We start from the raw sequence: 57671 nt of genomic DNA, 5'->3' as shown, positions 1-57671 counted from the left end.
GCTTTTAAGCCGGCTGCGCTGCATAGCTACCCCTGCCCCATATACCAGCAGGAACCAATTGACACCTATAGTTAACGGGATATCAAAAAGCTTAAAACCAAGTGTCTTACCGTAATTATAATCGCCAAAAATCCAATATTTATGCACGCCAAACCACTCTGCGGTGAATCCCCACACAAAAATAATAGCCGCGAACAGTAAAAATTTGGCATTAAGGCTTTGATGATCAAGCGTGATCACTATCAGCATCAATATAATATGGGCTGGTACGATCTTTAAAAATAATGGCCGTATAGATGGTATCGACAAACCAATCAGGCCGACCAAATGAAAGAGTATGATAATACCAATTGCAACACGCGGCAGCTTCATATACGGCGGCCCTTCCACATAGTGGTTTTAGTAATTCTTTTTTGAATAGCCAGAACTGCAATAAACATTAGGGTAAGCATTTGCAACGGGTGCAAGATAACATTATACCAGGCATTTTGCCCTGCCGATAACGATATCATTACCCGGCTAAGGATGATTAGTGCAAATGTAAAGCCTATCAATTGCCAGTTGCCTGTGGCTGCAATAAGCAGCGGGCCGCCTATAACCAGCAATATATAGCATAAAAAAAACGGGATACTGTAATTGAACGCTGCCATAAAGTTTTTACTGAAACCGTTTAAGCCTTCGGTGTAGCCCTTGTACATTCGACAAGTAATCATTCCGTTGGCCAGCAGTCCCTCACCATTGCAATTGTAAGCTTTAACGGCCTTCATAATTTCGACATCCTCAACCACTTTGTCTTTAACCAGACCGTGCCATTGGTGCGTACGATAAGTAGCTGCATCAAAAAACATAAACTGGCCACTGGCAGCAGCTACAGAAGCATTTGATTTTACAAGTAAAATAAGCCTTAACGGCAGCAGGTTAATTAAAACATAGTGCATTAGCGGCACTACCAGCCACTCACCAAGCGTTATCATTTGCTGATTAGTGAATAAACTAAGCAATGTCAATTTTTTTAAGTGCATGCGGTGCACGGCGCTGTTGATAAGGCTGTTGCTTACCTGTTCGTCGGCATCCAAAAATAACAGGTATTTCCCGCTCGCTTCTTTAGCTAATTGGTGGCAGGCATAATTTTTACCGATCCAGCCATCCGGCAGGGGCTTGCCTCGTATCACCCGGAATTTAGGATGACCGACTGCAAACCGCTCACAAAGCTGGTAAGTATTATCCGACGAGGAATCGTCTAAAATAATTACTTCATAGTGCGGGTAGTCCTGCAGTTGAATGGATTGCAGCAGGGTAAGAATATTGTCTGACTCATCCCTCGCGGGAATCAAAACAGATACCATATCTGTATATCCCTTACTTATCCTGGGTAATTTTGGATTAGAAATAAAGTTGAACAGGGTGACTGTAAAACGCAGGATAATGAAGAATAAGATAACTAAGATGACAATGACCACTTACTATATAACAATTTCTGTTTGAACCAGTTTTGACGAATTGTAATGTAACTGATAGGCCTTCCGCACATCGGTTAGCAAGGTAGCACCATCAATCTGTTTCCCTTGTTCAAGATAAACGGTAGCTACAGGCTTTTTATGTTGCAGATTTTCTATAAAAGTTGCTGCAAAAATGGTTTGGAAACTATTACCCGCTTTTTGCATGATCCGGTTAAGGCCTTTTTCAAAAACTATTTCACCGGTAAAATTGGAATAGAGTTTACCCTGCGGGAAGATCAGTACCAGGTTACCCGGATCGGCAAGTAATTGTGCGGCGTAATCAAGCGAGGTAAGAATCTCGCGCGAGTTTTTATTCACCGAGAATGCGCCCATATATTTAATAAAGCCAACATTTTTTACGGTTTCTTCCAGCACCATAATATGAAACCTCTTTTTGACTACGACATGGTTAATATAGTACAACATAAAACCATCCCACCAACTGAAGTGATTGGCGAGCAACAGGACCGATTTACCGCTTTCGATTACCACATCGTTAAATTTAACCTGCTTAAAATTGCGCTTAACCAGGTTAATGATGTAGTGGTGAAATACCCAGCGGATGAACTTGTTGTTATGCGGATAGATCATAACTAATGGGCTACGTTTACCTGATCTGTTAACGCCTGTCGATGAAAGGAGTTGATCTTTTCGGTCAGCTCTTCAAAACCCACCTCACCGGCAATGCCGCAATCAAACAAGTGGAAATAAACAGATGGTTTAAGGCTTTCAAAATAATCAATCAGCGCGCAACTATAAACGATCTGGCAAGGACCTTTAATATTTTTGATAAGCCGTTCTATGCCTTTTTCTACTTTAATGTCCGTGGTATGGTTTGATATTAATTCGCCCTGTGGGAAAACAACCACCAGGTTCTCCGGATCATTTAACAACCCGGCAGCATACAGTAAAGATTTGATCATTTCGCGCGAGCTGCGGTTAATAGAAAATCCGCCGAATAAGTTGAACAGCATCCGCTTTTGCAGGTGATCTTCCTGCATCATTATATATAGCTTACGGTTAAGGTGCCAATAGGCCAGGTAATTACCCCAAAGGCCATCCCACCAGCTAAAGTGGTTACACAGTAAAAGAACAGAATGACCCGGCTTAGGCGTAAAAGGCATCACCTCCAGCCGGTTAAAAGCCTTACGCATCCGGTAACGCATGTATATGGCAAACCAGTTGCTAAAAAGGGTTATTCTGCGGGCGGGTATCATTGGGGTAAATTTACTAAATACTCATCCAATTCCTTTATCACCAGCCAATGTCCTAACGCCACCTCATGTACCTCCGGCTTATCCAGTAACCCAATAAAGGGTTCGGCCGCCTTACGTGGGAACAGATTATCGTGCTTGCCGAATATCAGCAGGCAATTCAATTGGTGCTGGTTGATCAGTTTCGCAATTTTAATAACGTCGGGCTTTAGCAAACGGATAAGGTTTAAGGTATAATAAACATCCTGCCGCTTTTGTTCGGTATCAATTTCATTATAAGCTATCTGGTAAAGGCTCTCATCAATAAATTTTGCTTTTTTGAGATTTTTAAGCAGCGCAGGAGCCAGCCACTTACTTTTAGTTACCCGCATGAAAAGGTACCTGCCTAAACGATGATGCGTTAAAAAGTGAAAGCCTTTGTAAACGGATAACCCGTCAGGAGCCATCAGGATGACGTTATCGATCAGGTCTGGATATAGTTCGACCAGTATCAGTGCAATGTTGGCCCCTATTGAATAACCCATTACGGAAAAACGCTGCCTGCCGTGAACCTTAAACCATTCTTCGGCATAGGCAGCTACCATATCTTTCGGCATCCCGGCGACGATCTGTTGTTCTGTCCACCCCGCAATGGCGCTCCCACCATGAAAAAAATGATCGAAGCCATATACGTGGTAATCCTGCAGAATGGAACGCTCCAGCACATGGAATTGTCTGCCGGTCATGCCGTAACCATGAAAGGCCAGTAACGGCTTGGTACCGCTGCCGTATTCATGATAGTATGCCTTGCCCAACCCGGGCATATCCAGAAAACCCATAAGCGGCAATATTAACAATTACTCGTCTAATATGCAGACCATTTCGAACGCTAAAGAAAAATCTAATTAGATATTTGCGAAGTTGTATCACATACAATTACCAAGATTTTTGACATTCTACGGTTGCAGAATTACCGCTTTAATGTCTTTCGTTAATATACTTTAAAATTGTATCGGTGGCACCGGTATGCTCTTCTATGTATTTTTTAGCAACGATGCCATAATCCTTACGCAGTTGCTCATCATCCATCAGCTTGGTTGCTGTGGTTAACAACTCTTCCTGGCTGACAATGCTAAAAGCAACATTCTGCTCTATCAGATCCGTTGCTTCTTTAAACCGCCCGTAATTAGGTCCAAAGATAACCGGCATGCCAAATGCTGCCGCCTCCAGCGTGTTATGAATGCCCGCGCCAAATCCTCCGCCAATGTAAGCGATATCGGCATACTGATACAGCGACGACAGCATGCCAATATTATCGATGACCAAGGTATTAAGGCCTGTATTGGCTGTACTGATCTCGGAGTATTTGATGGCACGCTTGTTTAACAGGCCCATAAGGTGGTTTATTTTATCACTCCCAATTTCGTGCGGCGCGATAATAAATTTCCAGTGAGGATATTGCTTGATGAGTTGGATCAACAGCTTTTCGTCCGCAGGCCAGGTACTGCCGGCAATAAATAAATTCTGCCCATTTTTAAATGCGGCAATTTCCGGCAGTGCTTTAGGTTGCATTGCATTGGCCCATACCCGGTCAAAACGGGTGTCGCCGCTGATGGTTACATTAGTGATGCCCCTGTCATGCAATAAATGCTTGCTGGGAATATCCTGTACAAAAAACCAGGTAACCATCTTTAGCATTTGACGGTGCAGGCCGCCATACCATTTAAAAAAAACCTGCCCGGGCCTGAATATGCCGGAGATGATATAAAGCGGCACATGGTTTTGATGCAATTCGTTAAAAAAATGGTACCAGTACTCATACTTAGTAAATATGGCCATCACAGGATTTACGGCGGCAACAAATTCACGGGCATTTGCAGGCCTGTCAATGGGTAAATAATACACAGCATCGGCTAACGGCGTGTTTTTACGCACCTCGGAGCCAGATGGCGAAAAAAAAGTTATCACCACCGGGTGCTGCAGATAGTGTGCTTTTATAGCTTCTAAGACCGGCCGGCCCTGTTCAAACTCGCCAAGCGAAGCAAAATGAAACCAAATACTTGATTTTAAAGGTTGTATCCGCTGTTGTTTACGGCCTTTTATCCATAATTTGGCCTTATTATTAAATAAAGATACGATGCTAACAAGCGTGTAATATATTATTATGCCAATGTTATATAGTTGGAGCATTTTTAGATTTGTATTATTATCTTCGTCCGGGCATAAAAGTAATAACATTAATAACAAAAAGTCTTTATGAAAATAGCTGTTGTTGGAACAGGTTATGTTGGCTTGGTAACAGGCACATGTTTAGCAGAAACTGGAAACCAGGTTACCTGTGTTGACATTAATGAGCAAAAAGTTAAAATGATGCAGGATGGCAAGCTCCCTATATATGAGCCTGGCCTCGAATTGCTGTTTCACCGTAACATTGATCAGAAAAGATTATTGTTTACCAGCGACCTTGCAAGCGCAATTGCCGATGCACAGATCATCTTTTTAGCGTTGCCAACGCCTCCGGGTGGTGATGGATCTGCCGATCTGAGCTATGTGCTTGGTGCTGCTAAAGACATTGCCAAACTGGTAACAGATTATAAAGTTATCGTTACCAAATCTACTGTGCCGGTTGGTACTGCAGATAAGGTTACTGCTGTTATTAAAGCAAATACAGATATTGAATGTGCAGTAGTTTCAAATCCTGAATTTTTACGCGAAGGCGTTGCCGTTGAAGATTTTATGAAGCCAGACCGTGTTGTGGTTGGTACCTTAGACGAACGTGCCCGCAAACTAATGGCTGAGCTTTATGGCCCTTATGTACGCCAGGGAAACCCGGTTATTTTTATGGACGAGCGCTCTTCCGAGCTTACAAAATACGCTGCCAACTCTTTCCTGGCTACCAAGATCTCTTTCATGAACGAAATTGCTAACCTGTGCGAGCTGGTTGGTGCCGATGTTGATATGGTACGCCGCGGTATAGGTGCAGATAACCGCATCGGTAACCGCTTCCTGTTTTCGGGTATTGGTTACGGTGGTAGCTGTTTCCCTAAGGATGTGCAGGCTTTGGCGAAATCAGCTGAAGAGAACACTTACGATTTCAAGATCCTTAACTCAGTAATGGAAGTTAACGAGATCCAGAAAAAAGTTTTAGTTCAGAAACTTAAAAAATATTACAACGGCGAACTTAAAGGTAAACACTTCGCAATGTGGGGCCTGGCCTTTAAACCGGAAACTGACGATATCCGCGAAGCACCTGCTTTGTACATTATTGATGAATTATTAAATGAAGGTGCAACCATTAGTGTTTTCGACCCGGAGGGGATGAAAAATGTTAAAGCCATTGTTGGCGATAAAATCATCTACGGTGAAGATGCTTACAGTGTCTTAAAAGATGCAGATGCTTTATTGATTGTGACAGAGTGGTCGTTGTTCCGTACGCCGGATTTTGACCAGGTAGCAGACCTGCTTAAAGCAAAAGTGATTTTTGACGGCCGTAACCTATACGACCTGCAAAAAATGGTAGACCTTGGTTTCTATTACAACAGCATCGGTAGAAAAATAATTAACTAATGGCCAGAAAACGCATATTGATAACCGGCGCTGCCGGCTTTTTGGGCTCGCATTTATGCGATAGGTTCATCAAAGAAGATTATCACGTAATTGCAATGGATAACCTGATCACAGGCGATCTGCGCAATATTGAGCACTTGTTTAAACTCGAAAATTTTGAGTTTTATAATCATGATGTATCCAAATTTGTACACGTTAGCGGCGAGTTGGATTACATTTTACATTTTGCCTCGCCTGCCAGCCCGATCGATTATCTGAAAATTCCTATCCAGACATTAAAGGTAGGCTCATTGGGTACGCATAATCTTTTAGGTTTAGCGCTGGCAAAGGGTGCACGCATGCTTATTGCCTCTACATCAGAGATATATGGCGACCCAACCGTTAACCCGCAACCCGAAGAATATTGGGGTAATGTGAATACGGTTGGCCCCCGTGGTGTGTATGACGAGGCTAAACGCTTTCAGGAGTCTATCACTATGGCATACCATACATTCCATGGTTTAGAAACCCGTATTGTAAGGATCTTTAATACTTATGGACCACGTATGCGCCTTAACGACGGGCGTGTATTGCCCGCATTTATTGGCCAGGCACTGCGTGGCGAACCTTTAACCATGTTTGGCGACGGATCGCAAACACGCGCGTTTTGTTACGTTGATGACCTGATTGAAGGGATTTACCGCCTGTTGCATAGCGATTATGCACAACCGATGAATATTGGCAACCCGGATGAAATAACCATCCGCGAGTTTGGCGAAGAGATCATCAAATTAACCGGTACCGATCAGAAAATGATAAGCCTGCCCTTACCGACAGACGATCCAAAACAGCGCCGCCCGGATATTACCAAGGCCAAAGCTATATTGGGCTGGGAGCCTAAAGTAGGCCGTGCCGAGGGTTTAAAGATCACTTACGAATACTTTAAATCGCTGCCCGAAAAGGAAATCCAGCATAAGGATTTTACCTATTACAACAAACACTAATAAAAATGCAGCAATCACCTTGCTGCATTTTTAGCAGTATATAACGCAACATTTATGAAAATTTTAGTTAACGGCGGCTTAGGGTTTATCGGCTCGCATACGGTGGTTGAACTTGTAAATTCCGGTTACGATCCAATCATTGTTGACGATCTGTCTAATTCCGATATCAGGATTCTAGATCAGCTCACCAAGATCATCGGTTTTAAACCAACTTTTCACCAGCTTGACCTTTGTGACGAGCAGGCCGTGAAGAACTTTGCTGATAGCCAGAAAGATATTGTCGGCATTATTCATTTCGCTGCTTTTAAAGCCGTTGGCGAATCGGTTAATTTGCCTTTAAAATATTATCGGAACAACTTTTTTTCGCTGGTAAATGTGCTTAATGCTTTCGAAGGCCGGGGTATGAACCTGGTATTTTCGTCAAGCTGCACCGTTTATGGCCAGCCCGAACAATTGCCTGTTACCGAGGCGGCCCCTGTGCAGACTGCACAATCACCTTATGGTAACACCAAGCAAGTTGCAGAAGAGATTTTGAATGATGTTATTGCATCTGGCAGTGATTATAAGATGATCTCTTTACGATATTTTAACCCGGTGGGCGCGCACGAATCAGCCTTAATTGGCGAGCAACCTATTGGCGTACCGCAAAACCTGGTGCCATTTATTACACAAACAGCCATCGGCAAACGCGAAAAACTGATGGTTTGGGGTGGCGATTACAATACACCGGATGGCAGCTGCATACGCGATTATATCCACGTGGTTGATTTAGGGCGTGCGCATGTTGCCGCGTTAAAATTAATGGAGAAAGAAGATTTTACCGGCATCGATTTTTTCAATATCGGTACAGGCAAAGGCAGCTCGGTTTTGGAAGTGATTAAAGCGTTTGAAGAAGCAACCGGCCTTAAATTAAATTATGAAATAGCTCCACGCCGTGATGGTGACGTAGAGCAGGTTTGGGGCGATGCCACCAAATCTACAGAAAAATTGAACTGGAAAGCAGAGCTTGACCTCAGTACGATGATGTCGTCTGCATGGAAGTGGGAAAACTATATTGCCCAAAATCCATTATAAGAGTTATAGCATGACAAAAAAGATTATCATAACCGGCGGAGCCGGCTTCATAGGTTCGCACGTAGTGCGCCGCTTTGTAAAGAATTATCCGGATTACCAGATCATTAACCTGGATAAATTAACCTACGCGGGAAACCTGGCTAATTTAAAGGATATTGAAAACGAGCCTAATTACAAATTTGTAAAAGGCGACATTGTAGACCTGGAGTTTATCAATGATCTGTTTGAAATCGAACAGCCCGATGCGGTGATCCACCTGGCGGCAGAGTCGCATGTAGACAGGTCGATAACCAACCCATTGGAGTTTGTAATGACCAACGTAGTTGGTACCGTAAATTTATTAAACTCTGCCAAAAATCTGTGGAAGGGCCAATACGACCAAAAACGCTTCTATCATGTTTCTACAGATGAAGTGTACGGTACCCTTGGCGATACGGATATGTTTACTGAAGAAACTGCGTACGATCCGCACTCGCCGTATTCAGCGTCTAAAGCGAGTTCTGACCATTTTGTACGTGCCTACTACGATACCTACGGCTTAAATACTGTTATATCAAATTGCTCTAACAACTATGGTTCTTATCACTTCCCGGAGAAGCTGATCCCGCTGGCTATTCATAATATCACACAATTAAAGCCCGTGCCTGTTTATGGTAAAGGCGAAAACGTGCGCGACTGGCTATGGGTGGAAGACCATGCAAGGGCTATCGATGTAATTTTCCATACGGCAAAAACCGGCACCACATACAACATTGGCGGCCATAACGAATGGAAAAACATTGACCTGATAAAATTACTTTGCGGTATTTTAGATAAAAAATTGAACCGGGCAGAAGGCGAATCGGCAAAGTTGATCACCTATGTAACAGACCGCGCCGGGCACGATTTACGTTATGCCATTGATGCTACCAAACTTAAAGATGAGTTAGGTTGGGAGCCGTCAATTACCTTTGAAGAAGGGTTAGAAAAAACTGTAGACTGGTACCTGGCCAACGAAGAGTGGCTCAACAACCTTACATCGGGCCATTACCAGGAATATTACATCGAACAGTACAATAACCGTTAATTGATGTTTGGATTATTTAAGAAAAAGGAAGTAAAAAAATCGGTCGACTTTAATTACAGCTCGATTATAGTGGATATGCATTCGCATGTACTGCCGGGCATTGATGATGGCGCGCAAACACCTGAAGAATCTATCGTATTAATCAAAAAAATGATGGAGCTGGGGATCAAAAAAATCATTGCCACCCCGCACGTGATGATAGATTACTACCGTAACGACCACGAAAGCATTAACAATGCGCTTGCAATTCTTAAACAGGAACTGGTAAATCAAAACATCGATATTGACATAACGGCAGCGGCCGAGCATTACTTTGATGAAACGTTTGAAAAACGTATAGAAGAAGACCGCTTGCTGCTGATGCCGAATAATTATGTGTTATTTGAAGTATCGTTTGTTAGCCCGCCTCCTAACCTGATACCAATCATTCAAAAAATGCTGGATAAAGGCCTAAAACCAATTTTGGCCCACCCCGAGCGTTACAATTACATGGATATGGATCAGTTAAGGCGCATAAGGATGATGGGTTGTAACCTGCAGCTTAATACGATATCATTAACCGGCTATTATGGTAAAACAACCAAAAAAATGGCCGACGAATTGGTAGAGAATGAAATGGTGGATTTTATATCGAGCGATATGCACCACCCCCGTCACGCACAGGCTTTAGAAGATGCACTGCAATTCCCGCTGCTGCAACGCCTGCTGGTAGATTACCCGCTAAAAAATATATTATTGAAGTAAATGTGCGGGTGTTCACGCGCACATTTACTTGTTACTCGTACCGCAAAGCTTCCACGGGGTCAAGCTTGGAGGCCTTTTTAGCCGGGTAAAATCCGGATGATAAGCCTATAAGTGTACATAAACCTACTGCGGCAAACAGCCATACCCATGGCACTACAAAGGTTCCGCTTATTTGTACGGCAATTAAGTTACCCACGGCCATTCCCAGCACAATACCACCAAATCCGCCCATCAGGCAAATAACAATTGCCTCGATAAGGAATTGCTTACGGATAACGGATGGTGTAGCGCCGATAGCTTTACGTAAGCCGATTTCCCGGGTACGTTCAGTTACCGATACCAGCATGATATTCATTAAACCAATAGCCGCACCTAACAAGGTAATAATGCCGATTGCAAAACCTGCTATGGTAATACCGGCTAACTGGCCGGAAAGTTCCTGCTGGATAGAATCACTCCTGAAGATCTCAAAGTTATCTGGCTGGCCAATACGCAACCCGCGGATGTTACGGAACAGCGATGTGGTCTCGCCAATGCTGGCATCCAAAGCGCCAGGATTGTTTACCTGAATTGTTACGGAGAATGATGGTTTTGAGGAAGCGACTATCTGCCTGGCCTTTTGTACCGGGATGATGCAAAATTTATCGCCGCCAAAACTGTTGCTGCCTTTAGACTGCAGCACGCCAATAATACGGAATTTGTTATTACCTAATAATATCGATTTATTGATAGGGTCATCATTCTTGAACAGCTTTTGCTTTAACTCATCACCAATAATAACCACGTTACCCCCATGATCGACCTCTGAAGATGAAAAATTACGCCCGAAAGCCATTTTATGACCTTTAATGGCCAGGTAGTTTTCATTACTGCCAATAACCTGAATATTAGGGTTGGTTTTAATGCTGTTATATTTGGCTATGGCCGTGCCGGATACCGTCAGATCTATACTGATACGTACCGGTAATTTAAACGTTTCCCTGAAACGGATGGCTTCCTGGTAGCTGATGGCAGGATACATTTTGCGGTGCCCTCCGCGCCCGAAGCTAATGCCCGATCCACGGTTTTGTATGGTAAAAGAATTGGCCCCTAACCCCGCAAAGGCATCATTTGTGTACTGCCTTATGCCTTCAATTGCAGTGAGGATACCAACCAGCGCCATAATACCGATGGCAATGATTAGTGCAGTAAGCGAAGTACGCAACCTATTACCGCCAATAGCTTGTAACGCTATAGAAATATTTTCTTTAAAGGTTGTTTTTACCGCCATGCCATAAATATAAAAAACTTGCGGATATGACTATGATATATAGCGGTTTGTTACAGCACGTAATTATTAAATTATTAAGAATAGGAATCAATTTGCAAGGGTCAAAAACAAATGCTATTTTCAGCTTAACCAAAAAGAAACTAATGAAAAAATATTTCTTGCTGATAGTGATCTTATCAGCAGTTATTGCCTCCGGGAATGCGCAAACGGATGCAACAACCAAGCATATAACTAGCAATACCGGCGGTTTTAAACCGACACCTATAGATGAAGACACCATTGTAAAAGATGCTAACGGAAAAGAGCTCGCCTATAATGAGTGGCACCCCCTTTTGCAAACCGGCGAATATTCTATAAGGAGTATTCAGGTTACCAACCAAAAGCCCAGCTATTCGCTTGTGAGGTTAACTGATTCAGAAAAGCAATATTGGGCCGAGAAACGAAAAGCCGCCCTGGCGAATTTGCCTAACGCTGGCGTAAATGTATCTGGTGATACCCAAGCGTCAGCAACTTCAATTACACCACCCCCTCCTGCCGACGAAAATACGGTAGTAAAAGATTCCACAGGAATCGTATATCCTTATGCCGTTTGGCAAGCAATGATGCGTACCAATAACTATAACTTACGATGGTTTAAAAAAAGCAATGCAGATGCTGCCGTTTACACCATCACCAAAAAAACACAGGCTGAGAAAGATGCCTGGATGGCACGCATGCCTAAACCCGCACAAAGTGACTTTTTTAAAGAAGGTGACAACTTTTCTTACTTCAATGAAAAAGACCTGACTGGCGAGCGGCTAAATGCAAAAACTTTAGCCGGTAAAATACTGGTGCTTAATTTTTGGTTTATTGGCTGCCCTCCATGCCGCGCCGAAATACCCGACCTGAATGCTATAGCTGCGCAATATAAAGATAATAAAAACGTGGTTTTTGTGGCTATAGCGCTTGACCAGGGTTACGAGGTAAAAGACTTTACAAAGAGTACGCCGTTTAATTATCATCTGGCTTATGATGGCCGATTTACTGCCAACAAATACGGCATCAAGTCATACCCAACCAATGTTATTATTAACAAAGAAGGCAAAGTGGTTTACTCAAGTATGGGCAATTATATTAACAACTCGTTTTGGATCAAAAAAACTATCAACGAAATTTTAGCTGCCAACTAATGCAAAAGGCCCGCTGATTAGCAAGCCTTTTTAAATATTTATTAATTCTCCAAATAGCAGAAAGATTGTGGAGCATTATTTGTCATTACAACTTCATTTAACGGTTTCGCAACATTATATACAATGATGTTTCTTATTTGAATAGCATGAGCTAAACACCTGTCTTTGAAATACTCATTATAAAAACACTCATTAACACCTGAATGTTCCTTTGTCATACCCCAAATTTCATTAGGATGGGCGGATAAAATTTCTCCTATCTCAAATTCCCCGACAACCTTTCCCACAGGCATTGTGGAATAAATTACTACAGTTTTTATGTTCTTTTTTTGAAAAATAGACTTTCGATATTCAAATTTTTTTTCTCCAGTAAATATCTTTTCAACATATTCCGGTTTAATCGACAATAATACTTTCACTAACTCCTCCAAATTTTAAAATACTTTTAAACTGACTGTCCGACAAACTCATAAATCCCCAATATGCATCTGGTGATAATCCAACATTTTCAATTAGATTACCACGTGTTATTCTTTTTGATAGGGCCGCATTATACGTCATTTTGATAACGTAAAAGTACTTTTTGTTTTGATTATAAAAACCCTTCAATTCATTTTCATCGAAAACACTGTAGTCTTTACAATATTTTAAGTAATGTTCCAAACTCGAAAAATCTTTTTTTGACTTAATTTCTTCAACCACGCAAACTGATGTTACTACCGATCTGTAATGAGCCGGTCCGGCACCATCGGATGTTCTATATATTAAAATATTGTCCGAAGGCTTTAAAACTGAAACATCCATGTAACAAATATAAATTTTGTGAATACTATTAGTATGCGATACATCTTTTATTAAGCTATAAGTCTCAGAATTTAATAATGAGTCTGGGAAAAGCCGCGAATGGAATTGTGGATATATTGACAATAAATATTTTGAGGTATTAAGTTTGATGAGTGGGTAACTTAAGTTGATATCATCTTTTTGCGATTTAATTTCTTTTACCAAAACATCTTCGATGCCATTATCTGTAGTTTTTTGAGCTTTAATCTCAAATCCATATTTTTTAAATAGATGAATTAATGCTTCATGTTTGTTAAAAACTGTAACATAAATAGATTCGACACCTTTAGCGATAGCGAAATCGAACATTTTTTTGATAAATCGTTCACCTAACCTCGTTCCATGCGGATTGATTTTAAAAGTACCCACTTTAACTCTCCTTGATGCAGGTAGTTGTGGTACAACATCTTCAATTTTTTCTTCTTCAATTTTAAGATATAGAAATCCCTGAACAACGTTTTTATCATAGGTAACGAACGCTCCTTCGCCTGCATCAGCCTTTCGTTTAAACCAATGGCCAAACTCTAAATAGTCAGCTTTTAATGAATCGAAAAAAACGTCGGTTAAATCAATAGACGATATCTTTACATATTTCATAATAAGAATTTAGGTCTATAAATATATTTGTAGTAAATTATAAAAACAACTATTAATATAAACTTACAAACCTAAAAAAAAGGCTCTCTGAAAATCAGGGAGCCTTTTACAATAGCTATAAAGTATTATCTAAACCGAAAACGAAGTGCCACAACCGCAGGTACTGGCAGCATTTGGGTTGTTAAAGGTAAACCCACGTGCATTCAGCCCGTTTTGAAAATCGATTTGCATACCGGCTAAATACATTCCATGTGCTTTGTGCATAAATACAACTAAGCCATCAATAATATATTCCTGGTCGCCGTCTTTCTTTTGATCGAAACCTAAAACGTAGCTCATACCTGAGCAGCCACCGCCTTCAACACCTATACGTAAGCCAAAATCTTCGGTAAGTTCTTGCTGGTCTCTTAATTTATAAAGTTCTTTTACGGCACCCTCAGTAAAGGTAACCGGGGCAGTTAAAACATCAACAGTAGCGCTCATCTTATTTTTAATTAACTACACAAATATAAGGTAAAATGCGGATTTTTGTCGCGACCCTATTATTTATGACCTCTGCCTAACATTTAGGAACAATGATACTTTACAGCCTACTGATAGATGTTTTAAAATACACCGTGGCCGGTATCGGCATAGTTTATATCGCATTCTATCTTTTTAAACCTTACCTCGACAGATCAAACAACCTGCAGTTACTCGACCTTAAAAAAGCGATCAGCAGCCAAACCTTGCCCCTGCGTTTACAGGCTTATGAGCGTTTGATTTTATTTACCGACAGGATAAACCCTGCCAACCTGCTCATTCGCATGAATGGTAACGGTTACACCGCTGCAGAATTGCACAGCCTTATCGTGGCCGAGATCCGCAATGAATATCAGCATAACGTTACGCAGCAATTATACGTAAGCGACCGTGCCTGGGCTGTTACCAAACGCGTAAAGGAAGATACGCTTAGTATGGTGAACACCGCCATCAAAGCCTTGCCGGAGAGCGCTACCGGCCTTGACCTGGGCAGGATTGTACTCAACCATCTGTCGAAGCTGGAAGACAATCCGTATGACATTGCCACCGCCCTGATCCGTAAAGACCTGGAGGAACTATTTTAATGGCCGACAAAAAATTTACCACCATATCAGGGATCGAAGTAAAGGAAGTTTACACCGGGCCGTCAGGCATGAACGAGTTGCCGGGGCAGTTTCCTTATACCAGGGGCATCCAGAAAGACATGTATCGCGGCAAACCATGGACCATGCGCCAATATGCCGGTTTTTCTACTGCCGAAGAAAGCAACAAACGCTATCACTACCTGCTTAGCCAGGGCACTATGGGTTTATCGGTAGCGTTTGACCTGCCTACCCAGATAGGATATGACAGTGACCATGAATTATCAGAAGGTGAAGTAGGAAAAGTAGGCGTAGCAATAGACTCGTTAAAGGATATCGAGGTTTTGTTTGATGGTATACAGCTTAAGGACATTACCACCAGCATGACTATTAATGCCACGGCATCTATCCTGCTGGCTATGTATATCGCGTTAGCCAAAAAACAAGGTGCCGATTTAACGCAAATAAGTGGCACCATTCAAAATGATATATTGAAAGAGTATGCGGCAAGGGGAACCTATATCTATCCGCCTACGCCATCTATGCGCCTTATCACCGATATTTTTGAATATTGCAGCAAAGAGGTGCCTAAATGGAATACAATTTCCATATCGGGATACCATATCCGCGAGGCGGGCTCAACGGCAGTGCAGGAACTGGCATTCACACTGGCCAATGGTAAAACATATTTAAAGGCAGCCTTAGAGAAGGGGCTGGACATTAATATTTTCGCTAAACGCCTTTCTTTCTTTTTTAACTGCCATAACAACTTTTTCGAAGAGATAGCTAAATTTCGTGCTGCAAGGCGGATGTGGGCGCATATTACCAAAGATTTGGGTGCTACTGATCCCGGAGCGCAAAAGCTGCGTTTCCATACGCAAACCGGTGGCTCTACCCTCACTGCGCAACAACCTATGAACAACGTAGTACGCGTAAGTATGCAGGCGCTGGCGGCGGTATTGGGCGGCACGCAATCGTTACACACCAACGGGTATGACGAAGCGCTTTCATTACCTACGGAAACTGCGGCTAAAATCGCATTACGCACGCAGCAGATCATTGCATTCGAAAGCGGCGTAACTGATACAGTTGACCCTTTGGCAGGTTCATACTTCATAGAAGCGCTTACCGACGAACTGGAAACAGCCGCGCAACTGTACATTGATAAAATAGACGCAATCGGCGGATCGGTAAAAGCCATTGAGCAGGATTACATTCAACAGGAAATTGCGGCGGCGGCTTACCAATACCAGAATGATTTGGAAAGCGGCGAAAAGATACTGGTTGGAGTTAATAAATTTATTCAACCTGAGGCCGTGGCAGATAGCGTTTTTAGGGTTGATGATTCGATCAGACAAAAACAAATTGAGAAACTAACCCGTTTAAAAGCCGACAGAAATAATGAGGAAGTTAACCTTGCATTGCAAAATTTAAGTGATGCAGCAAAGGGAACGGATAATCTGATGCCCTTTATTCTGACAGCGGTTGAAGGTTATGCCACGTTAGGAGAAATTGCGGATACACTGCGTGAAGTGTTTGGAGAATATTGACATATTTTATCGTTCTAATTAATGATTTTTAGAAACATTTCACTGAAAATTAATCCACATTTTCCACAAAACCTATGTTGCAACTTTTAAAACCTCTATTGGGTAAAACTGACGCATAAATTGCCGCCCTGCATGCGAAATATAGTGTTAATAACTTTAACATTCGCAATCAAAAAAGGTAATTTTTATAAATATATTTCTCAAAATTTGTTTTTTTATCCGCTTATTTTTTGAATATTCGATGTTCCGAAACGGCCGAAAATCCTGCCGCAAGGGATGCTGTAAATCAAGATATTACTGATACTTATATGGAAAAAACTTGTACTAACGTTTGGAATAGCTGCCTTCAGATCATAAAAGACAACATACCGGCACAAAGCTTTAAAACCTGGTTTGAGCCAATCAAAGCTTTGCGTATGGAGGGTAGCGTTCTGACGATACAGGTACCAAGTTTATTCTTTTACGAATGGTTAGAGGAACATTACGTACAGCTACTGCGTAAAACAATTAAGAAACAGTTAGGCGATGAAGGCCGGCTGGAGTATAATATTGTTGTTGAGCAATCATCAAGCAAGCCGTACACAACTAATATGCCCTCTAACGGGAATGGTGCCGAAGCTAAAAATCAGTCTATGCCGATTCCAATTTCGATTAATAAGGACATTAAGAACCCGTTTGTTATACCAGGCCTTAAAAAGCTAAATGTAGACCCGCAGCTAAACCGCAATTATACTTTCGAGAACTTTGTTGAGGGAGATTGTAACCGTCTTGCACGATCTGCCGGGTATGCAGTCGCTGCAAAACCGGGTGGTACATCTTTTAACCCACTAATGATTTACGGCGGCGTTGGTTTAGGTAAAACCCACCTGGCCCAGGCCATCGGTAATGAAATTAAACGCACCTTGCCGGATAAGCTGGTATTATATGTTAGCTGCGAGAAATTTACCCAGCAATTTGTTGACGCCCTTAAGCATAATAACATCAATGATTTTGTAAATTTTTACCAGGCAATTGATGTATTGATCATGGATGATGTACACAATTTTGCCGGTAAAGAAAAAACACAGGATTTTTTCTTTCATATCTTCAATCACCTGCACCAATCGGGTAAGCAACTGATCATTACATCAGATAAGGCTCCGAAAGATCTGGCCGGTTTGGAAGAACGCCTGCTATCCCGTTTCAAATGGGGCCTCTCTGCCGATTTGCAGATCCCTGATCTGGAAACCCGCATGGCTATCCTTAAAAATAAGATCTATCAGGACGGTATCGAATTGTCAAACGATGTGGTGGAGTACGTGGCCCATAACATTGATAATAATGTACGTGAGCTGGAAGGCGCCATGGTATCGCTGCTGGCGCAATCAACCTTGAACCGTAAAGAGATCGACCTTAATCTGGCTAAGCAAATGCTGAAGAATTTTGTAAAAAATTCGGCCAAGGAAATTTCGATGGAATATATTCAGAGCCTTGTTTGCGAGTACTTTGAAGTACCGATTGAAATGGTAAAATCACAAACCCGCAAACGCGAAATTGTGCAGGCCCGTCAAATATCAATGTACCTGGCAAAGGCACATACCAAAAGCTCATTAAAATCAATTGGTCATTTCTTTGGCGGCCGCGATCACTCTACTGTTATTTATGCCTGCCAAACCGTTGAGGATTTAATAGACACCGACAAGAAATTCAAAGGCTATGTAGCCGATATCCAGAAGAAACTAAAAATGTCCTAATCGGACTTTTAAAGATATAATAGGAAGCTCCGCAGTGCGGGGCTTTTTTGTTTTAGCCCGACTCACAGCAAAGATAATTGCCCCGAAATAACAAGCCGTTTTACCGGGACAATCCGAGCCATTATAAAAAACCGTTCACGTTCACGGCCGTGAACGGTTTATAAATTTGATAATCATTGATAATCAAATGATTACAAATCAGATGGTGACAAAACGTTGTCACCAATACAATCAATAAAATTCGTATTGGTTTTATGTAAGTCTGGTTAGCTCCCTCAGCTTTACCCCGGTCTTTTGTCCTGCATATAGCAGTTTATAAATAATGGGCCTGTCTGGATGTACTCCATCACTGCAGGCCATAACAATTGTAATATTCTGGCTATTAACTTTTAGCCGGGTTACCTTATCTACGCCATTGGTATAAATAGCAAAGCCATTATTCTGCACTAAAATTAACGCACAGTATATCGATTGTACTTTTAAGAAGGGATCATCCCTTTAAGTTTACTCACCTTACCCAACGGCAGCAACGCCGGGGGCATTTCTATTAATATAAATTATTGATTATCAACGATTTATAATTTATTTATTTACGATTATCGCATCTAAACCGGGTTACTATTTGCCATTAACGGTATCAATACTAAACCGATTAAAACATGAAAACTAAAATTATTATGCTGATAGCGGGCGTTGCCCTGCTTGCCGCCTGCAAAGGCAGAAACGGCAGTTATGAAATTGCAAACAACGGTAGTAGCGCAGACTCGGCCGGTGTAAACACAGCAAGCGACTCCGTTGCCGTTACTAAACCAAAACTTGTAAAAACTGCCGAGATGAGTTTTAAGGTAAAAAATGTGCAGCAAACCGGCGACTCCATCTCCCGTATCACAGCTAAACTTAATGGATTGGTGATGCATCATCAGATGGGTACTGCAATAGAACGCAGTGAGGACGTCAGATTAAGTACTGATTCGGTGATGCGGGTATCATCGTTAAATACCACTGCAGAAATGGCTGTAAAGATCCCTTCAGAAAAACTGGAAGATTTTATGAACCATGTGGCGCACATGGGTATCTATGTAACCGCGCGCAAAATGGATATTGAGGATAAATCGCTCGATTACCTTTCTGAAAAACTTAAATTGAAAAATCGCCGGGAAATGGTGGCCCAGCAAAAAACGGGTAAAATAAAAATTAAAGACCCGGAAGCCGTGTTGTGGTTAAAGGATGATATGATTGATGGGCAGATCAATAACCAGAAGATTGACGCGGCGGTAAACTTTAGTATAGTTAGCCTTAACTTTTACCAAAGCAACACTATTTACAAGGAGCGCTTAGCTAACGATGATCCATCGGCATATCAGCTACCTTTTGCCAAACGGTTACAAATGGCATTTGCCAACGGCTGGTTTATGTTTACAGCATTTATTATTGGCCTTGCTAATCTATGGATGCTTATACTATTCGCTTTAGGCATATGGATGCTGTACAGGGTGTACAAAAAGAAATATCCTGCATTAAAGTTATAGCAGAAAGGCCGGGCAATTGCCCGGCCTTATTTTTCTGAAAAATTCTTAAATCCTGTAAATTCTTATTCAGGCCTACACCGTAAGCTTTTTGTATTTCAACCTCTTTGGTGTGATATCGCCAACGCGTTTTTTGTAATTTTCTTCATAATCACTGTAGTTGCCTTCAAAAAAGTAAACCTGCGAATTACCTTCAAACGCTAGGATGTGGGTACAAACCCTGTCCAGGAACCACCTGTCGTGACTGATAATGACGGCGCAGCCGCCAAAGTTCTCCAGGGCTTCCTCTAAAGAGCGTAAAGTGTTTACATCAATATCGTTAGTTGGCTCATCCAGTAACAATACATTCGAACCCTTTTTCAGCGTGATGGCCAGGTGAACCCGGTTACGTTCACCACCGGATAGGACGCCAACTTTTTTCTGCTGATCGGCACCGTTGAAGTTGAATTTAGAAACATAGGCGCGCGAATTAAGCGGGCGGTTACCTACCATAATGTTATCCAAACCGTCGGTTACGTTTTCCCATACGGATTTGTTAGGGTCAAGGTCGTCATGCATCTGGTCAACATAACCTAAAGCAACGGTATCCCCTACGCGGAAAGTACCTGCATCGGGCTGGTCCTGGCCGGTTATCAAACGGAACAAGGTAGTTTTACCCGCACCATTTGGCCCTATGATACCCACAATGCCGGCGGGCGGTAAGGAAAAGTTAAGGTTTTCAAACAGTACTTTATCGCCGTAAGCCTTGGTTACACCATTGGCTTCAATTACAACATTACCCAAACGCGGGCCCGGCGGTATAAATAACTCCAGTTTTTCTTCCCTTTCCTTTGTTTCCTCGCTGGCCAGTTTCTCGTAGTTGGATAAACGTGCCTTACCTTTAGCCTGCCGGCCTTTAGCACCCATCCGTACCCACTCCAGCTCACGCTCAAGCGTTTTCTGGCGTTTGCTTTCCGTTTTTTCTTCCTGCGCTAAACGTTTTGATTTTTGGTCCAGCCATGACGAGTAATTGCCTTTCCACGGCAAACCTTCGCCACGGTCAAGTTCCAGTATCCATCCTGCAACATTATCCAGGAAATACCTATCGTGCGTTACAGCTATCACGGTGCCTTTATATTGTTTCAGGTGCTGCTCCAGCCAATCAATAGATTCGGCGTCTAAGTGGTTGGTAGGCTCATCAAGCAGTAAAACATCCGGTTCTTGTAATAACAAACGGCATAAGGCAACGCGGCGGCGTTCACCTCCGGACAGCACCGATATCTTGGTATCCGGCTCGGGGCAGCGCAGGGCATCCATCGCACGCTCCAGCTTAACATCCAATTCCCATGCATTTACCGCATCAATCTTGTCCTGCAGTTCGCCCTGGCGGGCCATCAGTTTATCCATTTTGTCGGCGTCGCTGTAATATTCTTCCAGGCCGAATTTCTCGTTGATGTCCTCGTATTCCTTTAATAAAGCAGTGGTTTCGGCAACGCCCTCTTCAACAATTTCTTTAACAGTTTTGTCAGGGTCAAGTTCCGGCTCCTGGCTCAGGTAGCCCACCGTGTAACCCGGCGAAAATACCACCTCGCCGATGTTGGTTTTATCTATCCCTGCTATGATCTTTAATAACGACGATTTACCGGAGCCGTTTAAACCGATCACCCCGATCTTAGCGCCATAAAAAAACGACAGGTAAATGTTTTTAAGTACGGTTTTTTGCGGCGGGTAAACTTTACTTACCCCTGCCATTGAAAATATGATCTTCTCGTCAGCCATGTAGCGTTATAATTATGTGTAGCAAATATAAGAGATTACCTATTAGAGTTAATATTGTATCATCAGCTACATTAATTTAATTGGCTTGAACTAATTAAAGTTCATATTCACATTTTCACACTAATTTCATGAGATAATTTGTAACTTACCATCAAATGATTTGGCTTGCTGCCAGATAAAAGAGTTGCAGTGTAAACCGGTACATGCCGTAATGTCATAAACAACTGTGACTATTTGCCCTGCTTAGTTAAAGGGCGGTTAATTTAAGCTCCGTTTAAACTATTTTACAGATAAACTATCAAATAAGTAGTGTTTTTGACGTTTAATAGTAGTTATCAGGCATTTTAAAATATTCTTTAGCCGGATTTTTGGCTGCCAATGCATAATTATTGGAGCCGCCTTATCATCAAACTGTCTGTTTACGATAAAGCTTAAAAGTTGGCAATATTGTTGATAATTGTTACAACGATCCGTCTTGACACATAAAAACTAATTTATAGATTAGGACGATCATAATCAGAAAGGTATATATGGAAGCTAAATTTTCGCCACGTGTTAAGGATGTGATACAGTACAGCAGGGAAGAGGCATTGCGCCTTGGCCATGATTATATTGGTACAGAGCATCTTCTGCTGGGCCTCATCCGCGATGGTGATGGTGTTGCAATTAAATTATTGAAAGGCTTAACTGTTGATACCGCTAAATTACGCCGTGCCGTTGAAGATGCTGTGAAAGGCACAATTGGTACTAACGTACATATAGGCAGTATCCCGTTAACCAAACAAGCCGAAAAAGTACTAAAGATCACTTACCTGGAAGCTAAGATCTTCAAAAGCGATGTGATAGGCACCGAGCACTTGTTGCTTTCTATCCTGCGCGATGAAGACAACATTGCTTCACAGATATTGATGCAGTTTAATGTTAACTACGAAGTATTTAAAAGCGAAGTGGAATCACATAAAAACGATATTACTGATGAAATGCCGGGCTCATCAACCGGTGGCGATGACGACTTTAAAGAAGACGACTCATTCAGCCAGCCTAAAAAGGTATCAGACATTAAATCTAAAACCCCGGTTTTAGACAACTTTGGCCGCGACCTGACAAAAGCCGCCGAGGAAGGCAAGCTTGACCCGATTGTTGGCCGCGAAAAAGAGATTGAGCGGGTATCGCAGATCTTATCGCGCCGTAAAAAGAACAATCCTATTTTGATAGGCGAGCCGGGTGTTGGTAAGAGTGCAATTGCCGAAGGCCTTGCCCTGCGGATAGTACAGCGCAAAGTATCACGTGTGTTGTTTAACAAACGAGTGGTTACTTTAGACCTGGCATCGTTAGTGGCCGGTACAAAATACCGCGGACAGTTTGAAGAGCGGATGAAAGCCGTGATGAACGAGCTGGAAAAATCGCCTGATGTGATCTTGTTTATCGATGAGATCCACACTATTGTTGGCGCGGGCGGCGCATCCGGATCATTGGATGCATCGAATATGTTTAAACCGGCCCTGGCCCGCGGAGAAATTCAATGCATTGGTGCAACTACTTTAGATGAGTACCGCCAATACATCGAGAAAGATGGCGCTTTAGACCGTCGTTTTCAAAAAGTAATGGTTGAGCCTGCTACACCGGACGAAACCGTTGAGATACTGAACCGTATTAAAGAAAAATACGAAGAGCACCACGGCGTTACTTATACAGACGAAGCTATTAATGCATGTGTGGCGTTAACCACCCGTTACATTACCGACAGGTTTTTGCCTGACAAGGCTATCGACGCTTTAGACGAATCCGGATCACGTGTACACTTAACCAATATCCACGTACCGCAAGAGATACTGGATATTGAGCAGAAGATAGAACAGATCAAGATTGAAAAGAACAAAGTTGTGCGCAGCCAGAAATATGAAGAAGCTGCCAAACTGCGCGATACAGAGAAACATTTATTAGAGGAGCTTGACCAGGCTAAAACCGCCTGGGAAGCCGAAACAAAATCTAAACGTTACACCGTAACAGAAGATAACGTTGCCGAAGTAGTTAGCATGATGACAGGTATTCCTGTACAGCGTGTTGGCCAGGCCGATAGCGTGAAACTGTTAGCAATGGGCGATACCATTGGTAACAAGATTATTGGCCAGGATGATGCCATTAAAAAGCTTACCCGTGCTATTCAGCGTACCCGTGCAGGTTTAAAAGATCCCAAAAAACCTATAGGTTCATTCATATTCCTGGGCCCTACCGGTGTTGGTAAAACAGAACTGGCAAAAGAACTGGCCCGTTTCATGTTCGATACCGAGGATGCATTGATCCAGATAGATATGAGTGAGTACATGGAGAAATTCGCGGTATCACGTTTAGTAGGCGCGCCTCCGGGCTACGTAGGTTACGAAGAAGGCGGGCAGTTAACTGAAAAGGTACGCCGTAAACCATATGCTGTAGTGTTACTGGATGAAATTGAGAAAGCTCACCCGGATGTATTCAACATTTTACTGCAGGTGCTGGATGAAGGACAATTAACTGATTCATTGGGCCGCAAGGTTGATTTCAGGAACACCATCATTATCATGACATCTAACATTGGTGCACGCCAGTTGAAAGACTTTGGACAAGGTGTTGGCTTTAGCACAAATGCTAAAACTACGCAGGCCGATGCACATTCACGCGGTGTAATTGAAAACGCTTTGAAACGTGCTTTCGCTCCGGAGTTCTTAAACCGTATCGACGATGTGATCGTGTTTAACTCTTTAGGTAAAGACGAGATCTTCAAGATCATCGATATCGAACTGGGTTTCCTGTTCGGCCGTGTAAACAGCTTAGGTTACAAGATCGAACTTACCGATGCCGCCAAAGAATTCATTGCCGAAAAAGGTTACGACTCGCAGTTTGGTGCAAGGCCGCTTAAACGCGCCATCCAGAAATACCTGGAAGACCCGATTGCAGAAGAGATCCTGAAAGGTGAAATGACAGAAGGCGATATCCTGATGGTTGATTTTGACAAAGAAACCGAAGCGATAAAAGTGATCGATAAAAAGAATGAAAACAAAAAGCCTGAGGAAGAGCAGCAAAACTAACTCTTTGAAAGGTTAAATATCAAAGCCCGTTTGTAAAAAGCAAGCGGGCTTTTTTGTTAGGAAAAATCATTCAAGAACTATGGCGGAGTCTTCTGGCGATGATTTACGGTAGCAAATTTTGACCTTTAAAGGCAGGTTTCCATAATACAACCTATCAACCTCCTGCCTGCCCATTACCGAGTAGTTGATCAGTTCCTTTTTTACGAACAGTTTGCCGTTTACCTCGTAGCTATAGGTAACTACCGTAGGGCTTACAGCCCGCTTGTTGCCCATCAATGTTTGTTTAATACCCAATGATGTTTCCCTGCCAGTAATCATTCCGGTTGTGCGGCCGGTCAAAGTAAGCTCATTGGTTTTGGCAGCAAGGTAACCAAGGTTTACCAAAAAAAACAAGAAGGCGGCGCTAACGCCCAAAAACAACACTATTCTCCATATAGATGGCCAATTTAACTGGATAAGATCAATGTAGGTTATTTTGTGTTTCAATTTATGGAGACTTATCCCAGCCTAAATTACAGATACTTCTGGTAGTAATATGTGCAATTAAAACGTTTTAAGTAAAATGATCAAGCGTGTTTGACTAATTTATCGTGTATAAAAAAGGCGCCCATTAGGCGCCTTTTAAATCTATTAAGAAAAGACTTTTATTTTTCCATTTGCTCAATAACGGCAGCAGTAACGCCGGTGAAAGAGAACCCGCCATCATGGAACAGGTTTTGCATAGTAACCATTTTAGTAAGGTCGCTAAACAGGCTTACGCAATAATCTGCACATTGATCAGCATCTGCGTTACCCAGCGGACTCATTTTTTCGGCGTAATTGATAAATCCGTCAAACCCTTTTACACCACTGCCTGCAGTAGTACGTGTTGGCGATTGCGAGATAGTATTTACCCTTACGTGCTTTTTAACACCATACTGGTAACCAAAATTACGGGCAATGCTTTCCAAATAGGCTTTGTTATCGGCCATATCGTTATAATCAGGAAATACACGTTGGGCTGCAATGTAAGTCAAAGCCAGTACAGAACCCCACTCGTTTATAGCATCCAGTTTCATTGCGGTTTGTAATACGCGGTGAAAGCTCAGTGCAGATATATCTAAACCTTTATGGGTAAAATCGTAGTTATTTTCGGTATAAGGAATGCTTTTGCGCACGTTAACGCTCATGCCGATAGAGTGCAGCACAAAATCAACACCGCCGCCAAAATGCTCCATGCTCTTAGTGAACAAATTGGTAACATCCTCGTTGCTGGTAACATCTGCCGGTATAACCGGGGCATTACATTCTTCAGCCAGTTTATTGAGTTCGCCCATGCGCAAAGCAAGCGGCGAGTTGGTTAAAACGATCTCGGCACCTTCTTCGTTGCAGCGCTGTGCTACCTTCCAGGCAATAGACTGCTCGTTAAGCGCACCAAAGATGATCCCTTTTTTACCTTTTAATAAATTGTAAGCCATTGTTGTTAGTTTAATAAAGTATGGTAAAGGTAAATTTTTATTTATGATTTCAGAATTTCGTTTTGATTGTAGCTGCATCTTAGCAGTTACCCTGCCAACAACTCCCTTGCATTTTGCAAAGCGCTCTCGCCGGGTTTATCTCCGCTTAGCATTTTGGCAATCTCCAGCACCCGCTCGTCGTTACTTAGCTTTTTGATCCGGGTTTTGGTGATCGATTCTGCATCATCTTTATAAACAAAGTAGTGGCTGCTGCCTTTACCGGCTATTTGCGGCAAATGCGTTATGGTGATTACCTGCAGGTTTTGCGACAGGCGCTCCATCACCTGCCCTACCTTGTTGGCAACTTCACCGCTTACGCCGGTATCTATCTCATCAAAAATGATGGTAGGCAGCGCGGTATATTGGGCGATGATCGATTTAATGCTCAACATTAACCGGCTCAATTCGCCACCGGATGCAACTTTGCTCATATCTGCCAGGGCATGGCCCTTATTGGCCGAGAACATAAAGCGGATAGTATCTAATCCCGTCTTTCCTAACTCCTGTAATGCCGTCTGCTCAATCTCTAAAGCGGAGTTGCCCATACCCATTTCGGTAAGGTTGGCTATAACCTTGTCTTTAATCACCGGGATGGCCTTCTTACGGTTGGCAGATAAAACCTCCGCAATACCTTCCAGTTCCTGTTTAGCTGTCGCGATCTGTTTTTGCAGTTTTTCTACCGCTTCATCTCCCGATACCGCCTGGAAGATCTTTTCAGACAGATCGCTTTGTATGACCAGCAATTCTTCGTTATTGTTTACCCGATGCTTTTTCTGCAGGTTATAAAGTAAACTCAGCCGGGTGTTCACCTCTTCGGCACGGGTCTCATTAGTAAATGTTTTTTGTTCGATACCCTCAATTTCTGCAGCGATATCTTTCAATTCTATTAATGTACTTTTTAACCGCTCCTGCAGTTCTTCTACCTCGGGGTTATATTTTTCGATAGCGGCCAACTGCTGACTGGCATCACGCAACTGGATAATGGCAGACGCCTCTCCCTCCTGCATCAGGTAATTGGCCCCGGTTAAGTTGCGTTTAATCTCTTCGGCATTGTTCAGGGTATACAGTTCCTTTTCAAGCAACTCCTGCTCATCAGCGCTCACACCGGCTTTTTCCAGTTCATCAAACTGAAACTGAAAGTAATCCAGGTCGGCCTTGGCTTTGTCGTTTTGTTCTATCAAGTCTTTCAATTGCGCAACCGCTTTGCGATACGCGCGAAACTTACTCTGATAATCGCCCAGCAGATCGTGATGCCCGGCCACGCCATCCACTACTAATAACTGAAATTCCGGGTCATTAATTTCCCGTGTAGCGTGCTGCGAATGAATGTCTATCAGCCGCTCGCCAAAGTTTTTGATCAGCGTAAGGTTTACCGGTGTATCATTGATAAAAGCGCGGGATTTTCCGTCAGCAGAAATTTCACGCCGCAAAACGGTTTCGCCTTCATAATCCAAATCGTTTTCTTCAAAAAAAGCGTTAAGGTGAAAGCCTGCAATTTTGAACGAGCCTTCTATCACACATTTTTTTTGCTGGTTAAAAAAATAACGGCTTTCGGCGCGCTGGCCCAGTATAAGTGATAATGCACCTAAAATGATTGATTTACCTGCACCGGTTTCGCCGGTAAGGATATTAAGCCCCGCATCAAAGTTGATCTCGAGGTTATCGATCAGCGCGTAATTTTGTATGGATAGCTTCTGAAGCATAAAAAAAGTTCCCTCTTTTTTGAAAACACTAAATTACAAAAAGGATAATTAGTTATGGGTGCAGCAGCAAAAATTGCTAATAAAAATAGCGATGGGTTTGTACCCATCGCTATCTGAAAATTATGGACGATAATATTATGGTGTCACGGGCTCTTTAACTTCGGCCGGTGGCGGGGTTAGCGGCAATTCTTTCACCTCCGGGTGATCATTGTCATTATTATTATAATTGTCGTTATCGTTATTCCAGCCGTAACTTTCCGGATGGGTTTTTCGCCATTCTTTAAGTTTGGCCTTAAACTCCGGCGTGTTGGTGTAGGCTTTTAATTTTTCAGTTGCTTTACGCAGTTCTTCTTTTTGCTTAGCCATTTCGGGGCTGTTGGCATAGGCACGCATCTGGTCGCCTATTTTACGCATCTCTTCCTGGTGCTGCTTCATAGCCGGGTTTTGATATGCTTTGCGCATGCTGTCGCCCATGGCACGCAGGCGGGCGCCGTCGTTGCGCATATCGGCACCATAAACATTGCGCATTTGCTCGCCAAGCTTTTTCATTTGAGCAGTTGTCTCCTTAATTTCAGGTGATAAATTGGCTTGAAGTTCCGCCTCGTATTTTTTAAAGTTTTCTTGTTTGCGGTCGTCGTACTTATCGTTAATATTGTACTTGGCACGTAATCTCGCAATCATCTCCTTAAATTGCGGGGTATTAAAATAGGTTTCCATCTGCTTGCCCAACACTTCCATTTGTTTGCCGGTAGCTTCCATTTTGTTGTTACTGCCACTCCATTTGGCCTCAAATTCTTTAGCAGCTTTTTCCTGGGCAGCGGTTACTTGCTTTATGCGGTCGCTGTTATAAAAAGCGTCTATCTCTTTTCCGCGTTTGTCCAGGTCGGCGCTAAAGCTTTTAAATTTATCACTATCATAATATGAGCTGATTACTTTGGCTTGTTTATCTACATCTGCCGCAAGCCTGTCTAACTCGGCATCGGGCATACCTTTATGATAAAAGACCTTATTATTATAGTAGTCCCTGTCTGATTTTTGCAGTTTGTACTTAGCCTTAACCGCTGCTTTATTAGCCTTAACAGCATCTTTAGCAGCGCTTTTGCGGGTGGTATCGCCCAGCAGGTTTTCCAGAACAGGTTTAACCGCTTTTACGGATATTTTGCCCTGAGCAATTTCCGGGTTAAGCAGGGCCATACAGCCTATGCCTGCAGTTAGTATCAGCATGGCCACTATCGTTGGCCTTACGCTTGGAATTTGTTTTTTAGTTTTCATGATACGTTCAATTCGGTTTAATAAATGATACTTTTTGCCTGTTACAGCCAGCGCTAACTGCAACTTGTTTTGGCGGGTTTGTTCTAACTTAAATAGAGCCTTAGCATATATAATTGGGTTTTGCGTTGCATCAACTACCAGATCATCGCAGCTGTTTTCGCGCTCTTCGCCAATTATTTTATTTATGAGTAGTACACAAGGGTTAAAAAACAGCAGGGTGGTAATGATCTGCTGGGCAACGTTAACTAAATAATCGTTGCGCTTGATGTGGGCCAGTTCATGCATCAGTATGGCCTCGATCTCGTCATTGGTAAGATAGCTGGTCAACGTAAACGGCAGCAATATCACCGGTTTAACATAACCAACAATACAGGGCACATCTACCAAACGGCTCAGGCCAACTTTTACTTTTTTATCGATCCCGAACTTTTGGGCAAAACGGGCAATTTGTTGTTGCAGTACCACGTCCAAACTCATGGTTTGTTTGATGATATTGATACGCCTTCGGCCCCAGATAAGCCGGCCGGCATTGATCATCAACCCGGCAATGTATAGGATAGTGATATAAGGCAGATAACCTTCAATACTGTAATAATAGCGTATGCCCTGGTTGCCCAGTTGGCGGATATTTGTTGGCAGGTCCATCAGTAAAGGCATATTGGCCAGGCTTGCCGGTTTCACCGCTAACCAATTGTAAACCATAACTTCTGTAAACAATGTATACCCAAACCACGCAGTAATTGCTGCAAGGCTGCTAACGGCCATTAAATATTTTTTTGCCGACGATAAGCCGGGTGCCACTACCAGTACCAATCTGAGCAGGAAGTAGATCAATAATCCCTGCCATAAGGAGTGGATAATGGTAATACCCAAAACCTGACTGATGTTATACAATATGTTTCCCATTGCTGATAATTTTAAAATCTAATTTCTAAATCCTAATCTTTTATCTCTTAACTGATTAATTCTCAAACTTCGTTAAGAAATCTTTTATCGCATCTATTTCGTCCTTTGATGCTTTGTGCTGGCCCAAAGCCTGTATCACCAGATCAGACGTTGAGCCTTTAAATACGGTTGAAAGGATCTTATCCAGCGCGCCCTTTTGTGCCTGCTCGCGGGTAATAAGTGCTTTGTACAAATGCGTTTTGGCGTCGGTATTGCGTTCAACCAATCCCTTTTCGTGCATTATCTGCATCAATTTTAACGTAGTTGTGTACCCGGCATCTTTACTTTTAGCCAGCTCCTCATGCACATCCCTCACGCTGCACTGCCCGTTTTTCCAAATCACCTGTAATATTTCCAGTTCGCTTTCCGTCGGTTTCAAATCCATCTGTTTTATTATTATACGAATTTCTTCGTACAAATATGTACGATAGTTTTCGTATATCAAAATAAATGTGAAAATTATTTTTTTCTAACTATAATTAATGACAGATAACACAAAGGAGAGCACAGAAAAACTAAAACTTTTAACGCATGTAACAGTGTCGCTGCGCAAACCTTTGTGTTGCCTGTTATACTGGTTAATAGACGCAGCGCTTTTTGAAACGTTACACTTTTTCGCGAATTGACTTCATCCTACCCCATTACCGTTATGCAACGACGGGTGTTTTGCAAACTCATCATTAAAGGTTATTGGGATGACCGGGAGCGGGATGATGAATTACCGCAATGTCATTTATATACCCTAATTACCCTTTTGGCTTTCCGAGGTGTATATTTGCCGTAGATTTTATTGCTATGGAAATTTTTGCTTTGGGTGAGGGTTCGTATTCTGTTGATGCTACTAAAAAGTTTGTTCCGTTTAACCCGCAAACGGATAACCGGAAAGACAGGCCGGGATCGCTTTTTATCCACGTAAACCCTTTCCTGATCAAAACTGCCGATGACCTGATCTTATTGGATGCCGGGCTGGGATATAAAGATACCCACGATGACCTATTATTGCACCAGCACATCCGCAATGCCGGTTTTAAACCCGAGGATGTAACACTGGTACTTATGTCGCACTTGCACTATGATCATTCGGGTGGTTTGGTGGTTGACCGTTACGGGCAACTGGAACCAAGCTTTCCACAAGCCACGCATGTAATACAGCGCGAAGAATTTGAATTCGGCTTGTCGGGCAAATCATCCTCTTATCACGTTGATATTTTTGAGGCGCTGCAATACCGCGCCAAAATTGACTTTGTAGAGGGTAGCGGGCAGTATAAGCCGGGCATCAATTACGAGCTATCTGCAGGGCACAGCAAGTTTCACCAGGTTTTTTGGATAGACCTTGAGGGCCAAAAAGTTTTTTTCGGTGGCGATGAACTGCCGGAACCCGAGCAGCTGATCAGAAAGTTTGTAGCCAAGTACGATTACGATGGGCACCGCGCCGCTGAACTGCGCATCCAATATGGCAAACAAGCGGCAGCCGAAGGCGACATCTGCCTGTTTTATCACGCACGTGCTACTGCTATTGGTACCGTAAGCTACAATGATGAAGTGTTTACCGTAACGCCGGCTTAAATATCCTGCTCCACGCCAAATAATTCTTTGATCTTCTCCACATTAAGCGGTTTTGAAATAAAATCTTTCACCAGCGGGTAAGAACGGGCCTTGTTGATATCGTTACTGAATACGGATGATGAAATGATGTAGATTTTGCTTTTACCCAGCGGGTCGAGGTTTAACCGTTTATATTCATCCAGAAACTCCCATCCATTCATGATCGGCATGTTAATATCCAGCAAAATATAGTCGGGTAGTTGTGCAGGGTCTTTGCGCTGGATCTCGGCAAGTTGGTCAATGGCAAACTTACCATTAAGGCAGGCCATGATATCGGTGTTCAACAACGCCTTCTTGATTAATTTTATCGAGATAAAATTATTTATTTCGTCATCGTCAACCAATAAAACACTTACTGTTTTGCCGTTATTAGGGTTCATATACGTACTTTATACGGAAGCATACTTAAAAGGTTATATTCCTAAACGTTGTAAATGTAATATTTTTAAGTAATACACATTATTACGACGCAACAGTTAAAAACATTCTTTTAAGTAAAATTTTAGCTCCCAAATTAACTTTTAATTGTGTTTCCGTTTTTTATGACGGGTTATTTCTTAAAACCGTTACACATCGGCAAACATTAATTTGCGTCTCCAAATGTGCGCATTTATTTTAGTAATTATTTACGAAGTTACTATGTGTAAAGATTGTTACTATAGCGAAAAGACGTGTGTGAACATGCAAATAATGATGCAAACATTTGCAGGATAGATTGTTTGAATTGTAAAACACTCAGATTATGAAATTTACAGCAAATTTGTTTGTATTCTGTATGCTATTTTGCGCTACTCACCTACAGGCGCAAAAAGTAGCCAATTACTATTCGGGCAAGCCGGGTACGGCTACTTACCAAGGCTATTCATTTTGGGCCAAAGCAGGCAAGCCTACGCAAATCATGTATAATTATGGTAAAGACAGGGCGGAAATGAAACCAACCTACGCAGGCAAAGCGTCCTACAAAAATCAGCGCGGCTTTAAAATGGTATTCCCCAACCAAAAGGTGTTTTATGTGATCCCTGCGGGTGACAACCTGAAGATCGTTAATACTGCCCTTAACAACACAGAAATATTCAAGTGGGAATACGAAGGCCCGGTTGAAGGCCGCGGCACGTATTGCGAAGTATGCACGCAGGATGAGAAAGAAGCCATGCAGTTGTTAAAAGCGGCGTATTTAAAATAAAAAAGGCTCCGTGCTGGAGCCCTTATTATTTTATTTAATTAAACAGTGCAGATCTGCAGCACTATTATCACGTTCCGTATTCCGGAGTGGTTACTTCGCTTTCTTCAAATTCGTAATCACTTAGTGGCGGGCATGAGCAAATCAGTGTCCTGTCACCGTAAGTATCGTTTACACGACCAACAGATGGCCAGAATTTATACTGTGTTACATAAGGTAACGGGAAAGCAGCTTTTTGGCGGGTATAAGGGTGCTCCCACTCGTTAGCCGTAATTACTGCTGCAGTATGCGGCGCATTCTTTAAAGGGTTATCCAGTTTATCGCTCAGGCCTTTTTCCACATCTTCAATTTCATGACGAATAGAGATCATGGCATCGCAGAAGCGGTCAAGCTCGTGCTTAGGCTCAGATTCGGTTGGCTCAACCATTACTGTACCTGCCACCGGGAACGAAACTGTCGGCGCATGGAAACCGTAATCCATCAAACGTTTGGCAATATCTACCACTTCTACGCCATATTGTTTAAACGAGCGGCAATCCAGGATCATCTCGTGGGCGCAACGGTCGTTTTTACCGGTGTACAGCACATTGTAATGACTGGCCAAACGGGTTTTGATATAGTTTGCGTTCAGGATGGCGTAACGGGTAGCGTTAGTTAAGCCGTCGCCGCCCATCATGGCAATGTAAGCATGAGAAATGATCAGGATAGATGCCGAGCCCCATGGCGCAGCAGATACCGCATGGATAGCTTTGCCGTTATCGATATCGACAACCGCGTGACCAGGCAGGTAAGGTACCAGGTGCTTAGCCACCCCAATCGGCCCCATACCCGGGCCGCCGCCGCCGTGAGGGATGCAGAAGGTTTTATGCAGATTCAAGTGGCAAACATCAGCGCCGATATTTGCAGGACTGGTTAGCCCTACCTGTGCGTTCATGTTGGCACCATCCATGTAAACCTGGCCACCATTCTGATGAATGATCTCGCAGATCTCGATAATACTTTCCTCAAATACGCCGTGTGTAGACGGATAAGTTACCATCAGGCAGCTTAATTCGTTTTTGTATTGCCCGGCCTTGGCGCGCATATCGGCTACATCAATGTTACCGTTGTCATCACATTTTACTACCACTATCTTCATGCCGGCCATAGCTGCAGATGCAGGGTTGGTACCATGGGCAGAGGATGGGATCAGCGCGATGTTACGGTGATGATCGCCCCTGTCAAGATGATAAGCACGAATTACCATTAAACCTGCGTATTCACCTTGTGCGCCTGCATTTGGCTGTAAACTCATGGCTGCAAAACCGGTGATCTCGCTCAGCCATTTATTCAGTTCATCAAACAACTGCATGTAACCGCCAACCTGGTCGGTTGGTGCAAAAGGGTGCATCTTGCTAAATTCCGGCCAGGTAACGGGTACCATTTCGGTAGTAGCATTCAGTTTCATGGTGCATGAGCCTAATGCGATCATCGAGTGGCAAAGCGAAAGATCTTTTGCTTCAAGCGATTTTATATAACGCAGCATTTCATGCTCAGAATGATGCGAGTTGAACAAGCCATGCGTTAAATAAGCTGATGTACGCTGTAACTCTGCCGGGATAATACCCTCAACATTATTTTTCAACTCATCGAAGTTGGCATCAGCAAGGGTTTTGCCCTTTACTTTGGCAAACAGGCGTACCAGGGTTTTAATATCCTCCGGTGATGTGGTTTCATCTATTGAGATAGTTGCCACCGTACCGTTATAATTTAAATTGGCCAGGTTGTTAACCGCTTCTGAGTTAACAGGGCCTTTCAGTTCGCCCAGGTCAAATTTCAACGTATCAAAGTACGCTTCATTCAATTGCGCGTAACCTAAGGCTTCCAATGAAGATGCCAGCAATACGGTTAAACCGTGAATCCTTTGGGCAATCAGCTTTAAGCCTTGCGGGCCATGGTAAACGGCATACATTCCGGCCATAATAGCCAGTAATGCCTGTGCGGTACAAATATTTGAGGTTGCTTTGTCCCTGCGGATGTGCTGCTCGCGGGTTTGCAAAGCCATACGCAATGCATAATTGCCCGCGCTATCGATAGTTACACCGATGATACGGCCGGGAATAGAGCGTTTGTATTCTTCCTTTGTTGCAAAAAATGCAGCATGAGGGCCACCAAAGCCCATTGGCACACCAAAACGCTGGGTACTGCCTACCACAATATCTGCTCCCCATTCGCCCGGAGGGGTCAGCAGGATCAGGCTCATAATATCAGCAACTACCGTTAGCTTCACATTTTTTTCGTGCAGGGCGTTGGCAAAGTCGGTATAATTATACACAGCGCCGTTACCTGCCGGGTATTGCACTATGGCACCAAACATATCGTCTGTCAGTTCTACCGTGCGGTGATCACCAATTTGCAGGGTGATGCCGTAAGGCTCGCTGCGGGTCTTTAAAATGTCTATCGTTTGCGGGAACAACTCTTCGCTCACAAAAAACACATTGGCTTTTTGATTTTTGCGCAGGCTATATTGCATAAACATAGCTTCGGCAGCGGCGGTACCTTCATCTAATAAAGATGCGTTTGCAATCTCCATCCCGGTAAGGTCGATAACCATGGTTTGGAAGTTTAGCAATGCCTGTAAACGCCCCTGGGCAATCTCGGCCTGGTAAGGCGTGTACTGCGTGTACCATCCCGGGTTTTCCAGAATGTTACGCTGAATAACACCCGGTACTATCACATCGTAATACCCCTGGCCGATATACGATTTCATGACCTTGTTTTTTGAAGCTGTCTGCTTAAGTGTGTTCAGGTAGTCAAACTCGCTTTTGGCGGCAGGTAAATCAAGCGGTTTTTTCAAGCGGATCTTATCCGGAACCGTTTGCGAGATCAATTCATCAAGTGAACCTACGCCGATAGTGCTTAGCATTTTTTCGGAATCGGTTTGGTTTGGCGCTATGTGCCTTTGCTGGAATTTCTCCTGATAGTCTATGTTCAGCTTCATCAAATGTGTGCCTTAAAATTTAGGGCAAAGGTACAATATTAGGCTTTGAATAACAATTAGGTAATGCTTTAGTGACACTGCATTTACAGCCATGGATTAGGACAAGGCAGTTATTTTACCTTACATCCACACAGACCTGTGCAGCAAATCCGGAAACATAATGATAATATACTGATGGTTTAATAAATGCCGCTAAATTTCTTATTTTGCAGTGTTAACGCTATGCTGGTGCGCAAACTGATTTTTCTTTTACTATTTATAATTGTAACCTCCAGTACGTCTGCATCCGTTTTTACCGTTACCAGCATTGCCGATGCCGGCCGCGGTACCCTTCGCGACGCTTTAACCCTGGCGGCTGCCAATGGCGTTGCCGATAAAGATTTTATTGTCTTTAACCTGCCAAATACTACGGAAGCAGCCCGCATTATACGCCTGGTTACGCAACTGCCGGATGTAAGCTCGAATTTGGCGATAGATGCCAGCACACAGCCTGGCGGTAATTTTGGCGTAAGTAAAGCCCGTGTGACTTTAGCCTTAGGCAATAATTCAACAGTGGTGTCTATCCTTAACCTTGTTAATGTAACTGATGTTAGCATTACCGGGATTGCTTTTAGGGGCAACTGGCTGGATACCAACCCACCCAGTAATGTAATCGGGATCAACGCGCAGGATGTAAGCAATATCGATATCGGTGCAGTCAGTAACGGCAACCTGTTCAATAACCTTTTTAACGCCATAAATTTTACGAGGGCAGACCACGTTAATTTACGGGGTAACATCACCGGCTTAACACGTGATGGTTTGCGGTCATATAAAAACAATTCGGCTTTTGTTTTCAGCAATTGCAAGTGGATAACGATTGGCGGCGGACCTACCGAACGCAACATTTTTTCGGACTACAGCCAGTCGGAAGTTACGCTTGACCACTGCCAGAATGTGGACATTAAGAATAATTACTTTGGCACCAACTACACCGGCAACGCTGTAATTGGTTTATCGTTTATTGGCAAGACTGCCCCTGCCGACGGACTATTTGCTACAGGTGGCGGGGTGTTCAATATCAGCGATAATGTACTGTCGGGTATGGGCAATGCTATATACTTGTCGGGTACCGAATTGCCTTTTGAGATCTCCAACAATCGGATAGGCGTTGGGGCATCAACAAACACCAATTTGAATAACCGCGCAGCTATCATCATTAAAGATGCACCATCGGGCGGTAACATTTTAAATAACATTGTTGCCTATAACCAGGATGGCATTGTAGAAACCAATAGTAAACCCGTTACCATATCCAACAATAGCTTTTACTGTAACCTGAACAACCCAATCAAGGTAACGAGCAACACGTCGGCCCTTCCGTTCATCAATGTGATTAGCAAAACCAGTACAGATATTTCCGGAACGGCAACCCCCAATAGCAAAATTGAACTTTTTTTTACGGACGACTGTAACCTGTGCCAGGGTAAAATTTACATTACTACCGTGGTAAGCGGCAACGATGGTGCATGGAGTTACAGCGGAACACTTACAGGCTCAATTGTAGGCACAGCTACCAACAGCGCCCGTGCAACCTGTTCGTTCTCGTCGCCAAGTATTGGTACCGCTAACGCTGTTATAAAAAATACGGAGTGTGGTGCCGACGGATCAATTAAGGGTTTAACATATGCCAATGCCACCACTTTGCAATGGACAAATATGGCGGGCAACATTGTGGGTGCAGCTATCGACCTGGTGAATGTGCCTGTTGGTAAATATCGCTTAACGGTAGATAACGGCACATGCCCGGCAACGTCAGACTATTTTGAAATTAAGCAAAATACGTTCGCTATCAATTCCACCGGCGTAGTAATGAGCCAGCCCAGCTGCGGGCTGGCAAACGGCCGTGTTAGCGGTTTAAGTATTGTCAACGCCGGTAACATCGCCCTTACCACCCAATGGACCAACAATGCTACAGGAGTAAAAGTTTCTGATCTGCTATTGCTTGAGAATGCCGCCCCTGGCAGTTACACCCTGCATGTTAAAGCTATAGGCGGCTGCGAAAGAACGTATGGCCCAATTACCCTGAGGAACCTGGACGGGCCGAAGATCAATCAAAGAAACGCCATCATCGCCCCCAGCCCATGCGGGCAGTTTACCGGATCGGTAAGGAATATAACTGTTACCGGTACGGGCACAATCAAATACAGTTGGAAAAACCAGTTTGGCACCGAGGTAAGCACCACGCTTGATCTGTTTAACAAGCCCGGCGGCAAATACCAGCTTGAAGTTACAGATGATACGCACTGTGCAGCTACACTAAGTACCCAGATAGAAATACCTGAAACAAACGGCGTATCGCTCAACACCACCAACGGCAGGGCGCTATCTGCCAGCTGCGAAAAAAACAATGGTTCGGTACTGGGCTTGCAGGCAACCGGGGCTACTCAAATAACCTGGACCAGAAAGGCTGATAACGTAGTAGTTGGCAGCGCAATAGAATTAAAGGATGTACCCGCAGGCGATTATGTGCTTACATTGGCAAATGCAACCTGCAGCAAAACGTACGATTTTACCATCAACGCGCTCTCAAGCACCATCTTCCCCGATTTTGCTGCTACTGTAAATAAAACATGCTTCGCCTTTAATAGCGGATCGATAACGATTAATACCGATGGTGCGCCCGAAGAGCCTGCGGCTTTCAGATGGGTAAACAGCGCCGGCGATAATGTAGCATTTGGCAAAACAGCACAGATACTGCCTGAGGGGAACTACAAGCTTTACCTTACTAACCGTTATGGCTGCGAAAATTTATATAAAGAATACACGGTTGGCAAATATTCCGAACTGCTGATAGCCGGCTACGGCACGGTAGCTAACCTTAAATGCGGCATCGGTATTGGCGGGGTTACCGCGACTGTGTTTACAGGCGGCACTACCAATTACGTTTACCAATGGTATGATGCAAACGATGTTGCCCTGCCCGGCAAAACAAACGCTTACCTGGATAATGTGCCGCCCGGTAAATACCGGTTAAACGTTACTGATGGTGGTTGCAGCCGGGGCGACGTTACCTACACCATACGTGATGATGCTGAAACCCCAAACACCCCTACCGCGGGGAATGTGCGGCTGCCTTTTGCTGGCACGGCTAATATTAAAGTTAATGATCCTTACCCTACCGCGCTGTACAGACTATATGATTCGCCCACTGCAGCGAAGCAAATTGACGAGCAGCGCGGCGGCACTTTTAATGTTAGAGTAACCGCAAGCCATAGTTATTATGTTACCCTTACTTATGGTTATTGTGAAAGCGCCCGCACCGAGGTAAAGGTAATTGTAGACCCTACTGCTAACGGCATTGCGAACACTTTTACCCCAAACGGCGACGGTGTTAATGATTACTGGCAGATAAACGGGTTCGACGCCACATCAGACGGGGTAATAAGCGTACTTACCCGCGATGGCAAACTGGTCTATCAATCTAAGGGATACGCTAAACCATTTGACGGTACCTATCAGGGCAAACAACTCCCGGCCGGTGTTTACTTTTACACCGTCGATCTGCACAACGGGCGCGTTGTATCGGGCAACGTAACTATCCTGCGTTAAAACTTACCGCGCTAAACACGCCAAAACCATGTTAACCCACGAAATTTATAAGTAATTATAAATCAACTATTTATAAAGATATTATCAAAAAAGTGTTAACCTTTGTTAACCTTTGTGCGTTTTTTATAAATCATCACACCAGCTGCCGCAGGTACATTTGTACCGTGTTCTCTAACCCATAATATAGCGCATCGCTAATCAATGCATGGCCAATGCTTACCTCATCCAGCGCCGGAATGTTCTGGGCAAAGTATTTGAGGTTTTGCAGGTCGAGATCGTGCCCTGCATTGATACCCATACCCAGGCTGTGTGCAGCTTCTGCCGCTTTAACATAGGGGGCAACTGCCTGTTCCTTATCAGCAGTGTAGCTGTGTGCATAGGCTTCTGTATAAAGCTCGATACGGTCGGTACCGGTTGTCGCAGCCGCCTGCACCATTTCGACAATGGGGTCAACAAATATGGATACGCGGATCCCTGCGTCCTTAAATATTTTGATGGTATCTTTTAAATACTGCTGATGTGTGATCGTATCCCAGCCGTGGTTAGATGTGATCTGCCCTAATGCATCAGGCACCAGCGTAACCTGCTCGGGCTTGCTATCCAACACCAACTGAACAAATTTCTGCTCCTGGCAATTCCCCTCGATGTTAAACTCTGTGGTTACAATCTTCTTCAGGTCAAAAACATCCGCATAGCGAATGTGCCGCTCATCCGGCCGTGGATGTACCGTGATGCCCTGCGCACCAAAACGTTCGCAATCTTTTGCAACCTGCACCAGATTGGGGTTATCGCCACCGCGCGAATTACGCAGCGTTGCTATTTTGTTGATATTAACAGATAAACGGGTCATGGGCGTAACAATTATAGAACGGTAAATATCATTATTACTGTGCTAACAATTAAATGAATTTTGTGATTGCAGAAAAACACATCATGACCAGTTCAATCAACATTATTTATAATATGGTGTTAACTTGCAGATACAGCTATGAAGAAAATACTTTTCAGCCTTATTGCAATCACTTTGGTTTGCCATTACTCTACAAATGTGCAGGCGCAGGCAACCTATGCCGATATAAGCAGCTATCAGGTTTATTTTGGCTCCGCAAAGCGGTTCGGGCAAATCTGGATGGTGTTAAGAAAGTTTAGTAACCATGGCCGCAGGTACCTGCTGCTGGTAAACCCAAAAACTTTAGAAAGCCGTACCGATGATGCTGACGGTTACACCGTAAACGCTATGACCATGCCTGCAGCAAGGAAGTATTTTGGCGGCTCGGTATATATAAAAGCTTTGGGCGAAGCCGAAGCACAATCTGTATCGTTACAGGACGCGGGTATTGAACATGGCATTCCAAAGGAAACCGGCATTAGCCTCACGGCCGACCTTTGCCCTTCGCACCGCCCGCTCGACCGGCAGATATTTACCGATATCATCGCCGGCTTTAAAAAGGTAGAAACCCCGGTACCTATCGCCTTATCCGTAAGCGGCCTTTGGATGCGCCACCACCTGCAGGACATTGCCTGGTTAAAACAGCTGCAGGCAGGGCACGAAATCAATATCACCTGGATAAATCATTCGTTTAATCATCGCGTTAGTACAAAAAGTCCGCTCAAAACCAATTTCCTGTTAGAGCCGGGTACCGATATCAATTATGAAGTGTTAGAAACGGAAAAAGCTATGCTGGCGAACGGATTGCTGCCATCGGTATTTTTTAGGTTTCCGGGCTTGGTTTCAGATCAGCAGTTAGTTTATAAGATCACTAATTTCGGCCTCATCCCAATCGGTACGGATGCATGGTTAGCCAAAGGGCAACAACCACATTCAGGTAGTATTGTATTGATACACGGCAACGGTAACGAACCGGTGGGCGTAAAAGACTTTGTGGAACTGCTGCGATCTAAAGCCCCCTCGATAGCAAACAAACAATGGTTGTTGTATGACCTGCGGCAAATTGTTGAGGATGATACAGGTGTACAATAAATGGTTTAATACTTGTATTGCCGATGTCAGCGATCTGCGGCCGCAACTGTTCGCATGGATAAGGCAGTCATATCAGATCAAATAGAAAGGGCCCGCATCACTGCGAGCCTCTTCTATATATAATTGTGCTTAAAATTATAGTTGGTGCAATCCGGTTGGTGCAGCTATCGGCAGACTTTGGCACCATTGAGTTACCGACATTTTGAAATTAAGTGGCTGGGATAATGGTCAGTTAACCAAAAAAGGGATATGGCTCACACCACATCCCTTTTCGTCTTTCATCTTTTGTCTAAAAGTCTTTAGTCTAAACCTTAGTACCTGTAGTACTCCGGTTTAAACGGACCTTCAACAGTTACTCCGATGTATTCAGCCTGATCCTGATCTAAAACTTCCAGTTCAACACCAATTTTTGCTAAGTGTAAACGGGCAACTTTTTCGTCGAGGTGTTTAGGCAATGTGTAAACTTTATTTTCGTAAGCGTCGGCATTTGTCCAAAGCTCAATTTGCGCAAGGGTTTGGTTAGTAAATGAGTTACTCATTACAAAGCTTGGGTGGCCTGTAGCACAACCTAAGTTAACCAAACGGCCTTCGGCTAATACGATAACATCACTGCCATCGATAGTGTATTTATCAACCTGTGGTTTAATTTCGATTTTGCTATCGCCATAAGCGCTGTTTAACCATGCCATGTCAATTTCGTTGTCGAAGTGGCCAATATTACAAACAATAGCTTTGTCTTTTAACGCGCGGAAATGCTCTTCGCGAACAATGTTTTTGTTACCGGTAGCAGTAACCACGATGTCAGCCTCGGCAATAGCGGTCGAAAGTTTCTTCACTTCAAAACCTTCCATTGCTGCCTGTAAAGCACAGATAGGATCGATTTCGGTAACAATAACACGAACACCGGCATTGCGTAATGAATCTGCAGAACCTTTACCTACGTCGCCATAACCACAAACTACACCAACTTTACCAGCCATCATAACATCAGTAGCACGACGGATAGCGTCAACTAATGATTCGCGACAGCCATATTTGTTATCAAATTTTGATTTGGTAACCGAATCGTTAATGTTTATCGCCGGTACCAATAAAGTACCTGCTTTCATACGCTCGTATAAACGGTGTACACCAGTAGTGGTTTCTTCAGATAAACCCTGAATACCGGCAGCCAGCTCAGGATATTTATCAAATACCATGTTGGTTAAATCGCCACCATCATCCAATATCATGTTCAATGGTTTGCGGTCTTCGCCAAAGAATAAAGTTTGCTCGATACACCATTCAAACTCTTCTTCGTTCATACCCTTCCAGGCGTAAACAGAAGTACCTGCAGCGGCAATAGCAGCAGCAGCATGATCTTGTGTTGAAAATATATTACATGAAGACCAGGTAACTTCGGCACCCAGTGCAATCAATGTTTCAATTAATACAGCTGTTTGAATGGTCATGTGTAAACAGCCTGCAATACGCGCGCCTTTTAGTATTTGCGACGGACCGTATTCTTCACGCAGCGCCATTAAACCCGGCATTTCTGCCTCGGCCAATTCAATTTCCTTGCGGCCCCAGGCGGCCAGTGAAGGATCCTTCACTTTACTTTTAACGTATTGAGTCTCTACTGATGACATATTGATATTTTTTTTACAAAAGTAATTAATATAAATATTTTAATGAAATCGGCTTTAACAGGTATGACTTTGAGATGAGTTATTTTAAAGCGCTGGTGGATTTGCCAATACTGATCTTCTGATACTTATAGCCAATATTACCGTTATAATCTACCCCTTGTGTGATGATAGTATAGGTTGATGGTTTACTTGCCGCATTAAATTTAACAGTTGCATGTCCGCCGGCGTCTGTTATAATGTTAGGCTCCCAGTTGATCGTACTGCGGTTTTCATTTACAGCAGGTGCATCCGTTACATTATATTTTGGCTTATAAAATTGTTGAGGTAGGCTCAATGGCAATGGTTTGTGCAGGTAAACCCCAACAGTTGCACTTGATGCCGGGCCCTGGCCGCTACGGGTAGTAATTTCTATAAATGCATATTCATGATAAGACGGCTCTTCCATAGGCATATCGTGCCACCTGATCATGTACTTGGTATTGTAGTTAGATGTAGCGTTTACCTCAATCCCTTTTATCTCTTCGGCCGATCGTGATTTAAGGAACTCACGTATATCATCAGGCTGGGTTGCGGGATTAAAATCCCGGAATTCTACTCCATCAATTTTAATTACAGCGGGCCTCGAGCCTATATAAAACCAATTATTAGGTACATTAGATTCAAGGCCTGTTAGCCTCCTTTCAAATGCTAACACTCTTTCTGCTATAGATGCCGGGAGATTTTTAGGAAACAAAAATGCCGATTCTCTAAACCCTTTAACATTTTCTTCCAAAAATTGCAGCATCGACTTTTTACCTGCTTTCTCCATATCCTTTTCATCAAACACCAAGTCGGCATTACCGGGCCCATTAAGATTATTGGAGCCTTTGACTACTTTTTTAGCCTTAATTACCACTTCGTTTAATGAGCGCACGCCATCAGGAAGCCTTTCCTGCAGGCGTTTTAAACCAACATTTTGTTTGACATAACCTGCTATTGTATCGCCGGCGTTTACATACCAAGGATTTTGCAGTGGTGTTACGGGCGCGGCAAAATCGGGCAGTTTAAACTCATCGGCTGTTATACTGGCGTTAATGGTTTTACCGCCTGGGCGCGCAGCTTTAATAATAAAAGCAGGTGTATCTAATAAGGGCAGCCAAAATTTAAACTGTCCTTTGGTATTGGTTACCGTATCTAACGCTATCACCGGCTTAAGGGACAGCATCGTGATTTTTGCCTTTGTAATTGGCTTATTAAAAAGATTGGTAAGCTTACCGCTAAAGCTGTAATCGGTTTCCGTTTTATAAGTAATGCCTTTTTCAGGTACATCATAATTTACCCAGCCTTGCGTAAGCAATAAATTATCTAACGCCCGCCACGATTCGGCAGTGTTGCCAAAATAATAACCGGGCTGCTCTACGTAGCCTTTCAATTCCGAGCTCAGCAGCAAATCAGTAAACACATTATCGCCTTGCAACGTGTCTATATTGACCAAGGCGTCATCAGTTACCGATAGGGCAAAATTACCTAACACCGGTTTAGTCGTATTATCTGTAACGGCCAGCTCCATCAGTACGCTATCCTTAGTCGCTATACCTGCAACAGGCGTTTTAAGTTTAATATCAAGCTGATCTTTGTGGTCGATAAATACCATCCGTTCATTCAATGCAAGTCCTGATTCCGTAGTTAATATAAAACGGGTAATACCAGTTGGGAATAGATTTTTGGTTAGGACACGCGTTGTTGATCTTTTATCTATAAAATTTAACACCGCGGCGTAGCAGACCACCCCGCGCGCCTTGGCCAGCAGGAAATAAGTTTCCCTACGTTTTAATAATTCGTCACCGGCAGAAATGGTCAATTTCAACGAATCACTTGTCAAAAGGTTATCTATCCGTAAACTTAGGCCTGTAGCTTTTACAACAGGTAAAAGGTACGTTTTTGTCTGTCTGTCCGGCAAATTAATTTTAGCGGTATATAATTCACCCGCCCTGATACCATTTAGTATAAAACTTCCCATCCCCTTATGGGTTGATGCAAAATCTGCTATCTTTTGCCCTTTGCTATCCACCACTATTCCTTTAACATCTGAACCGTTCCCATTTTCATTTATCGCTTTAAAGCCAATTACAGATGGCAAACCCGCAATTAAATTGCCACCCTCGGGCATAAACTGCAGGTCGATATTTGCCGGATTATTTAAATTTAACGGGATGATGGAGCGTTTATCTTTTGTAGCGCTTTCGGCGATGATATACAGATCTGACGTTTTCTGCGGTGGGGTAAAATTAATATCCATCGAACCATACAGATCGGTATCCATTACCTGTTTATACAAAGCTTTTTTGCCGCTCATTACGCGCAGATTAACCGGTTTCCCTACAACCGCTGTGTTATCCAGGTTTTTAAATTGCAATACGGCCTGTACGTTTGGCTTTGCATTTACAAGTGATTGCTTTACTTTTGAGTTGATCAGCCACGCATCCTCATAAGTTGTAGTAATATTAATGCGCTTATAAAAAAAGGTTTTGTCGCCAAAATTGCGCATCCAGTTGGTATAGGCGCGAATGATGTAGGTGCCGGCCTTGTAATCCTTATCGTTAATGGCGATGTTGCCCCAGGTAACACCATTGCTAACCGGCAATAGAAACTGCTGTATTACTTTATTACTATCTGTAGCGATCTCGACATGCAGCAACCCGCTTTTTGCGGAGAGCAGTAACGATGGTGCATTGATAAGCCAGGCTTTAAACCAAATGGTATCGCCCAGTGCATAATAAGGTTTATCAAACTGCATATGGACCTTCTCCGCCGCGAAGTTTTTATTCATGCTGTCGGATTGTGCCTTGATCTTTAATAAAGCTTGTTGCGCAGGCTTAATTTGTGCCCGGGCGTTAACCGCCAAAACAATAAGCACGCAAAAAACTGTACAAAAGATGAGCATCCTTTTAACAAGTACAGCGGGCATAAAGGCGGATTAGTAATTGGTTTACAGGGCATAAGATAAGCAATATAACAAAATAAAAAAAGCCCCTTAGTAAACTAAACGGCTTCAATTATTTTAAGATTAACCTTACATATTCAAACTCAGGTACTGTTTAGGGTTTACCGGGTGGCCATTCTTACGGATCTCATAATGCAGGTGCGGGCCGGTAGACCTCCCTGTCGAACCAACTTTGCCAATCACATCGCCAACCGTTACACGCTGCCCTTCCTTTACGTTAATTTTTGATAAATGGCCGTACCAGGTTTCCAGTTCATTAGGGTGTTTAATGCGGATGCAGTTACCGTAGCCACCTGCGCGACCAGCAAATACCACACGGCCGCTGGCGGTACATTTTACCGGGTCGCCTTTGTGGCCTCTAAAATCTATCCCGGGATGAAATTCGCCGCCGCCAAAATCGAACGGGTTGCTGCGGTAGCCAAAAAACGATGTGAACGAACTTAAACGCGGATAGCCCATAGGCATGTAAGCGATATTGTTTACCAGTTTATCCAGATAGCTATTAAAATCCCCGTAAAGCTTAGTATCGCTTTTCGGTTTGGCCGATTCCATTTGCAGGTTTCTAAATGATAAGCCACGCAGGCCGCGTTTGCTCATATATTCATTGATCCGCCTAAGCTTGGTTTGAATATCGGTAATGTAACTAACCGCTTTGCTGCGGCTGCCCTCTTTCTCGGCATTGGCCAGCATGGCATCCTCATTTTCTTTATCCAGTTGCCCCTGCAGGGCTGCTATCTGCGAGTGCAGGCGGCTGTTTTCCTGGCTTTGCTGTATGGCGGTAGTATTAAGGCGGATGATGGCTGTCATGAGTACCATCACAATGATCAGCACTGCCGCCACTGCGTATTTAAGGTGGTTAACGTGCCTGGCCTTAACCTGTACAACACGTGATCTGGCCTCATTTTTTTGCGTAGATATGCCCATAAACCTAATCTTTCAATTTTGAGTTTAACCTAATAGTTTTTTAATCAAGGGGTGTTAGCAAGCTAACGGGTATGCAATATAATAAATAACACGCGTGCTACCAATCGCGATAATTATAACCGAAACGTCAATTATTACACATTATTCTGATTATGGTTATTTTTAATTGGCTAATTGGTATTTTTGTGTTCAATCAGTTTAAAAATTATGTACCCAGAATATTTAGTTGCCCCAATGCGGGAAGACCTTACCAAGGTTGGTTTTGAAGAATTAAAAGATGCGCAATCTGTTGAGCAGGCTATTAAAGGCGAAGGAACTGTATTTGTAATGGTTAATTCGGTTTGTGGTTGTGCTGCTGCCAATGCACGCCCTGCAGCTAAAATTGCTTCACAAAACGACAAACACCCTGATAAATTAGTTACCGTTTTTGCCGGTATGGAAAAAGATGCTGTTGATGCAGCACGTAACCTGATGCTGCCTTACCCGCCGTCATCACCATCAATGGCGTTGTTTAAAGACGGTAAATTAGTACACATTATTGAGCGCCATCAAATTGAAGGCCGTCCTGCCCAAATGATAGCCGATAACCTGATCAACGCGTTTGAACAGTATTGCTAAGGGTTAGAGAATAGAGATTGGTGATAGAGATTAATTGCCATTGAAAAGGCCGGTGCTGTAAAACACCGGCCTTTTCTTGTTTTAATTTCTGTCTTAAATCTTGACTCTAGTATCTCGACTTTCTATTAAAGCTCCTTAATTTTCACATTCCTATAATTTACATCAAAGCCATGGTCCTGTAACAGGATGTGGCCTTGTGGTGCTTCGCCAAAGTCCTTCCATACTTTATACTTGCTAATGGCTACCAGGTCGCGGTACGCTTTCGAACCGCGATCGTATTCCAGTACCTTGACGCCGTTTAAATAATGCTCTACATGATTATTCGGGTACACGATCACTCTGCCGGTGTTCCAGGCGCCTATTGGATGTACAAAACGGCTTTGCTTTTTAGCCGGGATCAAATCATACAACGATGCCAGGGTGCGATCACCATCGCGGCCTAATTTAGCATCGGGGTGTACAGCGTCATCCAGCACCTGGTATTCAAGGCCAATAGCCGAGCCTGTTGTTTTTTCGGAAAGGGTTACAAAATATTTCAACCCACTGTTCGCCCCTTTAGCCATCCGGAATTCAAAGGAAATATCGAACGCGTTAAATTGTTTATTAGTGATAATATCACCTCCGTTCGCTGCCTCTCCCCCTGCCGAGCCTAATACACTCAGCATCCCGTTTTTTACTTCCCAGCCTTTGGTTGGGAAAGCCATTGACGTTGCGCTGCGCCAGCCGGCACTACTTTTACCATCAAACAATAACTTCCAGCCGCCTTGCTTTTCGTATTTGGAAAGCATATTCTTTTCCAGATTCACTACATACACACCTTTAGCAAACGGTTGGGGTTTTAGATTGGCAGTTTTAATGCGGACGTTTTTAAAAAAGATCTTTTTGCCAGCCTGCCCAGCATCATTAATGGCATGCACCTGCAGGCCGATAAAGCCGGTTTTGTCAAGCGTATCTACCACATAAGCGGTGGCTACACCGTTTATCCAGGTTTTAGTGGTATAACCCATGCACTCTACCTTAATATGATTAAACCCGCCGTTTTTCCAGGCGGTTTTTGCCTTTGCATTCAGTTCCATTGGGTACAGCCAGTCGCGGCGTCCCTCGTCATAAACGCCGCCGCTCCAGGCACGGTCGCTCGGGTCAATTTCGCATTGCTTGCCGTATACCAACCCCTTACCCTCATGGCCCAACGGATTGTAATGGCTGCGCAATTGTATGCCTGAGTTGGTTTGATCGCTTTCGGTTTTTACATCCAGCTCTAATATAAAGTCGCCATATTCTCTCTCGGTCACTAAAAAAGTATTGCCGCTGTTAAGTACTGCAGTACCGGTAATACCGCCGTTCTCTACCCTGTACTCGGCCTTGCCTGCCAGTATCTTCCATCCTGTTAAGTCCTTCCCGTTAAATAAATTCGTGTATCCGTTTTGTGCCGATGCGCCGGTCGCGAGCGCCATCACCAGTATTAATAATCGTATGTTCTTCATATTATAATAGGCTGATATTATTTTCACTTTACTATTTCGAGTCGTGGTAAGCCCGTCGAACCACAACCGGAAAGGCATCCGGCACGCCCGTCGACAAGCGCGGGATGAACCTCTGTCAAATTCTTTAATTAGACTTTCAAATTCCAGCCGGGTGCATATTCCCTGCTCCACAGTTTAGTGGCCTGCGCATCGTTAAGTATATTCCCGTTAGTGCTATCTAAATTAAGTACACGGCCTACACGTTGCGCTATATTTCCTAATTGTGGTATCAGGGTTGATTTATGGCCTTCGGTTATCGGCTGGTTAATTTTTTCTGTACCCTGTACTGCCCTTATAAAATTTTGCAGGTGTGACAGGTCCAGCAATTCGGTCGGGCTCACTTTGTTAGTGGGATCAACCACCGTATCGTCCTTAACTTCTTTTATCAACTTGTTATCGCCATCGTAAACCTGATAACCGTTGCCGCCGCCATAGTTGATGGTACCTTTATCGCCGTAAAACACCACGCCGCGGCCAACACCCTCCGAGTTAAAACCATTGCAGCTGCGTCCCTCCCATGATATTGCTGTGTTGTTAGGGAAGTTTACCAGAATAGTTTGGGTGTCCGGCGTTTCCCAATCATCCTTGAAGGCAAAGCGCCCGCCGGATGATGTTACCCTTTCCGGGAAATCAACTCCCAGGCCCCAGCGCATTACATCTATCTCATGGGTGCCATTATTCAGGGCTTCGCCTGTGCCCCAGTTCCAGTGCCAATGCCAGTTGTAATGGATCAGGTTATCTTTATAAGGTCTTCGTGGAGCGTAGCCCTGCCATAGGTTATAATTTAAATTTGCCGGTACGGGTGCTAACTTACCCACTCCTATCGGTTTGCGGTTATTTGCGTACCACCCCCTTGCAAAGTAAGCCCTTCCAATAATGCCATCGTGCAATTCCTGCACCATTTTTTGAACGTTGCTGAATGAGCGGCGCTGGCTGCCCATTTGAACCAATTTGTTGTATTTAGCTGCCGCGGCTACGGCCATTTCGCCTTCGTGCGGATTATGGCTACAGGGCTTTTCTACATAAACATGTTTGCCTGCCTGGCAGGCCAGTATTGTTGCAGGTGCGTGCCAGTGATCGGGCGCGGCAATAACCAGCGCATCAAGATCTTTTTTCTCTAAAAGCTTGCGTATATCGCCGATAGCCTGTGGTTTTTTGCCGGTAAGTTTCTCAATCTCGGCAATACATTTATCCATGGCAATAGTATCTACATCGCAAATGTAGGCTATCTCTACATCGGGCAGCGACGCTAACTTTTTGGCCAGATAATCGCCCCGGCTGTTAACGCCCATTATACCTAATACAACTTTTTTATTTGGTGAGCCTTTATAAAAGGCAGATGCCGATAAAGCCGGGCCAAAGACGAAGCTGGTCCCTGCGATGGCAACGTTCTGTACGAATCGTCTCCTGTGCATAATAATAGGTATTTGTTGGTTGGTAAGGGTAAATATAGGATTAAAAGAAAAAACCCGACACTTGGCCGGGTTTTTTCTTTTGTTGAGGTTCGTAAGTGAAACCTATTCCATTCGTAAACTTTTAACCGGGTTGGCTACGGCCGCCTTAATGGCCTGGAAGCTGATGGTAAGTAAAGCAATTAAGCATACAGATAACATAGGCAGGATGAAGAACCAAATACTGAACCCGATGCGGAAGCTGTAGTTCTGCAACCACTGGTGGCTTCCCCACCAGGCTAACGGTAAGGCAACTACGTTAGCAATTAAAATCAGCCCGATAAAGTCCTTAGCAATAAGCATCAGGATATTTTGTACCGATGCGCCCAGTATCTTACGGATCCCTATCTCTTTTATTCGCTGGGTAATTGTGATCAATGTTAAACCAAATAAACCCAGACAGGCCACAAATACGGCAAAGCCAGAGAAAAGGCTAAACACTTTGCCAAAATGCTGCTCTGTTTTATACTGGTTGTCAAAAAAATCATCCAGAAAAAAATAATCAAACGCCGAGCCGGCAAATACACTTTTGTAAGTGTTGTTAATGTGAGCCAGCGTAGCGGGCATATTGGCCGAATTTACCCTGATCTCATAATGGGTCACGCTGGATGGGTCTATCAACCGGAAAACAGTTGGTGTAAAGGCATCCTTCAGCGATGTTTGATGAAAGTTTTTGATAACCCCCACAACTTCGTTTTCAAATATGCGCCCTCTTCCGTTTTTGGTTTGCACCACCTTGCCAATAGCCTCCTGCGCGTTTTTAAAACCTAAAGAAACCGCAGCCGCTTCGTTCAGCATCATTGGCGGTTTTACATAATTAAAGTTTGCAGCAATGCCTTCGCCGGCAACCAGTTTCACTTTAAACTGACCCAGGAAACCCGGCCCAACCTCCATTGTTGGCAGGCGTATGCCTTTATCTTGCATAGGCCGTGTGTACGACATAATGTAGTTGATGCTTTGGCCGGGGATGCCAGACGATGAAGTGACGCCCTGCACAGCCGGATAACGTAATAATTCCTTTTGAAAAACACTATCCTGATGCATAAAATTCAGGGCATCTGCATCGTTAGAGCGTACATTTTGCGGCGCAACCAAAACCAGTGTTTGCTTCATATCCATGCCCTTGTTGGCGTCCTTCATGAAATTTACCTGCCGGTACACTACCATGGTGCCTGTCATAAATGCTATGGTTGCAGCAAACTGGAACACAACTAATGATTTACGCAGCGATAAACTTTGCCCGCTTTGCTGATACTTCCCCTTGAGAATCTGCACCGGTTTATAGCTGGAAAGGATAAGTGCCGGGTAAAAAGCCGAAAGCAGGACACCCGCTGCCAGGCAGGCAACAAAGCCAAGTATGAAAGTATAATCGCGCCATAAAGTAAATTGCATTTGCACGCCGCACAAAGTGCTAAACCAAGGCATTGCCATGATTACTACGAAAACGGCAAAGGCCACGCTAATGATATTGAGCAATGCCGATTCGAACAAAAATTGAACAATAAGCTGCTTGCGCTGCGATCCCATTACCTTGCGCACACCAACCTCTTTTGCCCGGTCTATTACTTTGGCGGTTGAAAGGTTTACATAATTAATATAGGCGATGATCAGGATCAACGCTGCAATTAATCCCAGGTACCAAACCATGATGCCATTACCGGCGGTGCTGATCTCGTCTGTAAGGTTTGAGTAAAGATGGATACCGGTTAATGGCTGTAAGGAAAAGTTAAGGTTGGCTACATTGGTTGCCCCTTGTGTAAAGCTGACCTTTTGCGATTTATCGCGGTTATGCTTATTTACAAAGCCGGGCAATTTGGCTTCAAACTGTTTTGGATCTGTACCGGGTGATAGTTTAACATAGGTATACAGATCAGGATAAACCCAGTCACCGGCCTGCATATCCTGCGATACCAGGAAATCAAATTGCAGGTGCGAATTAGCAGGTACATCTTTACAGATGCCCGTTACCGTAGCGGTGATATCTGTACCCGATACCTGCTGCTGGATGCGGAGTGTTTTGCCTATCGCATTTAAACCATGAAAATATTTTTTTGCGGTAGATTGCGTTATAACAACCGAGTTAGGATTATCAAGCGCCGCGTTGCTACCATCCAGCATCGGGAAGGAGAATATTTTAAAAAACGACGGCTCTACGGCGTACAAGTGCTGCTCGTTAAACGCAACACTACTTCCGTCCGGCTGCTGCGCCGATACCTGCCCGGCAAGTTTTGATATGCGCGTTTGCTGTTGCACTTCGGCAAAATCTGCTTTAAGGGCCGGGCCAACTGCAGAGTAGGTTTTTGGAAGGTTCTCGGTCAGCTTGCCCTCGCTGTAACTTTGGTGTTTTATGCGGTAGATATTCCCTGCGTTTTGGTGGAAATTATCGTAGCTCAGCTCGAAACTAATATACTGTACGATTAGCAAACATGCCGCCATACCGGTAACCAGCCCAAAGATATTGATAAAGGAAAATAGTTTCTGCCGGATAAGCAGGCGCCAGGCAATCTTAATATAATTATTGATCATGCTTAAATTTGATTACGGCCTAAAGCCTGTTTAAATTATTTTACCGTAAACTTTGTTGATTTTGCTATTCAGTTTTTAAGCTTTTTACGGGGCTGGTTAAAGCCGCTTTGATGCTTTGGTAACTGACTGTTAAAATGGTGATAATAATAGCAGATAAAGCGGTGAGCCCGAAGATCCACCAGGATAGATCTGCACGGTATTTGTAATTTTGCAGCCATCCATGCATAAAGTAATACGCGGTTGGGATTGCCAGCAGTAACGAGATACTTACCAGTACAACAAAATCCGTAGACATTAACCGCCACAGGCTGAAGACCGATGCGCCTAAAACTTTACGCACGCCAATCTCTTTAGTACGCTGCTCGGCCATGAACGATGCCATTCCAAACAGCCCCATACAGCTGATGAAAATAGCCAGGATAGTAAAGAAACCCGCTAGTTTGCCTACACGCTCTTCGGTAGCAAATTTCTTATTGTACTCGTCGTCAGAGAATTTAAAATCGAACGGACTACCCGGGTCGTACTGTTTAAATACCGATTCGATCTTAGCCAGCGACTCGCGGGTACTTTTCCTAGGGTTCAGCCTTACGTCTACAATACCAGTTGACCCACTTTGTGCTACAAACAACGTAGTTTTCACAGGTTCATACGGCGATGACATTACCATATCTTCTACCACGCCAATCACATGCATTTTATCTTTATCATTCATGATGATCTCGCCAACAGGATTTTTAAATCCCATAAACTTAACGGAAGCCGCGTTCAGGATCACCGCGCTTGAATCGGCCTTATTGCCTTTCTCAAAATCGCGGCCTGCGATAATTTTCCATCCGGCGGTTTTACCAAATTCCGGCCCAACGGGTATGTAAGCAAAGTCATCTTGCAGGCCAGGTGTTTTACCTTTCCAATCATAACCACTGTTGTTAGAATATACGTTGGTTAACGGGCTGCCCGATTCGGCCATCTCGGCAATAGCGCCGCTTTGTAAAAGATCATTACGTACCGCACTAAAATTTTTATGGATGTCGTCTGTTTTTAAATGTACCTCCAGCAAGCCGGTACGCTCATAGCCAACTGCCCGGTTCTTAGTAAATTGCACCTGCCTAAATACAATAATGGTACCGATGATCAGTGTTACAGAAACGGTAAACTGCAACACCACCAAAATGCGGCGCGGCAAGGCGGCGTATTTACCTGCCTTAAATGTCCCTTTTAAAACTTTTACCGGTTGAAAAGAAGATAAATAGAACGCAGGATAACTCCCTGCGATAACGCCTGTTAAAATACTAAATGCAATCCCCAAAATCCAGAACATTGGGTTAGCCCAAAGTACAGACATTTCCTTACCGGCAACCTGGTTAAACCAGGGCAAGGTAAGTGCAACTAACACTATAGAAATAACAAACGCGAAAATGGTGATCATCAGCGACTCGCTAAAGAACTGGAAGATGATCTGGCTGCGCAGCGAGCCTACGGTTTTGCGTATGCCCACTTCCTTGGCACGCTTCTCTGACCGCGCGGTGCTTAAGTTCATAAAATTGATACAGGCAAGCAGTAATACGAACACGCCTATGATGCCAAACATCCACACAAACTGAATACCGCCGCCGGTGTTAACACCTTGCTTAAATTCTGAATATAAATGCCATTTAGCCATTGGGTGCAAGAACACCTGCGGGTGGAACGACTCGCCAACTTTATCGCCCTGTAAAGCTATGTTCTTTAATTTTAAATCGCGGATGCGCTGGTTCACCTTGTCGATATCAGCATTGTCTTTAAGCTGCGCAAAAATTTGGAACGAATTGTTCCCCCATGATACCGATGCCCTTTTTAACCATTCTTCATTAGCCAGGTAAAGCGCCCATGGTGCAATTAACGATACTTCATGAAAGGTAGTGTTGCGCGGCATATCTTCATATACCCCCGTAACCTTCACATCATTTTTGTTATTCAACTTAATCACTTTAAACAAAGGGTCGGCATCACCAAAAAGAGATTTAGCCAGCGTTGCAGAAAGCATAATAGATGACGGATCGTTCAAGCCCGAACGTGTCCCTCTTAACATTTTGAGTGACAGCATATCAGGCGCTTCGGGCTGCATGAAGTTGCCTTGTGTCAGCAGCTTTTTATCGCCAAATGTAACTATGTGCCCAAATGTCCAGCTGGATAGGGTCACGTATTTAAAGTCGTTTTTGTAATCGCTCCGCAGCATATTACCTAACGGGATAGGCATAGCAGTTTGCGTACTGGTTTCGCCGTTAATGGTTTGGTGCTGGCGTAGCTGTACTACACGGTCGTAGTTTTGATGATATTTATCATAAGATAGCTCGTCCCATATCCAAAGGCCAATCAATATAGCCACTGCCATCCCTACCGATAAACCGGTAACATTAATAAAGGTATGCGCTTTGTTTTTAAGCAGGTTGCGCCAGGCAACTTTAAGGTAGTTCTTTATCATCTTGACGGTTGTGTTATTGATTATCAGATATTTGGTTGCTACTGCTGACTGTTAACACGATTGACTAAAGGTATGCCATACTTACAACGAACTAATTATCAATAGATTACGGTAGATTTTATTATTCGAACCGTTCGTTTCCGTACAGTTGAGTGTCCGCTTTCAACCTGGCTCCCATAACCGCTTAAGTCAATTCAAAAAATTGGTAACAAAATTTTAAAGTATGCGTCTTAACTACCTAACCCGGGCATTTTGCTAGGGGAGCCGGATTGTTTTGTTATGAGTATAAAAACTATAATTTAGCAATTAATATGCATATCAACTAACTTAATAATATGAAAACTATTTACGCTGCGGTATTGGCCGGCAGCATCACCGCCTTTGCACTTGGCACTGCTAACGCACAAGCACCTAAACCGGAAAATCCGGCAATGAAGATCTACCGGGAAACTCCACAGAAAATCAACGACCTGGTGCATACCAAGCTTGATGTACGCTTCGATTACAAGAAACGCTATTTATACGGTAAAGAATGGATTACCTTAAAGCCGCACTTTTACCCTACCGATAGCTTGCGCCTTGACGCTAAAGGTATGGATCTTAAATCCATTGCAGTGGTTAAGAACGGCAAAAACGTGCCCCTTAAATTCGTATACCAGGATAGTTTAAGCATTGCTATTAAACTGGATAAAACCTACCAGGGCGGCGAAAGCTATACCGTTTACATTGATTACACATCCAAACCCGATCAATTAAAGGTTAAAGGCAGCGCCGCTATAAGCGATGCAAAAGGCCTTTACTTTATCAACCCGGATGGTACTGAAAAAGACAAGCCAACACAAATCTGGACTCAGGGCGAAACAGAGGGTTCATCGGCATGGTTCCCAACTATTGACAGACCTAATCAAAAAACTACCGACGAGATCAGCATGACGGTGCCGGCTAAGTATGTTACCCTGTCAAACGGTCGCCTGGCATCGCAAAAAGTTAACGGTGATGGTACCCGTACCGACGTTTGGAAACAGGAGCTGCCACACTCGCCGTATTTGTTTATGATGGCTGTGGGCGATTTTAAGATCTATAAAGATGCCTGGAGAGGCAAAGAAGTTAGCTATTACCTGGAGCCTAAATACGCGCCCTATGCTAAAGACATTTTTGGCTTTACACCAGAGGTGATGGAGTTTTACTCGAAAACATTAGGGGTTGATTACCCCTGGAACAAATACTCGCAGATTGTTGTACGCGATTATGTGAGCGGTGCTATGGAAAATACATCTGCCACCCTGCATGGCGAATATGTACAAGGAACCTCGAGAGAACTGGCTGACCGTTATTATGATGCGGGCCGCAGCACAATTGTGCATGAGCTGTTTCACCAATGGTTTGGCGATTATGTAACTGCCGAAAGCTGGAGCAACCTAACCGTAAATGAGTCTTTTGCAGATTTTAGCGAAACCCTTTGGATGGAGCATAAAAATGGCATTGATGCAGGTAACGAGTACAATTACAAAGCGATGGTGCAGTACCTCGGTGTACCGAGAAACGCCGCTAAGCCTTTGGTACGTTTCCATTATAATGATAAGGAAGAAGTTTTTGACCTGGTTACCTACCAAAAAGGTGGCCGCATTTTAAATATGCTGCGCCATTACCTGGGCGATGAGGCATTTTTTAAAGGCCTTAACATTTACCTTAAAACCAACGCCTTTAAAAACGGCGAAGCACAGCAGGTTCGCCTGGCATTGGAAGAAGCCAGCGGTAAAGACCTTAACTGGTTCTTTAACCAGTGGTACTACCGCGCCGGCCATCCTGTATTAAATATCAGCTACCAGTGGGACGAGGATACCAAAACTCAAAAGGTTATTCTGCAGCAAACACAGGATGGCGATGCTTTTATATTACCGCTAAAGGTTGATATTTACAACAACAGTAACAAAGAGCACAAAATGGTTTGGATGCGCAATAAGGTTGATACCATCAGCTTTAAACTGGGCGCTAAACCCAATTTGGTTAATGTTGATGCAGATAAGGTGCTGTTAGCTAAAAAAACGGATAACCACACCCCTG

44 protein-coding genes (1 of these 44 running past the window's edge) are annotated in these 57671 nt (G+C 43.5%); 18 read left to right on the top strand and 26 right to left on the bottom strand.

The window, feature by feature from the left end; genetic code table 11:
* The 3 genes from ACE5CV_RS07520 to ACE5CV_RS07510 all read right to left on the bottom strand — a co-directional run.
* Nucleotides 1-390: the 5' portion of a carotenoid biosynthesis protein gene (locus tag ACE5CV_RS07520; RefSeq protein ID WP_374949553.1), read on the bottom strand. It extends 258 nt beyond the left edge of the window; only the first 390 of its 648 coding nucleotides appear in the window; its start codon is at nucleotides 388-390; its stop codon lies beyond the left edge, outside the window.
* Nucleotides 369-1346 (bottom strand): glycosyltransferase, encoded by a 978-nt coding sequence (locus ACE5CV_RS07515; RefSeq protein WP_374949552.1) that lies wholly within the window; start codon nucleotides 1344-1346, stop codon nucleotides 369-371. The genes ACE5CV_RS07520 and ACE5CV_RS07515 overlap by 22 nt, the downstream gene beginning before the upstream one ends.
* Nucleotides 1347-1463: 117 nt before the next feature.
* Nucleotides 1464-1925 carry a 1-acyl-sn-glycerol-3-phosphate acyltransferase gene (locus ACE5CV_RS07510; RefSeq protein ID WP_374949556.1) on the bottom strand — a complete coding sequence of 154 codons (462 nt, stop codon included), beginning with the start codon at nucleotides 1923-1925 and terminating at the stop codon, nucleotides 1464-1466.
* Here ACE5CV_RS07510 and ACE5CV_RS07505 point away from each other — a divergent pair.
* Nucleotides 1881-2096 (top strand): hypothetical protein, encoded by a 216-nt coding sequence (locus tag ACE5CV_RS07505; protein ID WP_374949557.1) that lies wholly within the window; start codon nucleotides 1881-1883, stop codon nucleotides 2094-2096. The two genes, ACE5CV_RS07510 and ACE5CV_RS07505, sit on opposite strands and share 45 nt — an antisense overlap.
* Here the strand turns inward: ACE5CV_RS07505 and ACE5CV_RS07500 are convergent.
* The 3 genes from ACE5CV_RS07500 to ACE5CV_RS07490 all read right to left on the bottom strand — a co-directional run bounded on the left by ACE5CV_RS07500 (nucleotide 2093) and on the right by ACE5CV_RS07490 (nucleotide 4882).
* Nucleotides 2093-2716, bottom strand: a complete 624-nt coding sequence (locus tag ACE5CV_RS07500) for a lysophospholipid acyltransferase family protein (RefSeq protein ID WP_374949551.1) — start codon at nucleotides 2714-2716, stop codon at nucleotides 2093-2095. The two genes, ACE5CV_RS07505 and ACE5CV_RS07500, sit on opposite strands and share 4 nt — an antisense overlap.
* Nucleotides 2713-3531 carry an alpha/beta hydrolase gene (locus ACE5CV_RS07495; RefSeq protein WP_374949550.1) on the bottom strand — a complete coding sequence of 273 codons (819 nt, stop codon included), beginning with the start codon at nucleotides 3529-3531 and terminating at the stop codon, nucleotides 2713-2715. The genes ACE5CV_RS07500 and ACE5CV_RS07495 overlap by 4 nt, the downstream gene beginning before the upstream one ends.
* A gap of 139 nt (nucleotides 3532-3670) precedes the next feature.
* The gene (locus tag ACE5CV_RS07490) at nucleotides 3671-4882 is read right to left on the bottom strand and encodes a 3-deoxy-D-manno-octulosonic acid transferase (protein ID WP_374949549.1); all 1212 of its coding nucleotides are present in this window, start codon (nucleotides 4880-4882) and stop codon (nucleotides 3671-3673) included.
* A 66-nt stretch (nucleotides 4883-4948) separates the two neighbouring features.
* Between ACE5CV_RS07490 and ACE5CV_RS07485 the strand changes: the two genes are divergently transcribed.
* From ACE5CV_RS07485 to ACE5CV_RS07465, 5 genes are read left to right on the top strand one after another with little or no spacing between them, the layout of a single operon-like run.
* Nucleotides 4949-6259, top strand: coding sequence for a UDP-glucose dehydrogenase family protein (locus ACE5CV_RS07485; protein WP_374949548.1), 1311 nt, complete (start codon nucleotides 4949-4951; stop codon nucleotides 6257-6259).
* Nucleotides 6259-7242: a UDP-glucuronic acid decarboxylase family protein gene (locus tag ACE5CV_RS07480; RefSeq protein ID WP_374949547.1), complete on the top strand. Its 984-nt coding sequence runs from the start codon at nucleotides 6259-6261 to the stop codon at nucleotides 7240-7242. Before ACE5CV_RS07485 ends, ACE5CV_RS07480 begins: the two co-directional genes overlap by 1 nt.
* Before the next feature lie 54 nt (nucleotides 7243-7296).
* Nucleotides 7297-8316 (top strand): UDP-glucose 4-epimerase GalE, encoded by a 1020-nt coding sequence (gene galE / locus ACE5CV_RS07475; protein WP_374949546.1) that lies wholly within the window; start codon nucleotides 7297-7299, stop codon nucleotides 8314-8316.
* Nucleotides 8317-8326: 10 nt separating this feature from the next.
* A complete protein-coding gene (rfbB, locus tag ACE5CV_RS07470) occupies nucleotides 8327-9382 on the top strand; it encodes a dTDP-glucose 4,6-dehydratase (protein ID WP_374949545.1) in 1056 nt (351 codons plus the stop codon).
* A gap of 3 nt (nucleotides 9383-9385) precedes the next feature.
* Nucleotides 9386-10126 (top strand): tyrosine-protein phosphatase, encoded by a 741-nt coding sequence (locus ACE5CV_RS07465; protein ID WP_374949544.1) that lies wholly within the window; start codon nucleotides 9386-9388, stop codon nucleotides 10124-10126.
* A 31-nt stretch (nucleotides 10127-10157) separates the two neighbouring features.
* On the opposite strand, the gene ACE5CV_RS07460 is transcribed toward ACE5CV_RS07465, so the two are convergent.
* Complete coding sequence (locus ACE5CV_RS07460) at nucleotides 10158-11396, bottom strand: ABC transporter permease (RefSeq protein WP_374949543.1); 1239 nt, start codon at nucleotides 11394-11396, stop codon at nucleotides 10158-10160.
* A gap of 143 nt (nucleotides 11397-11539) precedes the next feature.
* On the opposite strand from ACE5CV_RS07460, the gene ACE5CV_RS07455 reads away from it, so the two are divergent.
* On the top strand, nucleotides 11540-12565 hold the full coding sequence (locus ACE5CV_RS07455; RefSeq protein WP_374949542.1) for a TlpA family protein disulfide reductase: 1026 nt from the start codon (nucleotides 11540-11542) through the stop codon (nucleotides 12563-12565).
* Between the two features lie 41 nt (nucleotides 12566-12606).
* On the opposite strand, the gene ACE5CV_RS07450 is transcribed toward ACE5CV_RS07455, so the two are convergent.
* From ACE5CV_RS07450 to ACE5CV_RS07440, 3 genes are all read right to left on the bottom strand, one after another.
* The gene (locus ACE5CV_RS07450) at nucleotides 12607-12984 is read right to left on the bottom strand and encodes an ASCH domain-containing protein (RefSeq protein WP_374949541.1); all 378 of its coding nucleotides are present in this window, start codon (nucleotides 12982-12984) and stop codon (nucleotides 12607-12609) included.
* A complete protein-coding gene (locus ACE5CV_RS07445) occupies nucleotides 12962-14005 on the bottom strand; it encodes a GNAT family N-acetyltransferase (protein ID WP_374949540.1) in 1044 nt (347 codons plus the stop codon). The genes ACE5CV_RS07450 and ACE5CV_RS07445 overlap by 23 nt, the downstream gene beginning before the upstream one ends.
* Nucleotides 14006-14134: 129 nt before the next feature.
* Nucleotides 14135-14488, bottom strand: coding sequence for a HesB/IscA family protein (locus ACE5CV_RS07440; protein ID WP_374949539.1), 354 nt, complete (start codon nucleotides 14486-14488; stop codon nucleotides 14135-14137).
* 92 nt (nucleotides 14489-14580) lie between these two features.
* Between ACE5CV_RS07440 and ACE5CV_RS07435 the strand changes: the two genes are divergently transcribed.
* The 4 genes from ACE5CV_RS07435 to ACE5CV_RS07420 all read left to right on the top strand — a co-directional run bounded on the left by ACE5CV_RS07435 (nucleotide 14581) and on the right by ACE5CV_RS07420 (nucleotide 19920).
* A complete protein-coding gene (locus ACE5CV_RS07435; RefSeq protein WP_374949538.1) occupies nucleotides 14581-15111 on the top strand; it encodes a hypothetical protein in 531 nt (176 codons plus the stop codon).
* Nucleotides 15111-16658, top strand: coding sequence for a methylmalonyl-CoA mutase (locus ACE5CV_RS07430; RefSeq protein ID WP_374949537.1), 1548 nt, complete (start codon nucleotides 15111-15113; stop codon nucleotides 16656-16658). Before ACE5CV_RS07435 ends, ACE5CV_RS07430 begins: the two co-directional genes overlap by 1 nt.
* 308 nt (nucleotides 16659-16966) lie before the next feature.
* The gene (gene dnaA, locus ACE5CV_RS07425; RefSeq protein WP_374949536.1) at nucleotides 16967-18391 is read left to right on the top strand and encodes a chromosomal replication initiator protein DnaA; all 1425 of its coding nucleotides are present in this window, start codon (nucleotides 16967-16969) and stop codon (nucleotides 18389-18391) included.
* 659 nt (nucleotides 18392-19050) lie between these two features.
* Nucleotides 19051-19920: a DUF4349 domain-containing protein gene (locus tag ACE5CV_RS07420; protein WP_374949535.1), complete on the top strand. Its 870-nt coding sequence runs from the start codon at nucleotides 19051-19053 to the stop codon at nucleotides 19918-19920.
* 72 nt (nucleotides 19921-19992) lie between these two features.
* On the opposite strand, the gene ettA is transcribed toward ACE5CV_RS07420, so the two are convergent.
* Nucleotides 19993-21675, bottom strand: coding sequence for an energy-dependent translational throttle protein EttA (gene ettA / locus ACE5CV_RS07415; protein WP_374949534.1), 1683 nt, complete (start codon nucleotides 21673-21675; stop codon nucleotides 19993-19995).
* A 530-nt stretch (nucleotides 21676-22205) separates the two neighbouring features.
* Here ettA and ACE5CV_RS07410 point away from each other — a divergent pair.
* Nucleotides 22206-24740 carry an ATP-dependent Clp protease ATP-binding subunit gene (locus ACE5CV_RS07410; protein WP_374949533.1) on the top strand — a complete coding sequence of 845 codons (2535 nt, stop codon included), beginning with the start codon at nucleotides 22206-22208 and terminating at the stop codon, nucleotides 24738-24740.
* Between the two features lie 66 nt (nucleotides 24741-24806).
* On the opposite strand, the gene ACE5CV_RS07405 is transcribed toward ACE5CV_RS07410, so the two are convergent.
* From ACE5CV_RS07405 to ACE5CV_RS07385, 5 genes are all read right to left on the bottom strand, one after another.
* Complete coding sequence (locus ACE5CV_RS07405; RefSeq protein ID WP_374949532.1) at nucleotides 24807-25226, bottom strand: hypothetical protein; 420 nt, start codon at nucleotides 25224-25226, stop codon at nucleotides 24807-24809.
* A 158-nt stretch (nucleotides 25227-25384) separates the two neighbouring features.
* Nucleotides 25385-26197, bottom strand: a complete 813-nt coding sequence (locus ACE5CV_RS07400; protein WP_374949531.1) for an enoyl-ACP reductase — start codon at nucleotides 26195-26197, stop codon at nucleotides 25385-25387.
* Nucleotides 26198-26283: 86 nt separating this feature from the next.
* Nucleotides 26284-27939, bottom strand: a complete 1656-nt coding sequence (gene recN, locus ACE5CV_RS07395; RefSeq protein ID WP_374949530.1) for a DNA repair protein RecN — start codon at nucleotides 27937-27939, stop codon at nucleotides 26284-26286.
* A gap of 135 nt (nucleotides 27940-28074) precedes the next feature.
* A complete protein-coding gene (locus tag ACE5CV_RS07390) occupies nucleotides 28075-30117 on the bottom strand; it encodes a M56 family metallopeptidase (RefSeq protein ID WP_374949529.1) in 2043 nt (680 codons plus the stop codon).
* Nucleotides 30118-30172: 55 nt separating this feature from the next.
* Nucleotides 30173-30541 carry a BlaI/MecI/CopY family transcriptional regulator gene (locus ACE5CV_RS07385; RefSeq protein ID WP_374949528.1) on the bottom strand — a complete coding sequence of 123 codons (369 nt, stop codon included), beginning with the start codon at nucleotides 30539-30541 and terminating at the stop codon, nucleotides 30173-30175.
* A gap of 410 nt (nucleotides 30542-30951) precedes the next feature.
* Between ACE5CV_RS07385 and ACE5CV_RS07380 the strand changes: the two genes are divergently transcribed.
* A complete protein-coding gene (locus ACE5CV_RS07380) occupies nucleotides 30952-31722 on the top strand; it encodes an MBL fold metallo-hydrolase (protein ID WP_374949527.1) in 771 nt (256 codons plus the stop codon).
* Here ACE5CV_RS07380 and ACE5CV_RS07375 read toward each other — a convergent pair.
* Complete coding sequence (locus tag ACE5CV_RS07375; RefSeq protein WP_374949526.1) at nucleotides 31719-32141, bottom strand: response regulator; 423 nt, start codon at nucleotides 32139-32141, stop codon at nucleotides 31719-31721. The genes ACE5CV_RS07380 and ACE5CV_RS07375 overlap by 4 nt on opposite strands.
* Before the next feature lie 362 nt (nucleotides 32142-32503).
* On the opposite strand from ACE5CV_RS07375, the gene ACE5CV_RS07370 reads away from it, so the two are divergent.
* Nucleotides 32504-32944, top strand: a complete 441-nt coding sequence (locus tag ACE5CV_RS07370) for a hypothetical protein (protein WP_374949525.1) — start codon at nucleotides 32504-32506, stop codon at nucleotides 32942-32944.
* 67 nt (nucleotides 32945-33011) lie between these two features.
* Here the strand turns inward: ACE5CV_RS07370 and gcvP are convergent, their stop codons facing one another.
* Nucleotides 33012-35921, bottom strand: coding sequence for an aminomethyl-transferring glycine dehydrogenase (gene gcvP / locus ACE5CV_RS07365; protein WP_374949524.1), 2910 nt, complete (start codon nucleotides 35919-35921; stop codon nucleotides 33012-33014).
* A gap of 186 nt (nucleotides 35922-36107) precedes the next feature.
* Here gcvP and ACE5CV_RS07360 point away from each other — a divergent pair, with 186 nt between their 5' ends.
* Complete coding sequence (locus ACE5CV_RS07360; RefSeq protein ID WP_374949523.1) at nucleotides 36108-39512, top strand: gliding motility-associated C-terminal domain-containing protein; 3405 nt, start codon at nucleotides 36108-36110, stop codon at nucleotides 39510-39512.
* Between the two features lie 133 nt (nucleotides 39513-39645).
* Here ACE5CV_RS07360 and ACE5CV_RS07355 read toward each other — a convergent pair whose 3' ends face one another.
* On the bottom strand, nucleotides 39646-40362 hold the full coding sequence (locus tag ACE5CV_RS07355) for a pyridoxine 5'-phosphate synthase (protein ID WP_374949522.1): 717 nt from the start codon (nucleotides 40360-40362) through the stop codon (nucleotides 39646-39648).
* A 138-nt stretch (nucleotides 40363-40500) separates the two neighbouring features.
* On the opposite strand from ACE5CV_RS07355, the gene ACE5CV_RS07350 reads away from it, so the two are divergent.
* A complete protein-coding gene (locus ACE5CV_RS07350; RefSeq protein WP_374949521.1) occupies nucleotides 40501-41493 on the top strand; it encodes a polysaccharide deacetylase in 993 nt (330 codons plus the stop codon).
* A 311-nt stretch (nucleotides 41494-41804) separates the two neighbouring features.
* On the opposite strand, the gene ahcY is transcribed toward ACE5CV_RS07350, so the two are convergent.
* The 3 genes from ahcY to ACE5CV_RS07335 form a co-directional block, all read right to left on the bottom strand.
* Nucleotides 41805-43121 (bottom strand): adenosylhomocysteinase, encoded by a 1317-nt coding sequence (gene ahcY / locus ACE5CV_RS07345; RefSeq protein ID WP_374949520.1) that lies wholly within the window; start codon nucleotides 43119-43121, stop codon nucleotides 41805-41807.
* Between the two features lie 79 nt (nucleotides 43122-43200).
* The gene (locus ACE5CV_RS07340; protein WP_374949519.1) at nucleotides 43201-46068 is read right to left on the bottom strand and encodes a hypothetical protein; all 2868 of its coding nucleotides are present in this window, start codon (nucleotides 46066-46068) and stop codon (nucleotides 43201-43203) included.
* 105 nt (nucleotides 46069-46173) lie between these two features.
* The gene (locus tag ACE5CV_RS07335) at nucleotides 46174-47028 is read right to left on the bottom strand and encodes a M23 family metallopeptidase (RefSeq protein ID WP_374949518.1); all 855 of its coding nucleotides are present in this window, start codon (nucleotides 47026-47028) and stop codon (nucleotides 46174-46176) included.
* Between the two features lie 207 nt (nucleotides 47029-47235).
* Between ACE5CV_RS07335 and ACE5CV_RS07330 the strand changes: the two genes are divergently transcribed.
* On the top strand, nucleotides 47236-47646 hold the full coding sequence (locus ACE5CV_RS07330; RefSeq protein ID WP_374949517.1) for a BrxA/BrxB family bacilliredoxin: 411 nt from the start codon (nucleotides 47236-47238) through the stop codon (nucleotides 47644-47646).
* 125 nt (nucleotides 47647-47771) lie between these two features.
* Here the strand turns inward: ACE5CV_RS07330 and ACE5CV_RS07325 are convergent, their stop codons facing one another.
* From ACE5CV_RS07325 to ACE5CV_RS07310, 4 genes are all read right to left on the bottom strand, one after another.
* The gene (locus tag ACE5CV_RS07325) at nucleotides 47772-49130 is read right to left on the bottom strand and encodes a DUF1080 domain-containing protein (RefSeq protein ID WP_374949516.1); all 1359 of its coding nucleotides are present in this window, start codon (nucleotides 49128-49130) and stop codon (nucleotides 47772-47774) included.
* A 128-nt stretch (nucleotides 49131-49258) separates the two neighbouring features.
* A complete protein-coding gene (locus tag ACE5CV_RS07320) occupies nucleotides 49259-50584 on the bottom strand; it encodes a Gfo/Idh/MocA family protein (RefSeq protein WP_374949515.1) in 1326 nt (441 codons plus the stop codon).
* A 102-nt stretch (nucleotides 50585-50686) separates the two neighbouring features.
* Nucleotides 50687-53146 carry an ABC transporter permease gene (locus ACE5CV_RS07315; RefSeq protein WP_374949514.1) on the bottom strand — a complete coding sequence of 820 codons (2460 nt, stop codon included), beginning with the start codon at nucleotides 53144-53146 and terminating at the stop codon, nucleotides 50687-50689.
* Between the two features lie 64 nt (nucleotides 53147-53210).
* Nucleotides 53211-55607 (bottom strand): ABC transporter permease, encoded by a 2397-nt coding sequence (locus ACE5CV_RS07310; protein ID WP_374949513.1) that lies wholly within the window; start codon nucleotides 55605-55607, stop codon nucleotides 53211-53213.
* A gap of 335 nt (nucleotides 55608-55942) precedes the next feature.
* Between ACE5CV_RS07310 and ACE5CV_RS07305 the strand changes: the two genes are divergently transcribed.
* Nucleotides 55943-57671: M1 family metallopeptidase (locus ACE5CV_RS07305; protein ID WP_374949512.1), on the top strand; the 1729-nt coding region annotated here is incomplete at its 3' end.

It is taken from the genome of Mucilaginibacter sp. (genome assembly GCF_964263795.1).
In the GTDB taxonomy this organism is placed as follows: Bacteria; Bacteroidota; Bacteroidia; order Sphingobacteriales; family Sphingobacteriaceae; genus Mucilaginibacter.
This window is presented reverse-complemented; position numbering and strand designations above follow the sequence as displayed.

Coding starts and splice junctions, on each gene's coding strand:
- ACE5CV_RS07485 (WP_374949548.1), top strand. CDS start 4,949: ATGAAAATAGCTGTTGTTGGAACAGGTTATGTTGGCTTGGTAACAGGC.
- ACE5CV_RS07400 (WP_374949531.1), bottom strand. CDS start 26,197: ATGGCTTACAATTTATTAAAAGGTAAAAAAGGGATCATCTTTGGTGCG.
- ACE5CV_RS07500 (WP_374949551.1), bottom strand. CDS start 2,716: ATGATACCCGCCCGCAGAATAACCCTTTTTAGCAACTGGTTTGCCATA.
- gcvP (WP_374949524.1), bottom strand. CDS start 35,921: ATGAAGCTGAACATAGACTATCAGGAGAAATTCCAGCAAAGGCACATA.
- ACE5CV_RS07375 (WP_374949526.1), bottom strand. CDS start 32,141: ATGAACCCTAATAACGGCAAAACAGTAAGTGTTTTATTGGTTGACGAT.
- ACE5CV_RS07350 (WP_374949521.1), top strand. CDS start 40,501: ATGAAGAAAATACTTTTCAGCCTTATTGCAATCACTTTGGTTTGCCAT.
- ACE5CV_RS07490 (WP_374949549.1), bottom strand. CDS start 4,882: ATGCTCCAACTATATAACATTGGCATAATAATATATTACACGCTTGTT.
- ACE5CV_RS07370 (WP_374949525.1), top strand. CDS start 32,504: ATGAAATTTACAGCAAATTTGTTTGTATTCTGTATGCTATTTTGCGCT.
- ACE5CV_RS07460 (WP_374949543.1), bottom strand. CDS start 11,396: ATGGCGGTAAAAACAACCTTTAAAGAAAATATTTCTATAGCGTTACAA.
- ACE5CV_RS07465 (WP_374949544.1), top strand. CDS start 9,386: ATGTTTGGATTATTTAAGAAAAAGGAAGTAAAAAAATCGGTCGACTTT.
- ACE5CV_RS07325 (WP_374949516.1), bottom strand. CDS start 49,130: ATGAAGAACATACGATTATTAATACTGGTGATGGCGCTCGCGACCGGC.
- ahcY (WP_374949520.1), bottom strand. CDS start 43,121: ATGTCATCAGTAGAGACTCAATACGTTAAAAGTAAAGTGAAGGATCCT.
- ACE5CV_RS07360 (WP_374949523.1), top strand. CDS start 36,108: ATGCCGCTAAATTTCTTATTTTGCAGTGTTAACGCTATGCTGGTGCGC.
- ACE5CV_RS07320 (WP_374949515.1), bottom strand. CDS start 50,584: ATGCACAGGAGACGATTCGTACAGAACGTTGCCATCGCAGGGACCAGC.
- ACE5CV_RS07340 (WP_374949519.1), bottom strand. CDS start 46,068: ATGCCCGCTGTACTTGTTAAAAGGATGCTCATCTTTTGTACAGTTTTT.
- ACE5CV_RS07455 (WP_374949542.1), top strand. CDS start 11,540: ATGAAAAAATATTTCTTGCTGATAGTGATCTTATCAGCAGTTATTGCC.
- ACE5CV_RS07435 (WP_374949538.1), top strand. CDS start 14,581: ATGATACTTTACAGCCTACTGATAGATGTTTTAAAATACACCGTGGCC.
- rfbB (WP_374949545.1), top strand. CDS start 8,327: ATGACAAAAAAGATTATCATAACCGGCGGAGCCGGCTTCATAGGTTCG.
- ACE5CV_RS07310 (WP_374949513.1), bottom strand. CDS start 55,607: ATGATAAAGAACTACCTTAAAGTTGCCTGGCGCAACCTGCTTAAAAAC.
- ACE5CV_RS07385 (WP_374949528.1), bottom strand. CDS start 30,541: ATGGATTTGAAACCGACGGAAAGCGAACTGGAAATATTACAGGTGATT.
- ACE5CV_RS07380 (WP_374949527.1), top strand. CDS start 30,952: ATGGAAATTTTTGCTTTGGGTGAGGGTTCGTATTCTGTTGATGCTACT.
- ACE5CV_RS07480 (WP_374949547.1), top strand. CDS start 6,259: ATGGCCAGAAAACGCATATTGATAACCGGCGCTGCCGGCTTTTTGGGC.
- ACE5CV_RS07390 (WP_374949529.1), bottom strand. CDS start 30,117: ATGGGAAACATATTGTATAACATCAGTCAGGTTTTGGGTATTACCATT.
- ACE5CV_RS07355 (WP_374949522.1), bottom strand. CDS start 40,362: ATGACCCGTTTATCTGTTAATATCAACAAAATAGCAACGCTGCGTAAT.
- ACE5CV_RS07445 (WP_374949540.1), bottom strand. CDS start 14,005: ATGAAATATGTAAAGATATCGTCTATTGATTTAACCGACGTTTTTTTC.
- ACE5CV_RS07495 (WP_374949550.1), bottom strand. CDS start 3,531: ATGGGTTTTCTGGATATGCCCGGGTTGGGCAAGGCATACTATCATGAA.
- recN (WP_374949530.1), bottom strand. CDS start 27,939: ATGCTTCAGAAGCTATCCATACAAAATTACGCGCTGATCGATAACCTC.
- ACE5CV_RS07430 (WP_374949537.1), top strand. CDS start 15,111: ATGGCCGACAAAAAATTTACCACCATATCAGGGATCGAAGTAAAGGAA.
- dnaA (WP_374949536.1), top strand. CDS start 16,967: ATGGAAAAAACTTGTACTAACGTTTGGAATAGCTGCCTTCAGATCATA.
- ACE5CV_RS07335 (WP_374949518.1), bottom strand. CDS start 47,028: ATGGGCATATCTACGCAAAAAAATGAGGCCAGATCACGTGTTGTACAG.
- ACE5CV_RS07330 (WP_374949517.1), top strand. CDS start 47,236: ATGTACCCAGAATATTTAGTTGCCCCAATGCGGGAAGACCTTACCAAG.
- ACE5CV_RS07410 (WP_374949533.1), top strand. CDS start 22,206: ATGGAAGCTAAATTTTCGCCACGTGTTAAGGATGTGATACAGTACAGC.
- ACE5CV_RS07315 (WP_374949514.1), bottom strand. CDS start 53,146: ATGATCAATAATTATATTAAGATTGCCTGGCGCCTGCTTATCCGGCAG.
- ettA (WP_374949534.1), bottom strand. CDS start 21,675: ATGGCTGACGAGAAGATCATATTTTCAATGGCAGGGGTAAGTAAAGTT.
- ACE5CV_RS07505 (WP_374949557.1), top strand. CDS start 1,881: ATGAAACCTCTTTTTGACTACGACATGGTTAATATAGTACAACATAAA.
- ACE5CV_RS07420 (WP_374949535.1), top strand. CDS start 19,051: ATGAAAACTAAAATTATTATGCTGATAGCGGGCGTTGCCCTGCTTGCC.
- ACE5CV_RS07515 (WP_374949552.1), bottom strand. CDS start 1,346: ATGGTATCTGTTTTGATTCCCGCGAGGGATGAGTCAGACAATATTCTT.
- ACE5CV_RS07440 (WP_374949539.1), bottom strand. CDS start 14,488: ATGAGCGCTACTGTTGATGTTTTAACTGCCCCGGTTACCTTTACTGAG.
- galE (WP_374949546.1), top strand. CDS start 7,297: ATGAAAATTTTAGTTAACGGCGGCTTAGGGTTTATCGGCTCGCATACG.
- ACE5CV_RS07510 (WP_374949556.1), bottom strand. CDS start 1,925: ATGTTGTACTATATTAACCATGTCGTAGTCAAAAAGAGGTTTCATATT.